The organism is Shouchella lonarensis (genome assembly GCF_900096965.1).
Classification (GTDB): Bacteria; Bacillota; Bacilli; order Bacillales; family Bacillaceae_D; genus Shouchella; species Shouchella lonarensis.
In genome coordinates this window covers 115344-173014 of the sequence record NZ_FMYM01000002.1, presented here as the reverse complement: position 1 = coordinate 173014, position 57671 = coordinate 115344, and the positions used below count along the sequence as shown (strand labels likewise).

Below are 57671 nucleotides of genomic sequence, written 5' to 3'. Positions count from 1 at the left end.
TATGGCCTTCTTTTGGACAGGCATCCTTGTGCTCGCTTTTATCGGCACCCATGTTCATTTGAAATTCAAAAATAGTTTTGTGGACTATTTATAAGGAAGTGTCTTCATGAAAACAAAGGTTCAACTCAGAAACGTTTCTAAAAAATATACGCTGTACCGGACGAACGCAGAAAAGCTCAAGACGATGTTTACACCTAAAAAACTTAAAGATCAAAGAGACTTTTATGCTTTAAAAAACGTTTCTCTCGACATTTTTGAGGGAGAAACTATTGGTGTTGTGGGCATTAATGGCTCGGGAAAATCGACCATCTCAAATATTTTAGCAAGTGTGATTCCACCCACCACCGGTGAAATGAATATTCACGGGGAAACATCGCTTATCGCTATTAATGTTGGCTTAAACAACAATTTAAGTGGTTATGACAACATTGAGTTAAAATGCTTAATGCACGGTTTTAGTAAAAAAGGCATTACCGAACTCATCCCAAAAATTGCTGCTTTTGCTGACATCGGTGATTTCATCGACCAACCTGTCAAAAGCTATTCTTCAGGGATGAAGTCTCGCCTTGGTTTTGCAATCTCTGCGCACACGAATCCAGATATTTTGATCGTTGATGAAGCACTGTCTGTCGGTGATAGAACCTTCTATCAAAAATGCCGTGACAAAATAGACGAATTTAAAGCACAGAATAAGACAATTATCTTTATTAGCCACTCTATCGGTGAAATTAAAAACATCTCTGACCGTGTGCTATGGCTTCATAATGGAGAAGTACGTTCTTTTGGGGAGAAAACTGCTGTCGTAAAAGAATATGAAGACTATATTAAATGGTTTAATCAGCTGTCAAAAGAGGAAAAGGATACCCATAAACAACAGCTACGTGAGGAACGAGCAATTTTTGAAGACGCCCCTGCGGTCGCACAACATAAGAAAAATAAATCTTCTCTTGTTTTCTGGGGACAACTTGGAGTGTGTTTGACCGCTTTTTTAGTCGCCAGTTACTTTTTGGTTGTTCCTTCGCTTATGGCGGCTTTAGGTGAGAACAATGATCAGGACACAAAACAAAACAAAGACGTTGAAACGAGTCAATTGGAGAACGGTTCGCGACGTTAAGCAAATAATCGTGAGCAACGTTTAAGAGGCTTGAGTCTATTTCTATAGAACTCAAGCCTCTTAAGCTTACATCATGACATCAATCGCATAAGGCTTGCGTCTTTCTTAAATGTTCCTTCTACAAATCTGCGCCTTCCGCCTCTAACAATTCTTGTGGGATGTCTACTTTCACGGCTTCAGGAAGAGCAGAGATATAACTACTAGCGGACATCTGAGCAACATAATCAAGCCCTTCCTCTCTACCTGACCAGTCAACGGAAATACGCACTGATTCTGGAAGGAATGTCTCACTATTCACAGATACAGACAGCCTAGAAGCCTCCACCGTTGCGCCGGGATCAATGACTTTTTGAAAAGCTTCTCCCATTTCTGCTGAAAGTTCGTGTGGGTTGTAGAGGCTCAAACCATAGTTACTCCGACCATGATCGTCATACTCCACATCATCTGCCATTTGTAACAATAATTCCAATACAAATTCCTCGTCCAGATAGACAACGTCACGATTAGCCATCTGACCTTCATTTCCCTCACCCATTTGGGCTAATAATAACCATTCGTTCGATTCCTCATCCAGCATATACACATTACCACTTTCAGTAACATATTGATCCCCAGCAAACGATTCGCCCGCTAATTCAACTTCTACTTCTCGCTGCATAGCCTTCGAATAAGGCGCTCGTTCCTCGGTTGCTCTCCCGCTACTATTGAACCCCATATTCATCCCTGATGTCTCTTTCGCGCCGTCAATATCGGTTTGGATTGAGAAGTCTGTGTCAATATTGAGCCCTTCTACACTCGCCATCGCCTCTTTTGATAACGAGAGGATTGTATCAGCCATACCGTCTTTTGCATTTTGCACTTCTTCAGGAATAGCAATAACTACATCATCAACCGACTTTAAATTTGCTTTTAATGTCGCTGAAATCGGTTGGTCATAGTTTTCTATTGTCTCAAAGTCTAACTGAATCGTAACCTCTTCAAGTAACGATGTTTTGCCATTGATCTTCGCAACCACATCATATTCTTCAATTCTGTCTACAGTACCCATTGCAATAAAAGGTAGCTCTTCTTCATAGTTTTTAGGATCGATGTCAAATTTCTTATGAACAGCATCTAATGTCAACACATGCATACCATCTTCATACGCATAACCGACTTCATCTTCTTTGAGTTCGTCAAGCGCTTCTTGAAAAAGCGTGACGACATGATCACCATTCACATAGCTCCCAGTAAGAGAGAAAATCGGATCATCATCTTTAATATTCCAGCTTCCGACCATCCAATTATCATGGACAAGCGCATACATTTCTCCTTCCTCATCCACATATTGCTCGCCAGGCTGGACTTCCTCACCATCTTCATACAACGTTAGCTCGCGGTGCATTATGAGTGGGTCATGAGAGCGTTTTTCCGTCGATTTAGCTTCATATGTTGCATCCTCTGTTTCCTCGTAACCGTCCGCTTCAATTTTTATCTTTAATTCCGTTTCAACCTCACTGCCTTTCACTTCAGACATCGCTTTCTTTGCTTCCCTCACAACTTCTTCCGGCTCCTTCTCACCACACGCCGTAAGCGCTATTAAAGACGCCACTGCAAGTGATGCGGTCATCATCTTTCTTAATTTCATCATTTCACTCTCCCTTTCGTCATCTTATGTATACACTTCTACATTATTTTACATGATTCTCGTTAAAATTAGAAGGGAAGATACAGATATTTTTAACGAGAGTCAGATTTAATTCAATATGCGGGGCTCTTGCCACCCACTATATACTATCTAAAAAAACCGAGCGGCAACCCAATTGCTAATACGAGCACCAAAACAAACGCAAACACAATGACACACATCAACAACGACTTCCAAGCAGAAAACTGGTGCGCTTCACCAATGCCATGTAAATTGATTACGATGGACCACACCAATCCTACTATATTAATGATCCCTATTAACAAAGCGACGATCATTTCCATTGGTGTGTACGTAACTTCTAATGCAACAGGTGAAAGAGGATGTAAAAAGTATTTTTCTCCTATCACGAGAATAAACGGTACACACAAAGCAGATACAATTAACATCGGCTTGTTATAACTGTTCACAACAGCAATTCGTAAATCTACTACGCTACCTTTTCCTCCAAGCCATGAACCAACCCATTTATATACCCACGGAATCACAAATATCCAAAACAAGGCGCCCACAAGACCTGAAATTAATGTAGATATCATAATATACCTATACTCGGGAATAAACATCTCATCATAATCAACAAAAAATACTAATGCAGAACTCGCAAAAGCGATCCAGAAAAGTTGCCACCTACGCTCTTCAATCCTTGCTTTCTCCAACTCTTGCTTCATCACTTGGCGCGGGCGTACCCATATGTTTAACCATGTGTTCATTAAAAACATCCTTCCATAATCTTTTTCATTTTCTTCTCTCCCTAGTCCCAATTTTATACATGATACGCCACTATTTTACATGAAATCTCATTGGAAAGATACCTTTTAGGCACTGATCATCAAAAACATATGGAAACCTATTCCATCCTAACCCTAAACTTTACATCTTTCGCCGGCCCCTCAGCAATTAATCTAAAATAATATGTCCCCTCAATTGCTGGAATCTCTATCGTACCTCGGACGTTATGGTCAATTTCTTTTGTCCATACTACATCACCGTTTTTCTTACTGTATAACTCAACAAGAAAAGAACCTTCTCCAACGAATGCTTCATATTGTGATTGTACAACGGCGTTCGGATCTTGATTAGGGTGAACACCCATGTAGAAATCGGTTTCATACTCCCCGCGCAACATGCCTACAGACAATTCATAGGTGCTGCCAATTTGGCTCTGCTTCAAGTTCATCACAAAATAGCCATTAGGCGCGTAATAGGAAGCGTACAAAATAAACGGCACAAAGACTACCATATTAAGAAACGCCGCTCCCAACACGCCCCCGATTGTTTTTACATTGAAGCGGCTCTTCGATGCATTCACCCAACCACGATAAACCATCTTGGCAATCGCATGCTCGATTCTAATAAAAATGGGAAATCCAAGCGCCCACGTTAAGATAAAATGCCTTGGGAAACCTGATGCCACAAACAGCGTACCAAATCCAACGTACATAAGAGACACCATGATGTATATAAAAATGTACACCTTATGCTCCACTATCGGTTTCCCGAATAAAAACTTAAAAATCGTCATCTTGCCACTCCTTTTTGGTTGTGTCACCTTAATGGTGCACACTGTAAACTGATTACAATGATCAGATTTCGTTTTTATGGTCCTACAGCATCTATTGCTTCCTGGGGATTCAAAATCAACGTGATCAACGTTTTAAGCAGCTATCCTACACTACGCCGGTCAAGAAAGCACTCGCAATAGAACAAAGTGTCGCTACAGCTAAAGATAGGAAGAAACGCCACCAACGAAAGCTTCCCATATTTATAAAGTCTTGACGCACTCTCCCTTCAGTCATCATCGCTTCCACCTTTTTTTGCATGGACTTATGATAAAAATGGTTCCCCAATAACCCGAACACCGCCATGACTGGCGTACCCATAAGACGTAGATCTATTAATGCCGAAAATCCTGTCCATGCTTCTAGGATATTATCTAAACATACTAGGATAATAACAATCGCAGTAGGCCAATACATACCTCTTCCCGCTGCCCATAAGTATGTACCAAAGAATCCAGCAACATTGAAACTATATTTCCGATTACTGTTCTTTCCTTTTTGATCCCACTTTTTTGTGTAATAATCATACTTCTTCCCCACATACAATCGACTAGCTTCTTCGTATGAAGAAGGCGGCTCGTGCATATTCAAGGTCGTTTGTTCAAAACAATCATTTCCTACAGCCGACCCCGCCTGTGCATAACTTTTATCCTGTTCATTTGTATTCTCCGGTATAAAGTGCTTGTTCTCGTTTATGGGCTGTTTTCGTACAATCGACATTATACCGGCAATAAAATATAGTATTACTGGTATAAGTGGTAGAACAAAAACAAGAAACACATTTGCTAGAAACATATACACGATTGCACTGCTTAAAAAAATAATGCCTGACGCCTTTGGCTTAGCATGTAGCATTGCAATAGCCACAATCCCTGCGACTGCTGCGATCAAAGATCCTACTAAAGAAGTACTAGCTAATACTAAGGTAAATCCAGCTTCATCAGACTCACTACCTCCCCAAATCATGAGTGTGAAAAATAATGCACTTACAAAAGACAATGAAAAACCAATAATACCGAGAGTCATTTCTACTGTTCGCTTCATGTTGACCATTCCTTTTTCTGTTAACTGTTTATACCGTCAGTCTCATCACCGACTGACCTCGTCACATCATCCAATAACTATTGACCATTCACCTTGACATAATAGATTATTCGCGCCTACAGATAACAGACTCATCGATATCACTATCATTTGTTAGCGTCACAAAATGTGGCACTTCCAAACGATATTGAATGGCTCTCTTTAAATACTCGCGCTTATTAATTTCAAATCCATGCCATTCCTTTTCCGGATGCCGTAACTGTAACAAAACTCGGATAGGTTCTTGTCCTGATGTTTGACAATACCACTCCCCATTCTCTTTATACATCGTCATTTCTTTTTCTGGACTCATGTTCATCCGACAAAAATAACGGACACCTCTTTCTACGTATAAGAACGCGACCTCTTCAAAAGTTTTTTCACCGTATGGAAGGTACGATGTTCTTCCTCCCTCTGCCGGGTAACATAATATACCATATTCCCTGCCGCTCCTATTTGAAACGACCTCTTCTGTCTTGTCTTTCTTTTCTTCTTTCTTTTCTTCTTTGTTTTCTTCTTTGTTTTCTTCTTTGTTTTCCTGCCCCTCTAAAGAATGGGTATCGAAGGTTATCATCATAAATAGTGACAAAAACCCAGAGAAAAAGAGCGCTATACCGGGCCACATTAGATAAGGGAATGCCTGCTCGACAACACAATTAAAAAGCCAATATATCAAGCCGCCCCCTAAAATGAGGAACACTAAAAACACACAAATCGTACGGATATGCGACGACAACCATTTTATTGAACAAAACAAAACACCACATAGTTGAACCAAAGCAAACGCAATATAGATATTTTGATAGTAAGAGTAATTTTCTAATTGTTGAATTCCATATAGGTGGATCGCCGCTAGGGACCATAAACCTGCAGTGAAAATAAGCAAATAACTTTGCACAACCCCGTTATCTGGGAAAGAACGGAGCGCATATGTGACGATAACATTTGCGATAAAATAGCTCTCCCATACAACAATAGAAATTAATCTCCACGTATCATCGATATAAACAAAAAAGATATTTGCGATACTGTATATATGAACAAAGAACCCAAAAAAACACAAGTAAAAAATGTATTCAAAAAGATAGCTACTCTCTACCTCGTTTTTATTGGTAGTTGAATGAGGATTGGGCTTTTCCACAGTTACACCTCCATTTGTTTAATCTCTTCAAATTCGTATGGGCGCCACTTCCCTTTCTTCCCACCATACAACACTTTCACATATTCAGGTGCATGACCACTCCCTACTACTTCACAAAGAAAAATACCCGCTTCCGTCTCTTCTCCTTTATAAACCGCAAACTCTTCATCGGTACCATGAATCACTTTTCTTTTAAAATAGCGCACCCCTCCTTCTTCACGCAGAAAAGTTACTGGATCTGGGAAATCTTTACTTCCTTTTGCAAGATAACCCCATTTTCTTTTCTGTTTTGAAGCCATAACTCCAGCATGATATAGTAAATAGCCGGGAACCGGGGTATTTGTACTTTCATCAACTGCTTTCCACTTTTGCGATAGCTTGATGATCGCCCATGTTAAAATACCAATGACTATCGTGGAGCATGAAATGGCCACCTGAGGACCTGCTAAAACATCAGCCATTTCTTTTCCAAACATTGTTTCATTCCAATTTATATAATCTGGATCTTTCCAGTGCTTCCCTTGCATAACACTATTTACGATAGCAGGAATGAATACATAAGCTAAAAGCAACGAACTCATTACAGCATAACCTTTGAAAATTTTATTTACTACAATTGGTTCCGAATTATTTTTTAAGAGCACTAAAAATAAACAAGTCAGTTGAACGGTAATAACAACGATATACACCACTTGTAACATCAGATGACCCGCGGCCAATTGTAACGCAAATAGAGACGCAGCTAACACTGTCCATAGAACGACAAATGCGTTTACCACAATATATGCAGTCAATCTATTTAAAAAGCGCCAGCCTATATGAATAATCAATGAGCCCACCATAAAATAACCTAAAAATGCCAGTATCCCTAAAAACCTAAAGTCTTCGTTCAAATTATCGTAAAAAATATTCATGGCACTTAAAATATACACAAACACACCAAAACGCAACAATATAATATACAAATGACGAATCGATTCTGGTCCACAATGCACATATCCTTCACCAGATGTGTACCATGTATGAAGTCGACTCAGTTTTTCTTTCATAATGCCTCGCCCCTATCACTACGGCTGTCTATTCTTTATAGATGTTCCTACATCTTTTGCTCCTTCCTCGTTCATCGTCACGCCACCGCCCACGATCGAGTTCATAATCCCATGCGCGGCTTCGAGAACATCTTCGTATGATTGCATGGCAAGGTGACGACCCTTTTACAAAGATCGCCGCCTTCAAAATGTATATGCTCTACTAATTGTGTCCCAACCAAGCCGGCAACTCTTCCTCCGTAAGCAGCTTCATATATTCCTTCATATCCGCAGGGTATACATCAATCTCATCTTTCTCCGTCACAAAGCTATAATCAAACACCCATACACACGCCTTTCCTTTTAAAAAGAGGTAGACCGGCTCATCGCGCTGTTGCTCTTCATCCCCTTCTTGCCCAAACATAAACGTGATAGAATCAATGATCGCATGGCGCTCTTGGAAATCTTTCAAAAAGGTGCGGAAAAATATTGGATGATCCTCATCCGCACAAATCGCGTCCATTTCTTCATCTGTATATGTGCCCATAAAATCAAACAACTCTCTTTCGAGTGTAAAAGGGGCAATGCCTTCGGTTGGCTCTTCTTTAGGTACACCATAAAAGTCAATCAAATGCTCTACATAATTAAAGTTACTCTTCACGAGTGTGAAAATGTGATCCATCCCTTCAAAACGTTGAACAATCATACCCCCGTTTTCTAAGTGATGAAACACTAATGCGTACTGTCCATACACACAGCGAACCTTTTTCGGTGCCTTCATCACGGCATGAATCAAGTTCTCTACTTCTGGGATTAGTTGCGTTTCAAGGGTTTCATCTAAGTAACCACGATGCTTTAATAATCTTTCAGTATGGTGAGAGAAAGACTTCATTTGTTCCTCTGTCATATCTCGCTTAAGCAATGAAGCCTCATGTGCCACTTCTTCATAACCACACAATGCGAGTGCGCCAATAAATTCATCTGTAGATAAGGCGATCTGCTTTTCTTGTAACAAATTCACTATTTTATTCATCATACACCCCTCCAATAACCATAGCCGCTTATTCTTTTAATGTCCAAACCACATGCTCATCCGCGTCATGATCATTTCAATCAATCCGGCTGAGTTTGTAGGATAGAAATATACCTTACCTTGTGTATCTACTTCCGTATAGTCGATATACCAAATAAATGATTTTGATGGTAAAAATAAATGAATCTCTGGCATCTGGTTCTCATCTGTAATGATATCAGACTTGATCAATGACATGTTATCTAAGAAACACCCACTAGCCACAAAATCTTTCATAAATGATTGCATCGCTGGAGGGTGTTCTCCTTCAGAAAGGAGATCGTCAATTTGTTTTTCCGTCTTTGCGACTGAAAAATCCTGAAACATCTCACTCGACATCATAAACGGTTCCATCTCTATCGGTTCTTCTGATGGAAATTGGTAAAAACCTTGCACTATTTTCTCGCCCTGTTTATTGCTTGTCAAATCAATATGATCAAAGTGATGCATGCCATCTTCGCATTTTTGCACGAGTGCTTTTCGAGAACCCATGTCATGTAAAATCATCACCTTTTTATCATGTAAACAACGCACTTTTTTCTCGGATCTCATCAACAAGTGAACCAAACTTTCGAGTCCGTGAACGAGTTCACCTTGCTCATTTTGATAGCCGCGACGCCGTAATGACAATTCTGCCTCTCCAACAATGTCTTGTAGCTGCTCGTCACTTTCCCATTCGCGCGTGTTCTTCAACGCATCCGCTGCCGCCTGCTCATAGCCACATAACATCATCGACACACTTAGTTCTTCTGTCGATAGCGAGAATACTTGTTTCTCTTCAATCATCGCCCATCCCTCCACTCGTTTCTTACGTTCAAAAATATATACGGGCACACATAAATGTGCCCTGACCATGCCTAACCAATTTTCTCTTTATCAATAAACTGTTCGACAAACGCTAAAACTGACTCTAACGGGACATCACTTGCACCTTGAGGAATGCTGATAGGAATCTCTTTTTTCTTATTCATACTTGAGAAAGCACGTTTTACACCATTTTGTCGTTGAAGAAATGTATCAAAATCCTTTGGAACAATCCCAATCATTTTTTGTCCCACCAATGAATACATTCCGATTCGCTCAATCTCGTCCCACCGGATCAGTCCGACACCGGCAAGAGAAGCATTCTCGTAAATCCCTTCCTTATCAATGCGAAGGGACGGCTTTGGTTTGATAAGGCGATACACTAAATATCCGGTGCAAATGCTGAAGAATGGGATGCCTATCGCTGCAATTACTGGTATCAACGGTGCAGTGGCTGTTGTAATTCCCATTGCGCCTTCTTCAATAGACTCGCGATTGAAAACTGCCCACACCAATCCAGCTAGAAACCCTATTGATAGAATCAAAAACAACAACGTTCGTCCTTTTCCTGGGTAAATAATCATGCTGTCTTTGGTCGTGTTCGTTTGGCTTGTGTTACTCATGTGTGGTTCCTCCTCTTTCTGACTAGATTTATTTTAAAAAAGCGCTTCATACTCGTACTAACATAAAGAATTAGCAATGCTTTGGTCAATCAAATTAAACAAAACACGAGTTACACACTCTATCGCCATGCACTCAATCTCTCTGAAGGTTTTATAAAAGCTGCAGACATGGCTTTCATCCTTGCCGTCACCAATGCTTTCCTCCCTTCCGTGTTCCGTGTATAAATCAGTTCCGCCGGCCCAATAACTTTCTCCCAATTCTTCAAGAACAATTGTGCGAATTCTTTCCGACGACCAATCTCATCTGGGATAGCATAATAATCTACCTTTTTTACGTTCCTAAAGGCCTTTCCTTCACGGTACAATAAATACCTTGGATTTTCAATTGGGTCTAAGAATTGCTGTATCGCGTTCAAAAATGTTTTCTTTTCATATGTCGTACCGCCTCGCATCCAACAAACAACACGTCCATCAAGTGAATCATCTTCCGTTTTTATCCGATGGTGGTGAGGTTCTGGCTTAACAAGCTCCATTTCGTACAAGGTAGTATAGATCACTTTTCCTACATCATGTAGCTGAGACTCCAACGTCTGATGACGAACTTTTAAATATACAGCTTTCCATAACTTTGGCCCCGCATATATGAGACCTAGTACAACGCCTAATATGAAAGCAACCAGAAGCTGTTCTTTGGATCTGATCAGATAAACGCCACCATTGATTATCTCATAGAAAATAGCTAGCAATGTAACAATACCAACGACAAACAGAGACCTAATCGTCCTCTGAAACACAAATTGCTTTGGCACACGAGATTGTGGTACTTGTAACTCCTCTGTCATGCCTTCTTCAACGACCGAAATTGCTTGATTCCATCTTTTACTCAATAAATGGCGGTTTCTTACTTGACCAAAGGTATATGCATTTTTCGCTTGGACTTGCTCCTTGGTGTAACCGCCTGACTCTATGTTCATGCGTGAAATACCAGACTCAACTGTGTCTTTCTCGGTAGATAACCCGATTAATGAACGAAATCGTCTCTTCAATGAAGAGATATCCCCTCCACCGTTAAATTGTGCCGGATCAACACACGCCAAATGCCAAATAGATGCTGTTTTTTGCTCATTTCCTTTCTCAACTCGAATCGCTCGACCACGCATTTGGTTAGATAACATGAAAGATCCTACATAGGAAGCCATAATTAATGAATTAATGACTGGTGCATCCCATCCTTCTCCGAGAAGTGCGGCTGTACCAATGATGACGGACAAACCTCCGCGTGTAAAAACATCAGTCATAATGGCAACGATCATCGCTCTATTTGTGTCCTTCACTCGAACTTCAACATAGTTTTCATCAAATAAAACATCGGTGTAATGCAACTGAAGATCTCTCTCTTCAGCGCATTTATTTGTTAACGGGACTGCAGATTTGGGGATGATCACTAACGATCCCGTCAAAATCGCTACTGGAATTTCACTCTCATATCTCCTCCGAATTAACTCGAAGATGGGCGCTACACCCAACTTTTTTAACGGTGGACGGTCTTCTACACATTTAGGCAGCGACTCTCTTCTAATATAATCTGTCAAAATCACCATACGTAAATTTGAATCGAGAATCTCTCGCTCCACTTCCAATATTCGTTCAATGCTGTTTAACTTTGATGTACTATGGACTAAGCTACGATTCAAGTTTGGGGTTGATCGTAAGTAAATATTTCTTCTTTCAATTGCACCTATGCGTCGCAATTCTTTACGTAATGATTGAACTTCTTCTCGTTCATGATCTACGAGACTATCTTTATACAGTATCCCATTCAAAAGGTCTTCTGCCCATTCTGTATCGTAATCAGGAACTTCATTTCCTTCCATTCCTAACACCTCTAGTGCATTTTGCCAAGCAGGATGATCAGCAGCCTTTAGAAAGATAATCATACTTGAATAATAAGATGGTGACGATAAGATGCTCTCAATATGTTCAGTGGGTTCTTCGAGCCAAGGATGGTTTTCTAGTAATTTAATCAGACGGTCATCTTCCAGGGACTTCTTATGAAACAACGTCACATTTTCATGAAACTGCTGAAGCGCTTTGGACTCCTCATCTTGCGGTGTTGATAAGTAAATGTAATCTTGGTGTGGACAAAGATCACCTTCACGTACCAATTCTGGTACACTAATTTCAGCATCAATGGGACCGCACAGTTCGATATACCGATCCCACTCTTGACTACTTACATCGTAAGGCGGCGTTGCCGTGAGTGCGATTACGGTCGGGTGATGGAGCTGTTTTCGGAAAGTCAATGCACTCTGCCACCAAGCTGTTCTTAAGTGATGTGCTTCGTCTAAGACAATCGTCCCGAATCCAATCTCTTTCATTTGACGCATCACGTTATTTGCTTCTGCTTCACTCTCTATTTCTTGCTCATATGCTTCGGGTTCGTGAAGCTCTTCTTCCTCTAAGCCGTTTAGTTCCTCACCTTTTGCCAGTTGGCGATTCTTTTGCAACTGATATAAACTGTGCAAAGCTTGGTAAGTTGTAATGGTTACATAGGCAGGTCGTTTTATATTCGTTGAAACCCATTCTGGCTGTTGCTCACTTTGAAGGAACAGCTCTGTAAATCGGCTTGCCCATTGATCTTTTATCGTTAATGTTGGAGCCAGTATGAGCGTAGGCTTGTTCACTCGTAACATCACTTCTAACCCTAAAACCGTTTTACCTGATCCTGGAGGAGCAACAAGATGGAGATGATTATTATTTAAATGCTCTTGCAGTCCATCTAGAATTCTCTGTTGATACATACGCCATGGATAACAAAATCGAATGCCTTTTGGAAACCTTTTCATTGCACCTACCTCCGTTAGCAGTACTTTTTGCGTATGCTGGATCCATAAAAGGTGAATTAACAAACCTACAGGAAACAAAGAAGAAATAAAGGTAAACTACAAACCTAGGAAACTTCCCTGGTCTTATTTGCAGAAGATTTATCCACGACTACACCACTACTTACGTATGGGAGAAAGAGCATTTACAATCCCTTGAAGCACGTTTAAGATTAATACCTCTTAATCTTAGACTCATCAATGTCATCTGGCAGTTCTACAAAATGTGGGACTTCTGCACGATCTACAATCGCTCGCTCCAAATACTCACGTTTATCATCTTCAAAACCGCGCATTTCCTCTTCTGTCTTATCTTGCGGCCACTCCGGCAACAACACTGGCTCTGGCTCCTCTCCAGATGTTTTGCAATACCATTCGCCATTCTCTTGATACAAAATCATCTCTTTTGCTGGATCACAATCCATCCGGCTAAAGTAACGAACACCGTTTTCCACATATAAAAATACCGCATGTTCATACGTTTTTGATCCCTTTTTGCGATAAGTCTCGAAATCATCCATCGGATAAACTAGCTCACCATATTCCAAATAACGGCCACTTGACAGCATTTCCTCTGATATTTTTCGTTTTGATGCCTCTCTGCGTGCTTCCCACTCTGCAACCATGCGCTCGTGCTCTTCTGCGGTAATATCAAAGTCTATACCGACTCCCATTACGAAGCGTGTCCAGAACCCAGAGAAAAACAGGGCAACACCTGGCAAGATAAGAGCCACTGCGGCATCCTGACCGAACAAAGCCACATAAATACCAGAACCAGAGCCTCTAGTCGAATTCAGAACACCGAGACCATGAAACAAAAGAAATGCTCCCAGAGCAATGGTTACTCCCCGGGCAACGAGTTTACGTGTGCGAACAGGGACCCACGTAATCCATGCAAATAAAATTAAAGCCAATTGTCCCCACAGAAGGTTAATATACACTCCTTGATAAAATGGCTGGTCAACTAGCGCTTGGATTCCGTATAAATTAATTGCTACTAGTGACCATGCACAGGCTATAACGCCCAACAAATTCGTCCCAATTTGTTCATATCTCGAGAATCGATATTCAAGATATGCCAATCCAGCACTAATAATAAAATAACTTAACAAAAGTAAAATTGCCAGCAAACGCCATGTATCACTTATATACACAAAAAAGATGTTGGGAATGCTATAAAGATAAACAAACACCCCGCCCAAAAGATAGATTGTGAAAACAGCCCAGTAACTACCCTTTTCCTTGCTTTTATTTGAGAAAGAATTGATGTTTCTCACAACTGCACCTCAATTCAACGACTTATCCCAAAGATAAAGTATCTATATCATCGAAAATGAGCGGAGGAATAATCCCCCCTACTCACACACTAGCCAAACAGGCTACCAAGCGCTTTTGCGCCTCCTGACAGTAAATTCTTTGCCCCTTCTTTCACATTATCCACAGCATTTGAAACAGCTTTGGTCGCTTTCTTCGCCGTATCCACAACAGCTTTGCCAGCTTTCTCAGCAGCAGCACCGATTTTCTCTCCGGCTTGTCGTACAGGTTCTCCAAGAAGCGTATTCGCACCGATTCCTGCTGCTGCAGCGCCAATAAACCCACCAACAACTGTACCGACACCAGGGAAAATCATTGTACCAATCGCTGCACCGGCGGCTGCACCTGCAGCTCCGGCACCGATATCTAAGGCAGACCCAGCAATTGCACGACCCGTTCTTTGCCCTGTGCTCTTATCTTTATGTTCATCAGAAAATGCTTCCATAAAGTTGAGTCCAACGGACAACACATTTGCGCCACGCGCAAGGTTCTTACCAAAACCCTTATTACCTGGTTTCAAGCTTTTTTTCGCATTATTAAGCGCTTTTTTCGGATCAATATCCTTCAGCTTATTAAGTGAACTTTTTGGATCAAAATTCCTTATCTTGTTCAGCGGTCTTTTTGCATCGTTCTTGAGCTTGTTAAATGAGTTCTTCATATCGAAACTACGCATCGTTGGCTTAAAGTTATGATAAACATTCTTCCCTAAGTTTCGGAGATTCCCCCATTTATCACCTTTTCGGTAATAATTCACAAGCCTCTGCCCGTCTATATAGGACAACCTAGATCCTGCCGACCGCTCTAACAGTTTCGCCATGCCCGCGCTCTGTACATTGTTTAAGCCCGCCACATCTTTCAGAAGGTGGCTTGGTGTATATCCATAACGGCTAAAATAGTTCTTCGGATTATTAAACGATTTACGTAATTGGGTAGCCACTTTTGAATCAAAACGGCCATTCTTAGCTTGCCAAGCCTCGTTTATCACCAATTTACTTGCTCCAGTGCCAGTAGGCTCTAATTTTAACGTGTTTGACATGAATATGATCGCAGTCGCCGCACCACGCGCCCCATCCTTGCCAACGAGCGTCCAATCATATGCAGTTTTAAAATCCTGTCCAAGGAAACTCATTACATTCTGCATCAACGAAGGCTCATCCCCGCTATCCCGATTCAAACGCCCCATGTCCACATCCGGTGCTTCCTTATGTAACGTCGCTTCTTCAAAGTGCGACTTTACATCTTGAAGGTTCACTCCTTTTAACAGTGGTCCGCCTGAATTCGTCCATTCAATCGCTTTTTCCAAAATCCCGTTCATTTCTGCACTACTCGCTTGCACTTCAGACATTAAGTCCACACCGTCACTATCGAGTGTATGCAAACCGTCGACTACTTCACCTGCAAATTTTCTTGAACTATCAATACGGTTCAATACTTGGGTTATATTTAATTTACCAAGACTGATGATATGGCCAACGGAAGCTGTACAATCATCTACATTTTGTTTCGACTGCTCGATTGACTCCTCGACCTTGTCCAGTCCACGGTTCATTTGCGTATCCCAATAGTCTTCTGTTACAACACCATTTTCAGTTGGCTCGAAGCCGAGAATATATTCCTTCATTTTCTCGTTCTTTTCAATTGCTGTATTAATGTGGGCACGAAATGCTCGGATCGTTGGAAGCTGTAACTCCGTATGGTTGGCAATAATCGCTTTTCCACCTTCTCCAGTGAACGCACCGTCCATATTCACAACATCTGATATTCCTAGATCCATCAAATCGAGAAAATCGAGACAGTACTGCAATGTGGCTATGTCTTTGTCGAGCTTTGCGATCGCTCGACTCACATCTAAGATTTTCATCCTGGTAGCCTCCTATTTGTATGTTTTTCGGTCCTACGCCATTTTTCCGGCCAACTCTTTATCCAACTGTTCATATTCTTGCACCAAAGTCTGGAATTCTTGTTCCATCTGACTTAATGCTTGGAAGTACCGGCTTAACTTGTCTAGGATATCTTCCATTTCTCCTGTTTCCGCCGACAACATCTCTAACTCTTCGTTTGATTCAACCGATTCCTTTTCAAAGCTATCCGCAAGAGAGCCGACTGCTTTCAAAATTTCTAAGGCCTCGGGTACATTTACTTTGATTTCCATTTTGCATCACCCCTTGTTTGCGTTTGCTTTGGCTTGCCTATCTAGCTTTCTCAAATGGTTAATTCTATTATTTCGAAACTGCACTTGCAGACGTCCGCTACTAATCTTGCTTTGAAGATTATCACGCTCACTATCAATGGCATCAATCATTTCCTGCACTTGCTCAGGTAACTTTCCATGTTCCTGCTCAAGCATATCTCGCTCTTCACTTTCAAATTCAGAAGCAATTGTACCTCGTGCAGTATCGTTTCCTATTTCCGGTTCTTTGATTTGACTTTTATCGGATGTCAACGTGCTTTTTTCACTCACTAATTTTCTACGTACCTCAAGCAACTCTTGACGGTGTTCTCCTGCTAATTCCATTCCATTTTTAATCGTCCGGATCTCTCTGTTCAGCGAATTAACTTGGTGTAAATAATAGCTCACCGCTCATACCTCCTTCTCTTATTAGCGCATTATTCTCTACATAAAGATTCAATCAGTTTATCCTTTTTCCATTTTATAAAACTGATTTTCTATCGTCAAGAATCTATCATGAAACACTTTTTGCAACTTCAGTTGATACCATCAGCGCCATGAACGCACGACACTGATGGTTGCTAACTGAAATCATAGGGAAGATAGATGAACAAGTTATGAATGTACCGGCATCTCTTCTTTGATCACTTCTGGGATTTTGATTTTCGTTTCCATTCCATTAATGACATGATAGCCGAAGCCCTCTCCTAATGTTTCGGTGCGATTGACCGTAAAGCTAACAACGCTTTGTCCTGATTTTTTCATTACGAGAACATGTTGACGTGCCGTCTTTAATTGCTCAGGAACTGGCGTACGCCCTAGACTAATGTCTCTATGGTTGGCTGCGACAATGACTTGGAAACGCAAGTGTCCAAACGTTTTCATTAAGTCCGCAAAAGCAGTTTCTTTTGTCATCCCTAGCACTTTTCTAAATTCTACTAGGTTATCAATGACAAAGAGGTATGGAGGGAAAGTAGGTAAATCCATTCCTTGATTCAATGCATCTTCATATTGCTCTCTTCGTTCTTCCATGACTTGTTTCGCTTCTTCAATCTCTTGATTCAACCCTTCTGGTGTCATCACATAAGATACTTTTTCATGACGATTGAAGTCAAACAGCGGACGATCAACGCCATCAAATAGGACAACCTTCTCTACTTGATCTTGCTCAATGTAGAATGACAAGATGACTTTCAACATATTCGATTTTCCGCGCTGAGGTTCACCGACAATGACTGTGTCCGCACCTGCGTCTTTACTTAGATAAACCGGCTGCACCGTCTCCTCGTTCAAGCCAATCGGAATACCGGATCTTGGGTTTTCTTGCAAGTACTCGCGGAATTGTACGAGCGAGAGCGTCTTCGGCAACATTGCCATCGACCTTGGCACTGCTGATTCTTCGTATCGGTCGTTCAGTGTTTGAATGCGTGCTTTCACGTTTTCAATCACTTCGCGGTCGGTTTCCCCTGCCGCTGGCAAATACGTTTGCGCGAGCCAGTTCTTGTCTTTTGTGACGAGCATACGACCTGGGATCGTTTCAATGACGAATGGGATTCTACCCATTAATGACGTCACATCCGTTTTATCAATCATATAGTGGCAGATCTTCATGTTCATGCTGTTTAACAGCGCCGGCTTGGCGGCGTTTCGGACGTTGACTGTCATCATGACGTAAATGCCGCGTGATTGGCCGTCGCGCGCGAATCGGGTAAACGCTGCTGCTTGGTCAGAGAATTCTTCTGCCAAGACGTCATAGTTATCAATGACGAGGAAGATCGACGGCAATGGCTTGTCGCTCACCTCGTTATAAACAGAGATGCTGCTCACTTCTTTTTCCATAAATAGCTCACTGCGGCGCTCCATTTCTTGGCCAATGTAGTCAATGAGCTTTTCTAGCTTACGTCCTTCGTCTACTTTGATGTAATCACCGGTATGACGGAGCTGGCGTAATGGCAAGAGAGCGCCGTTTCCAAAGTCGAGTACATAATAGTTGGCTTGCTCAGGTGAGCGCTTTTCGGCAAAGGCGAGTAGGAGCGTCAGGAGCGTCATCGACTTGCCATAGCCGCTCGCGCCAAAGATCATTAAGTTGCCACTTTTACCCCAGTCGTAACAGATCGGGAATTGGCGTTGGTTCTCTGGATCATCGGCGAGGGCAAATGGGAATGCATCCATCTCTTCCGCTGTGCTTGCCCAATCATAGACAAGCCGCTCTTCTAGTGGGTCGAGCCACGGACTTTTCGCTGGGGTAATCGCCAGTTGTTCGGTCGTTGTCGCAATTTCTTCGACAACCGCTTCAATTTCACTCTTATTTTCTTGGTCGTGTTCTTCTTCTACCCCTATGCGCGAGGCCAGTTGGAGGCCAAGGTCTGTCACATAAGCGACCTCTTCTTCGCCGTCATGGGCAGAGCGCAAGTATTGGGCACCGCTCCATGCACTTTGGAACAAGTCGTATTGCTCGTTACTACCAATTTGTAAATAGCCGCGACCAGTTTCTTTAATCGACGCAGCGTCGTCGTTTTTCAAAATTTCTCTTGAATCGCCAGGCGTTTGGACTTTCAACGCGATCTTGAAACGGGAGTTACTCCAAATTTGTCCGTCGACGACGCCACTTGGTTTTTGTGTCGCAAGCAAGAGGTGAACGCCGAGGGAACGACCGATCCGTGCGGCCGAGACGAGTTCTTTAATGAATTCTGGTTCCTCATTTTTTAGCTCGGCAAATTCATCGGAAATGATAAAGAGGTGTGGCATCGGTTCTTGTGCGGTGCCGTCTTTATACAGTTTCGTATACGCGTTAATGTGATTGACGGTATATTCGTCAAACAACCGTTGGCGCTTTTTCAATTCTGACCGAATCGAGGCCAGGGCACGTAAGCTAAAGTTTTCGCTTTCGGCAATGTTTGTAATGACGCCGAGTAAGTGCGGCATGCCTTTAAATGGTTGCGCCATTCCGCCCCCTTTGTAGTCGATGAGAAGGAAGGCAACTTCATGCGGGTGATAATTGACCGCTAAAGATAAAATGTACGTTTGTAAAAACTCGGATTTACCTGACCCTGTCGTCCCGGCGAGCAATCCGTGTGGGCCGTGCATTTTTTCGTGGGCATCGAGTTCAATCAGTTCGTCTTTTGCTTTAAAGCCAATCGGTGCGGCAAGCGTCTTTGTGCTGTCATTTGTTTGCCAGCGGTTTTTGATCGCCAAATCTTTCGCTTGGACCGCGCCGGGGAACATTTCCATAAAGGAGACCATGTCCGGAATCGAACGCGTCATTCCTTGTTGGTGATGCAAAGATGCAAGCATCCGCGCATAATTCTCGTTTGACGTTGGCTCGTAGGCATCAAACTGGAAGCGTTTGTGAATCGAGATGTTCCGTAGGAGGACGATTTCACCTTCGTTACGGTTGACAGCTTTCACAATCGTATGCACATGCTCACTCAAGTTTTGCGCGACATCGGTCAGGAAAATGACCGTGCAGCCAAGCTGCTTATCTTTTCCTTCCAAATACTCCATAATGCCGTGTTCGGCGATCAATGAACGATTGGCGACAAAGAACACAAGATGCGGGAGAAACCTTTTCCCATCTCGTTTCCGTTCGCGTGCTTCTTTTTGTTCTAAATCTCGTTCACGAAGCACATGATACAGCGGATTTAAGATGTGGTCGCATGCCTTCTCGTCGTAAATGAAGCCTTTTGCTTCTGAACCAGGCAATTGGAAGTGCGGTAACCACCGCATCCACGCCCATTTCTCGCGTTGGTCTTCATTCAATATCGCCACAAAGCGTAAGTCGTGATAACTATGGGCAAAAGCAAGTTGGCCAATGAGTTGTGAGACTTCACGCTCGACGATCGACGGTTTCCCGACGAATCCAAGTGCACCACGGGCAATGCTGAGGCGGAGCGGGGCGTCCTCGACGTTTGAATACTTCTCACGTAGTTTGTCAAAGTCATCCATGAGGGCATCTCGATCACGATTCGAAAGCTCATCGCTCGGTTGGTTTAACTCGAAGCTAGCGGGGACAGACGAGCGCCCGACGCGAATGTCGAGAAAGTCATCATTGTCAATCGTTCGCTCCCAAATACGGCTACTCACCCGCCGCGTTTTGTTCTTCATTTGTTCAAATGTTGGCAAGTGATACAACAGCGCGTGCTTTTGTTCATCAACCAATGATTGCAGCTCATCGCGTTTCACTTCTAAATAGCGGGTGTACACGCGCTGGCGCTTTTCTTCTTTTTTCTTCCGTTTTTTCTTCTCGCGGAAAAACATTGTTGTTGCAACAAAAGCCATGACCGTCATAATTGGAACAGACATGAACAACATCCATGTCCGTTGGAGCGTCACCGCAAGCGTCACCATAATCGCGATAATCGCCACAGGTGGCAATAAAATCATCCATAGCGGTCTTCCTGGATCATCCACTTCCTCCGACGGCATCGAGAATTCCACTTTATCGTTTGGTTGTTCGTAAACCATCCGAGGCGTCCGGCGATACGTTGGGTATTGTTGTTGCATGAGCGACGTTGGTGTTTCTACTTGTGCCAACGTCGTTTCATATGCCTCATGACTTTCGATTACTAAAATGTCGCCATCGATTATTTTTAAAAGGATGTTTCCAAAAAGTAATTCATCGCCATCTACAATACGGACCGACGTAGACACTTTTACCCCATTCACATATGGGACTTCCGTGCCTGCTTTCGGATAAAGCGTCCACTCCTTTTTCTCCCGCAGCAATGTAACATCCATTTGCAGATGTGCCGGTAACACGACATGCGCCGTAGCGTCATTTGAGATCGTTACGACATTCGTATGCCCAGTGTCATATTTTTTCTTACTGAGTGCTTCCCCTATATATAGGAAGGAACACGGTTGATTGTCTATGTCTAATTCGTATGATTCCCCTGAAGAGAGGGTGTGCAACACTTCTCCCTCGCATACGATCAGACAACGTCCTTCCTCGATTTGTGCACGTATTTCTTTTTTCAAGAAAGAGACTCTGACATTTGCCTGTTCGCCAGGACCGATAGAAGTGGGCAGTCCATCCACCGTGGTTCTTTGCACATACTGGTCATAAAAGACCCACAACGTCGCGGACATTATTCGTCACCTCCATCCTTTTCCTTGTCTTTCTCTTTGTCATCTTCACCTTCTTGTTTATCCTGTTCTTCTTGATCTTTTTCTTCTACTTTTGTTTCTTCCACTTCCTCAGAAGCAGCAGGTTCTGCCTGCGGTTGGCGCTTCTCCTCTTCTTCTGCCAATTCCTTCATTTTGTCCATATAATCGTCAATGTCAGCTTCGACTTCTTTAATTAAGTCTTCGCGTTCTTTTCCTGACAAGTTTTTATCATTTTTAATTTCTTCACGACGCTTAATTTGGGCATACGCAATCAAGACTTCATCCCCAAGCCCACGAGCAATATCAACAGCCTCTTCATTTTCGCCACGACCAACGGCAATCCAGTAATCAAAATAAGGCTCAGCTGCCTGGAGCACAAGGACATTTGTAAGGGTTGCTTTCTGTTTGTCTTTTAACTGTTCTGTCGCAACGTACGCTTGTGCAAGCTGAAATTTCACGACACGCGGCATTTTACTTGGTGCATACGGTTCAAGGGTATCAATGACTTCACTATAATTTTCATTTAAATAAGCAGTATGACTAGCCGTAAAGGCTTCTTGACGTGGCTGTAAAAAGGCGAGGACGTAAACAATATAGACGATTGCTGGCACAAGCGCAACACCAAGTCCGATACCCGTCCATTTTTGTATTGTCCATTTTGTTTTCGGCACTTTATGTAGTAGCTTTTCTTGTTGTTCGTGCTCCTGAATCCAGCGACTAACAAGCTCACGTAAACCTTCTAACGTTGTTTGTTCGAGTAAAGATGTTGCTTTCGTTGGTAATTTTAGTGTGTCATGGTGATTCATATATTCCTTAAAGCGATGATTCCCATCTAAAAGCACGAGCAGTGTCGTACGTAGTTCAAGCAATACTCTCTCGTTGTCTTTTTCATAAGGGGGGATACTATCTTTCACACCATAATGGATAAATGTCACGTCTAGTCCATCACTAACAAGCAAGTTTTCGGGGCAGACAATTAACTGTAGTTTGTCATGATCATGTTCGATCACTTTTTGGATTAAGGCGTGAGCAATGAAGAGTTTCGCACTTTCTTCTTTATTTTTAAGAGCACCAAACGACCTTAATGGGATGACTGGCTTTATTTTAATGACAAAATCGTCTTCACTTTGTTTGATTTCTCTTGTAGTGAGTAGGTCACATCCATCTAATACTTTCGCTTCAAGCGTATCATTTAACTTTATCTCTTCATTTTGAAATGTAATGGTATAATGATTGTTTTCGTCTTTCTCTAACTGCATCCCGACTTGTTCTTCTAAATAAAGCTGTTTTTTCTCGCTCATTTCCTCATCTCCTCTCTCTAAACAATGATTTATAGTATGACTAAGCGATCACCATTTGTAACGCCATGTGCTGCCAAGATTTGATCTCCCCCAAGCATGTTTGCTTTGTTTTCAATACGGATAAAGTCACCTTCTCGACGCGGCTGTTTGATTTTTTCAATCTCCCATACAATGTCAATAAACTTACGCGCGGTGTATTGATCCGATAAACGTAAATCAATTTCCTTTTCTATATAATGACGCAAATCTACCGTTACTTTTATGTACATCAAAAAACCCCTTTCCAAAAGAAAGAGCGCAAATCACAATCCACAATAATATGAATCGCGATTGCGCTCCGTTGACATTACTTAGTATCCAATGCGGCTACGGATTTCTTGGTCTGTTGTTTCTACAACATTGGCAATATCATCTGTTTGTGCGCTGAGCTCTTCATATAATTGGATGAGCTCTTCTACGTGCTTACGCTTATCTTGCCATTGCGCTGCAAAACCTTGAAATGCTTCACCTTCCCACGTAGAACCTAACTTGTCAATACGCGCATCGCCTCTTTGTAGTAGATCTTGATAAGATGATGCGTCTGTACGTGTTTCATTTGCCTCTGTACGTAGTTCTTCTGGAGTCATACGAATTTGTGCCATGAGAAAAATCTCCTCCCAAAAATCATATTTTTTATATTACACACTACTATTCTAAATATGAAATCATCGCGCTGTCAATAGTTTTCTTGAAGAAACTTGGGAAATTGGGGTAAATAATGCCAATTACCATCATTTTTTATGGATTAAGATACATTATTTCTCATTCCTATCCATTATTCTACACGATTTTCTGTGATGTTGAAACTAAAAAGGACACATATTTTTTCACCTGTTTACACGTTCCTACAAAATTAATGATTCTCACCAGTCATTTTTTCTGTTACTATTGTGATAAAATCGTTTACATAGAGTCGAATACGATCGACACATATGTAAACTTGTCAAAAGGAGGCTACATAAACTGTGAAAAACAAGAAAGGCTTGATTACGTTACTCATTGCCATTGTGGTCATCGCTGCAACACCGCTCGTCTTTTTTAACTACATCGGTTCTGAGCCCATGTTCCAACCGAAAAACACGACTGATCAAATCGCGATTGTCAATGAAGACGACGGTTACCAAAAGGCGCTTGGTGACGATATTATTACGTTAGGTCAAGACTTAGTCCAAACGATTCAAGATGAGGAATCTGGGTATGAGTGGCCTGTTGTCAGTCGACTTGCCGCACAATCGGGAATCGACAACAAGGAATACGATGCAGTCATTTTCATCCCGTCCTCATTCTCGCGTGACATTATGTCATTTAAAGAGGCAATACCAAGTATCACAAATGTTCGTTACGAAATGTCACCTCACTTAAATGCGAAAAACCAAGAACGTGTGCAGAAAGAATTAGAAGCCGCGCAACAAACGTTAAACGGTCAAGTCACCGCGATGTATTGGCGCTATGTGAGCGAAGAAGTACACGGGGTTCAAACGAATTTTGATGAAGTGCTAGATAAAGAGGTTAATTTCTTAAATGAAATGCACGCCTTTTATGCCCCAAGCTCTAAAGAACTTGGACAAGAAATCGACCGCCAACGGGAGAGACTTGGACAACTATTTTCTTACTCTAAAGACGCAACCGGGATTGCGGGAAATTCCCATAGCACATTGTCAGAAGGTGAAAAAGCGTTTGAAACACTTACTAAAAATATTGACACTTACCTCACTTACCAACAAGATTTGACGACTTCCTTACTCGCTACTGATCAAGCAAATGAACAGTTAATCAGTGATTCGTCTACTACGTTCCAAACATTATTGCAAGATGGCGAGAGACGTGTGAGAGAAGGACAAACCCCTTTCCAACCGCAATTAGAGAATAAGGGGGAGAATGTTTATGCCTTCTTAAATCAGTTTCATAATGGAATGGGTACATTAAATCAACAAATGTATGGCTTTGACAGGAATATGAACACATCTTTCCACACATTAAATAATGAGATTGAGCGCCTGCCAAACACATATGAGCAAGTAATCCAATCTTATAATAAAGGAAATAATTGGGGCGTATTTATTTCTACACTCAAGTCCACCTTGGCGATGCGTAACGAGGTATTGAGCCAACACACGCTCCCATATGATCCTGGCCATTTGACGATGCCTTTACACCCTTTAGAACCTCTAGAGCCAGACATGCTTAAAGATGTACTCGAACATGTACAGTACATTAGAGCGTCCCTTGTGGAACTTGAACCAGAAAAGGGTGATTTGAATCCCGATCCAACGCCTGATCCTGATCCCGATCCAACGCCTGACCCACCGGAAGAGTCAGACGATCATAACGCAGACAAACAGGAAACACCTGAAGAAGCATCCAGTAAAGATGATCAAGAAAATGTCCCTAGTCACACCGACAATTCCGCATACGATACTTGGAAGCTGACAATTGAACGTACAGATCAATTAAAAAAGGAATTGGAAGAAGACGTACAAAAAGATATCAACGACAATCGTGAGCTTGTCTCACAATACATGGGGTACCTTGAGGATTTGCATAAGTTGGTAGAATCACTACAAGGTAAAACAAAGGAACTTCCTGAGACATTCCTTAAGAAAGTCCAACAACGTGAAGAAAGAATCCTATCATCTCCACCAGCAAGTGACTTCCAATTTTCATTTGTTGATCCGATTGAAAACCGTGATCCAAATGTACTCATGGATTACTACAATCTTTTAGGACAACTAGAATTAGCCAGTCAGTTACATCGCGCTAGTGGAACGGTTGATCAAGACATACGCGATAAGGCACTGAAAGATTTTGCTCGTACAGCGCAATTAAAGGCAGGCCTGCAAGACTCCGAAAACAACGTGAAGTCGTTCATGTCCTTAACTGAGGATATTAACAACTTCCAGACATTTTCCGTAGATGCACGTGGCGAAATGGACACACTTCTTCAAGACACGAATACCATTCTCACCAACCTTAGTGCAGAAATAAAAGAAGAACAACAACTTGTTTTATCATTAGCAAATGAAACACGCGAATCTGCCAACAATACGTTAGAACAGATGAGAAGCAGCCGTCAGCCAATTGAAATTGAACCGGGTCCAGTAGAAGGACTAGATGGCAGTCTTGTGCAAATTAGCCATCAAACCTCTCTCAGTGAAATTGAGCAACTCGGTCAATCGGTCTCATCTCTAAGTGAACACCAAGATAACTTAATTGGATCAACTGAAGACATGTTTACACAAGTTGCAACCGTGCAAAACAAATCAGATGACTTAAATGACCGCTGGAAAAATAGCGTGGGTACGACACAGCTTGTTCATGATGATATGAATAATATTCTTCAAAACGCCATTAACGATGGGTATTTCAATGATAATGTATACAACTACTTGTCCAACCCCGTTAACGTTGCTGGTGAGCAAGTTGAAGGACCAGCTGAATCGTTTACCCCGCCAGTTGTAATGCTTGTCATTATCTTGCTTGTCAGCTTAATGATTGGTTACTTGGCTCATCACTATAGGGAATTGCCTATTCCAGTGCATCTTTCACTGTATGGCATTTTATCTATAGCTCTTGGATTAATCATTAGCATTTATGGGCTAAATATTTATAAGATGACTGATGCACAAGCAATTCAGTGGACAATCATTACCGTATTGCTTATACTAGCAACTGCAGGTGTGATTCGACTACTGCTCATGATCGGACCGTGGATGGGTACGCTTGGAAGTGTACTAATCATTTTCTTGTTTACAATCCCATTACTTGACATGGCGATGCCAAACTTCCATTCCGATAACCCAATAGCAGCATTATTTATGTCAATCCAACATAAAGAACAGCAGTTATTTTTCCCAGGTGCTATGATATTAGCAGCGATCACATGTCTTTCAATTGCAATACCTGTAGCTAAACACATTCGCGAAAAACATAAGCTACGCAATGAGGCGGAGGATGAGGAGTATGAGGTTTAAGCATTTGGTTGGTTGTTGCAGTGCAATAGCGATACTATTGACAGTATCCGCCCCCCTCTCTTTTGGGGCTGAAGACGCAACACCTACTAACCCAGCTGAATACCAAGAACGTACAATACGACCAGAACTACGCAAAGATGATACAGAAAAAGATAGTCAAGAACCGACACGTGTACCTGAAGAAGTCAATCAACTTCAGTTTGATCAACCTTTAGAGCAAGAATACAATGAAATGGTTAGCGCACTCTCTTTTACTGGAGAAGACAAATCGACCACAGCAGCCGTTGCTAGTCACATTGGATTATTTCATGTGGCAGACCCTTTACCTCAAGAAGCGCCGCATAACGAAAATGCTTCCGTTGCCTGGCTCCCTTGGGTGTTAGGTACTGTTGTCGCCGGACTCCTTGTGACATTGTTTGTATATATCTTGCCTAAAGGGTTTAGCATGACTGAACAATAATACGATGTTGACACGGCTCTAAACTCCCCAAACGCCACTTAAAAAGTGGGCGGTTTGGGGAGTTTTATTTAAAAGAAAAAGCCACAATATCACGCGACATTGTGGCAGCTTCTATACTTATTCATACATATATAATTCGACAGTACCCTCTCTAACAAACCCGGCATACTCTAGTTCTAAAACAAAGTAATACATTTCTTCTTCTGTTAGATCGAGGTCCGAGCCAACCACTTCATTTGCTTCTAACGCCGCAATAAACGCCTGAAACTCTTCATCTGTCATATTTTCCTTGAATGCCGCTTCTATTTCTGCGGCATTTGTTTCAGCCTTTTCCTTCATAAATTCAGTGAGTACCGCTTCCATACGTCCCTCAATCTCGTTTTCAGCTTCTTCAAATGTTGCTTCCATGTCGCTCTGGTTTAACGCTTCCCGTTCCTCACTATGGAACTGGAAGTTTACATCTCCATAAGTATAAACACTTTCTACAGACATTGTTCCCGTTGTTTCGTGTCCATCTTTCTCAGATGAGAATACCGCGCTATATTTGGTTTCCTCTATCTTGCTATCAACGAGCTTGAACGCCAATTCATGCTCAATTTCCACTTCGTCATCAGACTCAAACAATATTTCTTCTAAATTTTCGATGGCTTCATCAAGCGTAATAGACATATCATCTTCAAAGTGCGCTTTTGCTTCTTTGTCTTCTTTCATTTCTTTGAGGGCGTGCATATAGGCACGGACGAGCATATCATTTTTTACACTCAAATTAATCCAATCATTTTCTGAAGAAATATATTTCCCTTCTGTTTTCTCCTGTAAATATTGCATTACTTCTTTCCCAACAAAAGTTCCCCATATGTGATGCTCTCCAAAATAAGTTTTTCCCTCGCCTAGATCAAGATCAGCATCTTCAAAGTTAGAGACATACTTTGCACCTTGAATCGCTTCTTCTATTACAGGAATGATCGCATCCTTCATTCCTCCTACAAAGCCGTCAACAGCCATTCCTTCTTCCTCCATCACACGCGTTAATTCTTCTCCTTCAGGCGTGTTCAGGTATACATGATTTAAAAGAATATCGGTAAGGTCTTGCAGTAGTTTAGGATATACATCTAAGTCAATCGCTACTTCTTCTGCCTTTTCATCTAAATACATTTGGAACGGCAGTTTCACACCGACGTTTTCTCCATTCATATCGCCATCGATATGAAACATTGCATCTAGTTCCATTACTTTTTGTTTACGATCATAGAGCGTCGATACATCCCCTTCAATGTTTTTCAACATATCTAACATCGCATCAACATACACTTGCTGCTCCTCTTCCACATCAAATGTTTCTCTTGAAGTTTGATCGAAAGATAGGGTCATATTAAAATCAGAATCAATTTTTACCTTCTCTTCCTTTTGTAGCGCTTCAAATGCTTTTAATAGCTTCGCTTCTGGTGATGCCATTTTGGCGTAAACAAAATATCCGCCTCCGCCAAGGCCCGCTATTACTAACAATACAGCCATGACTGTTAAAACTCTTTTCATTGTCATATCAAACCTCTCTATTAGATTTTTACTACGTATGGCAAAAGCGCTAGAAACATTTCTTCACACATTTTCTCACGTTCTACCTTTTGCATCTTATCATTTATCTCATCTCACATGCAATACATTCATTGCCCATTCTACCTTTCCTCGTTATAATTAACCTAAACTTAAACAGGAAAGGTGCAGATCCGATGAAAAAGATTTTCAAAATCACAGCAATTGTGCTCAGTATCTTGTTTATTAGCGCGACTGCTTACGGTATTTATGTATGGACCGACATTAAAAACACGGCGAATGACATGTATGAACCATTGTCAGAAAGAGAAGGAGGGAAATCAAAACTTCTCCCTACCGCAGTGAGCGAAGGAGAGCCGCTATCTGTGCTAGTCGCTGGGGTAGACCACACAGCTGGACGTGAAGACGAAGTGGTCGGACGATCTGACACCATTATTTTAATGACACTTAACCCTAAAAAAGGCTCAACAAAAATGTTAAGCATTCCCCGCGACACACGCACCTTAATGGTCGGCAAAGGTACAACAGAAAAAATCAATCATGCGCACGCCTACGGTGGCGCAGAAATGTTAATTGACACAGTTGAACAAACGTTTGATATTCCAATTCATTATTACGTAAGCATCAATATGAAAGGTTTTGAGACATTAATTGACGCATTTGACGGAGTGAATGTCACAAATGATTTGGGCTTTTCAATGGATGGCACCACTTTCGAGAAAGGCCCGCTTCTTTTAAATGGGCAAGACGCCTTAAAGTATACCCGCATGCGCTATGACGACCCTCGCGGAGATGCGGGTCGTGCTGCTCGCCAAAGAGAAGTGGTCACCGCACTCATGCATGAAGCGGCCTCACTTGGATCGATTACAAAAGTGGGAAAGATTTTAGACGTGCTCGGTGAAACCGTTCGCACCGATTTAGCCCCTGATAAAATATGGGACTATCAATCTATTTATCGGCCTGCACTAGGAAACATTGAAGAATCAGAAGTTGCTTATACCGGAGAAACAATTGATGGCGTATGGTATGCCATTGTGTCTGAAGAAGAAAAAGCACGCATTCGAGAGGAGTTTCTCCGGCATTTAGAGCTCAATTAGGAGGTATTCAGATGACAAAAGTTTCGATCCAACAAGCATTGGCACTGCGTCAGGAAGGCAAATTACACGAATCTAATCGGATGTTTTGTATATTAGCTGAGGAAAATCCCAACAATGCCGTCATTCAATCCGAATGTGGGGGCAGCTTTGATTTGCTTGGAGATGAACGGGCGGCGATTCCCTACTACGAAAAAGCCATTTCATTGGGACTAACGGGTGAAGCACTTCTTGATGTATATGTTTGTCTCGGTAGCTCTTACCGTGTGTTAGGTGCATATGACAAGGCAGCATCCGTACTGCAAAAAGGTCTCACCATTTTCCCCGATGATCCTGCCCTCCATGCATTTTACGCAATTACGTTGTATAATCTAGGTGAGCATAAGGAAGCACTGACACGCATGCTCACATGTTTAACAGATACAAGCACTGATCCACGCATTACTGCTTACAGCCAAGCACTAGCTTTTTATGCCAAAGATCTTGACAAAGTTTGGTCGTAACCAATCGTCTTACCCTAAACAAACGTTTGTTTAATCCAATAAGGAGGCTTTTCAACTATGTCCATTCTTGTTACGGGCGGGGCTGGTTACATTGGTAGCCATACATCTGTCCTACTTTTAAATGCTGGATATGACATTGTCATTGCTGATAATTTTTCTAATAGCTCAGAGGAGACCATCGCACGTATCACTGAACTAGGTGGACGAGCACCGGCGGTTGAGCACGTCGACTTATGTGACATGGCAGCGCTAGATGCTGTGTTTGCACGTTATCCGATTGATGCGGTCATTCACTTTGCTGGCTTAAAAGCAGTTGGGGAATCGGTTGCACAGCCGTTGTTTTATTATGGCAACAACATTGTCAGTACGATTAACTTATGTAAGTGTATGGAAAAGTACGATGTGCATCAATTAGTGTTTAGTTCATCAGCGACGGTATACGGGATGCCTGAAACTGTCCCACTACGCGAAGACGCACCGCTTCATACACTCAACCCGTACGGAGCGACGAAACTTGTCATTGAAAACATGTTGCGCGATGTGAGCGCATCAAATGCTGATTGGCGTATTGCTTTATTACGCTATTTTAACCCAATCGGCGCGCACGAAAGTGGTTTGATCGGTGAGGCTCCAAACGGTATTCCTAACAACTTGATGCCATACATTACCCAGGTCGCTTCTGGTGTCCGCGCAGAATTGTCCGTGTTTGGGAGTGACTATCCAACAGCAGACGGGACATGCATTCGCGACTACATCCATGTGATGGATCTTGCCCAAGGACATTTACAAGCGTTGAAAAAACTACCCACAATTAACGGCATTGATGCGTACAATTTAGGGACAGGCACTGGCTATAGTGTCCTCGATGTCATTCACACGTTTGAAGAAGCAACTGGTGTGACCATCCCTTACCGCATTGCCCCACGTCGACCAGGTGACGCCCCCGTCTCTTACGCTGATCCAACAAAAGCACATACTGAGCTTGACTGGAAGGCAGAGCGTGGCTTACATGATATGTGTAAAGACGCATGGCGTTTCCAATTACAAAAAGAAGATCACTAACACCAAGCGCCTCGCCCCCTGAACAAAGGGAGCGAGGCGCTTTCTATCTAACCTACTTTGAAACGAGCAACATCGTTCCACCATCATGACGAGATGGCAATGCCACTGTCAGTTCACCATTTGCAGTTGCCTCATACGTCGTACCACTGTACAAGTCAACAATCGCTTCATGTGCCTTAAATCCAGTAAATGTATGCGTCTTTTCATGGTCGCCCACATTTAGCGCGACAAGGATAGACGTGTCTTCATACGTGCGTGTAAATGCAAGGAATGCTTCACGATCAGATCCGGCAACATATGCGCGATCTCCCTTGGCAAACACTTGTGGATACGTCGCACGCGCTTGAAGTAATGCCCGATAGTGAGTGTGTACGTCGTTTCCGGCTACTTTCTCCCACGGGAAAACGTAACGGTTTTCGTTATACGGATAGTTTGCACGTCCACCCATACCAATTTCTTCACCATAGTATATAACAGGCTGACCTTTTGCAGTGATTTGCAACGCTGCCGCCAGCTTCAACTTACTTTTGTCACCACCGACTTGAGTTAAAAATGTGTCTTCATCATGAGAACCTAAAAACTGCCCTAGTGTCGCATCATTTGTGAGCTGCCCATTGCGCCACTCAAGCAAAGCATTGACCGATTCTACGCTGCCGCCAACAAAATCACGGGCATAGCGCTTAAAGTCAAAGTCAAGCAGCGCATCCATCATCCCTGACTGTAAATAGCCGTAATCATCGTGGACACTCGCTCCCCACGCCTCACCAATTAACTTGAAATCCGGCTTTTGCTTCGTCAACTCATTTTTAAAGTGCATCCAAGTCGTCGGTTCAACATGTTTCACTGTATCCACGCGGAAATAATCAATCGTATTCCCTTTAGCTGTCCTTGAACGTTCAATCCAGTCCGTCTGCCACTTGACAATCTGCTCCCGCACATGTGCTTGTTCCGTTTTAAAATCTGGTAACCCAGCTAACTCCCCACGCACCATGTCATCACCGACATGATGCCCTTGCCGTAAAAGCGTTGAAAAACGCGCACGCTCATCATCCGTCGGATAGCCAAATGGACGAGATGATTCAGGCAATGCGTCTACTTCCTTCAGACCATAACCAGTATGATTTAACACAACATCGACCATAATTTTTATGCCGCGTTCATTCGCTTCATCAATTAACTCATGAAACTCTGCCATCGTACCAAGATGTGGATTCAACTTCTCGAAGTTACTTGCCCAATAACCATGATAGCCATAATCAGGGATTGTGTAACCATCCGCTTCTTGATGACGAACGTTAAAACGGATATTTTCCACAATCGGTGTAAGCCAAATCGTATTGATCCCTAAGTCCTGTAAGTAGTCAAGTTTTTTCGTTACACCTTTAAAATCCCCGCCTTGATACGCGTTATGATGACGTGGATCATATCCAATACCATACGGATCATTGTTTGCTCGGTTTCCATCAAAGAAGCGATCCGTCAACATAAAGTAAATAACTGCTTCATCCCAGTCAAAGTCGTCTTTTCCAGCAAATGTCCGCGGCGAGACTATCAATGTCGCACTCCCAGTGTAACGATTCCCGTCCACATCAATTGCTGTAATTGGCAACACTTTCTCACCAGCGGTGGTGTCTTTCCGGACATTGACTGTCACTGCTTGTAATTCAGGGTCAATGAAAGTCTCTTCCTTCCCACCTAGTGCACGTAAATCAACGGATATTGTTTCCCACGCAACATCTTCATCTAAATGAGACTCGATTGTAAGTACGGCGTTTTCATTATAAGTTACCATCTGCGGTGCAAAATCACCTGTAATTGACTCTTCATATGTCACTTGTGACACCCCATCCACTGTATGGTATGGATCATTTACTTCCCGCTCAACACCACCTGATTCAACCAAAAATGTATATGGATAAGTGCCCGGATCGAGCTGGTCAACAGTGACGGTAAACCATTCATTTTCTGTTTCATATGTCATCGGCACCTGTCTCCCGTCAATAGACAAGGTCACCCCATCAATCGTATCCATCTCATCGCGGTCATATAAATTAGGATCACGATAGAAAAATGTCACTGCTCCTGCTCCAATAAGTGGCTCACGCACTTCAGGAACAACGTGAAACACTGCTTCACCTGATTCGACAAACACTTTAGTCAGCCGGTCGCGCTCATTGACCCGAATAAACCGGTCGTGTGCAATATCCTTTTTTGCGTCACGCCAGTCAGTCCCATGTCGTACGATAAAACCAACGTTGTTTGCTTCTCTGCCTAGCGAAATCGTAGCAATGGCTTTACGGTTCTCAAATGTATGAAAATCAACTTGTCCTTCATGATCGTCTGTATCCCATACCCATAAATTCCAACCATCATAAATTGCTTCGTCGCGCTCATAAGTAAATCGAATCTCCTTTTTCGTAGCCGCCTGACTATGTGTATTTGTCACACTACATGTGAACACAATAAGTAGCATTGTGAACCATATGATTCTCAAAACCGTTTTTCTCATCATTCTTCTCTCCTTCTAACAACACCTAGCGCAAACGTTTGCACTAATAGGTGTGCGATATGTAAGCCCTTACAAAGAAGCATAGCACCGTTCCTTCTATTTAGCAATATCATTCCCGAAATAGGAAGACCAGGATGGATTCGCCGGTCTCCTATTCAGCCTTACGAGCGATCACTTTGTTTAAAGGCAAACGTCATCTCAGCTTGCGCCGCAACCTCGCCGTCGACATAAGCTACCCCACGTGCTTTCGCAACAGGACCTTTCATCCGCGTCATCTCTACCTCGAGACGAAGCTGATCGCCAGGTCGTACAGGTCGTTTAAATTTGCATTGGTCAATTCCGGCAAATAGTCCGATTTTCCCTGCATGCTCTTCCTGTGTCATGACCATACACCCGCATACTTGTGCCAATGCTTCAACAATCAACACACCCGGCATCACCGCGTATTGCGGGAAATGACCATTAAAAAATTCTTCATTCGCACTCACGTTTTTGATGCCAACTGCCATCTTCCCCGCCTCTAACTCGACAATACGATCCACAAGTAAAAACGGATAACGATGCGGAATGAGCGCTTTAATTTCTTCAATATGTAACATGAAAACCTCCTCAAAAAAGTAATGTTCTCTCACATTTCATTGTACCACAGAATGTTTTTTCCGTTATACTGTACAGAGACACAAAAGGAGGTATTTCAACGATGGCACTTGCGACAATCCAATACAAATCTACAGCACTCGGTAAACAAACCCGTGTGCATGTCATTTTGCCTGAACAAGCAACGCCGCCATACCGTACTTTATATTTACTACACGGATGGGGCGATGACGACAGCTCTTGGTCACGTCAAACGTCGATCGAACGCTACGCGAATGCATACGATCTTGCTGTTGTCATGCCGAGCGTTGATTTAAGCTACTACACAGATATGGACTTTGGCGGATCCTATTTTACCTTTTTATCGAAAGAATTACCTGAACGGCTCACCCGCTACTTCCCACTTTCCGAAAATCGTGAAGACCAATTTGTCGCTGGATTGTCGATGGGTGGGTTCGGTGCTTTTAAGTGGGCATTACACCATCCTGAACGCTTTGCAGCCGCGGCCAGCTTCTCTGGTGCACTTGATGTCAACATGATTTTTGATCTGTTCATTGGCATGGGTCACATTGAATTTAAACCACTCGCGCAAGCAATCTTTGGCATGGACCTTGATATTGACGGACATGGTGCTAATTTAATTGCATTAATGAAACAACATATCGAGCAGCAAACAAACATACCAACTCTTTACCAATATTGTGGCACTGAAGACTTTGTTTATCCAATTAACGTATCGTTCCGTGACCGCGTTTTACAATTAGCCGTGCCTTTTAACTATGACGAAAGCACTGGTGGACATACATGGGATTACTGGGACTCCTGTATCCAAAATTGGCTTACTACCTTGAAAAAAGAAGGCTACTTATAACCACACGCTCGCCTTCCAGCGAGCGTGCTACTGGCTGACCCCTGATTCAATAATTTTCACACTCACCGTCGCGTTTAAAGCCATTTCTGGATAAATTTCTTCCCATTCCTTAATATCCATTGGTCCACGATGAATCACCTGATCCCCAAAACCAATGGGATCAAGCTTCTTTTTCTGTAAGTCATTTAATAACTTTTGTAACCTCTTTGTCATCTCCTTTTCACTATAAGCGGTAATCTCCTTTAATCTTCCCTCTGTTAAATGTTTCCCACTATATTCACTTAGTCGGGCCTTTACCCGTACATGAATGTCTATAGACGGCTGTTGTTGCTTGATATTGAAAGAAAAAGATTTACCTGACCGGAGCTCTTTTAAAACCGCTTGTTCCCCGTTCTCATCAATTGGTAATTCAATGAGCCCTCCCGTTTCATAGTCATCTGTCAACAATTTAAAGAAAAATGCTTGCTCCAAATTAAGTTGATCGACCCACTTGTCCCCTTTAAATAAAGCCAAACCTTGTATGCGAATATACTCATCCGTGTAAACAAGTAATGGTAAGAAAGGATCCTTGCCTTTTTCATAAAATGCCCGCATAAACAAATGCATATTTGTTCTTGGTAAGTTCCCTCGATTAATATTATGGTTAATTAACCGATTTAAATAACCAATCTCTTCTTGTTGAAAGGGGTACTTGTTCTCTAATAATTCTTTTGCTTCTCCATCGACAACCGCCAAATAGGCACGTGCAGCGACTTTTGGGTCACGATAATACGTATCAAGTGTATCAAAAATCCCTCTCTCTGATAAATCCGCACCGAATAAGATGCCTGTTAGTTTCCCAGCATGAAGTGGATGCGACGTCATACTATCCATCCTAATTCGATGGTGCCGAGCAGAATCAGAAGGTGCAGATAACGTTGTTGTTTGATAATTTTTATCTGCCGAATAAGAAATAATTCCTACTGTGCCAATGACGTCATCATCATCCCCAGCGTCAAAACCAATCGTCTGCATCAGTTGCAATTCATCCAACACATTCGTTGTGTTTGGCGCCAAAAGTGCTACACAGATAATTACAAGTATCACAAGCACACGCCACTTACTGTTCATGCGTAGCACCTCCTTTCTTCCAGAATAAACTTAGTAACCAAAAAAAAGGGATGAGTCCTAGGCTAAACAGTGGACCCGCACGATTGACAGCTGTATTTAGTAAATCAATCGATTCCCTCGAATTAAACTGGATTGTCAAGAAAAACACAATAATGATTCCCCATTTTGCAGTTGTCCGATGTTTAAGAGAAAACTGTCGCTTCCATAAACGACTTGCAGCCCAAATAAACAATAACACATTTGGGAAAATGGTTATTAACCAAATGGCAATCCCAACATATTCAATCCGTTCAATCACGGGTAAAATTAAAATCTTCCATATACTTAACGTTGGCCAAATGACATGCACAAGCTGCTCATGGCTGTAATAAATAAACGTAAATACTGCAATCCCCAAGTAAACAATCGTCGTCCATGCTGAACCAAGATGCGCAGCTAGACGCACTTGTTTTTTCTTTCCTTTGCTTTGAATAAAGGGGTAATACACAAGTAACACCTCAGCCCCAGCAAAACTTAACGTCATTAACATGACTGCGTCGAATTGCTCGCGTAATGTTGTATGGAATAACGGAAACAAATGATGCCATTCACCGTATTCAAGCGTCGCAAAAAACGTTGGCCACAACAACGATGAGAGAAACACAAAGAAAAATGTCACCCCAGTGATCACACGAAACCCTTTTCTTATTGTGTAATACGAGACAAGTAAAACCAATACCGCCAAACGCCATGAAGTAAGGTCTGGGTAAACCCATACTTGAACGACTTCAATATATGTGCGCAATACCACTACGGCTAGGAAAACAAAATATACAGAGAAAAGCAACGTGACAAGCCAACCCATCCATTTTCCTAGTCCCTTACACGTAATATCATGAAGATCGCCCCCACCCACTTTGTTAATGGACGAAAACATCATTGCAATGATAAGTTGATTCATGATCCCTGCTAAAAGAATGGCAATCCAACTTTGATAACCAGCAGCATCAGCAATGTAACGAGCAAAACCTAACACCCCTACACCGACTTGCATGCTATGAACAAGGAAAAAGACCATATACGGTGGTACTTGAAGATGCTTAGGTAGTTCTTTTTCCATCACCAAACGCTCCTTTTTCCAACCGTTCTTTCCCCTGTCTTAATACCCATCGTCAATATCTCTTTGACTACGCACTGTCTTCGTTTGAAACTTCCTTGGTTTTTTCGTTTGCAAAAATGCTTGACGATGCGTTTGCATCTCCAGCGGTAAACGAACGAACGTGTCCTTTAAGTCACGCCAAGAAAATGGATAAATCGGTGCCATATAAGGACGACCAAGTGAAGTGAGAGACAAAAGGTGACATACAATAAAAATAAACATTAAACCAATCGAAACAAGTCCCCAAACTTGCGCAGCAATGATAAACGGAAATCGAACAATTCGAATCGTTGTACCCATCCGGTAAATCGGTACTGTAAACGACGTTAACGCGGCTAAGGCGACAATAATAAGCAAAACATTGCTTGTCAATCCTGCTTCGACAGCTGCCGTACCAATGACAATCCCGCCAACAATCCCGATCGTCTGCCCGATCTTCGTTGGTAAACGCGCCCCTGCCTCACGTAATAACTCAATTGTCGTTTCTAAAAATAACGCTTCTACAATGGGAGGAAATGGCACAATGCGTCGTGACATCATTAAGGTACTAAATAAATCTTGTGGAATGATCTCAGGATGGTATGTCAAAACTGCCACATAAAGAGGGGTTGCAAAAATTGAAAAAAACAACGCTGCCAACCGTAACAATCGTAAAAACGTTGCTGCTGGCCATGAGAGGAAAGAATCTTCAAATGATGTAATAAACTCAACCGCTGTGACGGGTGCAAGCAATGCCTGAGATGACCCGTCTGTTAATATGGCAATTCTTCCTCCTGCTACACTGGCAGCTGTACGATCTGGTCGTTCTGTATCAATAAATTGCGGGAAAACAGAAGCACTATTGTCTTCCATCATTTGCAATACAATAGACGAGTCTTGCACTTGATCAATTTCTACATTCCCTAGGCGCTGTAACACTGTTTGTACATTTTTTTCATTAACAACCGATTGTAAATAAGCAACGTACACCGTTGTCTTCGATAATTCTCCGATTGTCAGTTTTTTCAAACGTAAGTCACTCGTAGGTAAGCGTGTCCTTAATAAATTAATATTTACATCAATCATTTCTACAAAAGATTCTTTTGATCCAAACACACTAAACTCTACTTCTGGAATAGACACTTGGCGTCCTTCTGTCTTTTTGAGAGGGACTAACCAGTCCGTGTGCGTCCACTGTTGTGCCCCGCGTATGAGCACATAACCCGTTAATAAATCACGTTCAAGCTCGTCCGCAGTAGAAAGGGGTTTCATTTGCAACGCATTCATATGCTCAACCATGTCTTTTTCATCTAGATGCTCCAACTCCTGCAATGGCCGAACAACCTCATCTATTAGCTGCGTTTCATCCACTAGGGAAGAAAAATAATAAAAAGACATCATTTGATTGTTCATCTTCTTTTTCAGTTGCGTAAAGTCACACGAATCGTTTGCTGCCTTCAATACGTCGTCAACTGATTGAAACGAAGACCTAGTTTGTTTTGGTGTGCCCGACTTTGAGTGCTTTTTCTTGAAGAAGAATGACATATCTTTTTGAAACGTCCTTTCTGTTTTTATGTACTTAGTATGTGGTGCGAACAAAAAAACATGCACGAAAAAAGAACTGAGCCCTCTCAGTTCTTTTCAGCCATTTATCATATCATATCCGAACCGATCAATGACCACGAATGGCATCAATCATGCTATACCATAGTTGTGGACTTAAGACCTCCCACGCATTTTCACTGTTACCAACTACACCATACCCAATAACAAGACCCGCGAGCAAGCAAATACTCGTAAGCAAACCAACAATGACAAGACGTAACCAAATAGGGAGCAAGCGCACACGCTGACGCCTCAAACGCCAGACAGCATCTAAATTCCCTTCCTGTGCTCGGCTTTCTCTACGCGCGCTTCTCGTTTGTAGCGGCTCTATTTGATGATTTTGTGTTTCCGCCAACGTATTTGCTGCTTGTCCCTTTTCATGATGTCTCTTTGTTGCCATGCCTACGCTCACCCCTGTACTCCTGTTATCTCACGAATTTTCCACGCTATTAAATACGAACTTTTTTACTCGACATTTTATCCAGGTTTTCTAAAATAATGCCTGTTCCCGCCGCAACGCAATGCATTGGCTCTGTTGCGACGAGCACCGGCACTTTCAGTCGTTCTGCTAGCAGCTGGTCCATCCCATGTAGTAAAGCGCCTCCACCAGTCAAAATAATGCCACGATCAATAATATCTGCCGACAGTTCTGGAGGCGTTCGCTCCAGCACTTGTTTTGCTGCTTGCACAATATCATCGACTGCTTCCACAAGCGCTTTTTCAATCTCATCTGTTCTGATCGTGATATTTCGTGGCAAACCCGTCACCATATCTCGACCACGAATATCCATTTCTTCTCGACGGGCGCTTGGAAATACTGTCGCAATTTGCTTTTTAATTTCTTCAGACGTACGTTCACCAATTAATAGCTTATATTGTTTTTTAATGTACGTCAAAATATCCGCATCAAACCTGTCACCGGCTACTTTAATGGATGTAGAAGTGACAACATCGCCCATGGATAGAACTGCTACATCCGTTGTGCCACCACCTATGTCAACAACCATATTACCGCTTGGTTGAAAAATATCCATGCCTGCTCCAATAGCGGCTACTTTTGGCTCTTCTTCCAAGTACACATCTTTTCCACCACTTTTTTCTGCTGCCTGGCGAATGGCTTTTTGTTCAACAGATGTAATATTCGTTGGACAACAAATTAAAATACGCGGCTTCGAGAATACACCTTTTACTTTAATCTTATTTAAGAAATGTTTCAACATCGACTCTGTCATATCAAAATCAGCAATGACACCATCTTTCATAGGACGGATTGCTACAATGTTTCCAGGTGTCCGTCCAACCATTCGAAACGCTTCTTCTCCAACAGCTAATACGCGATTCGTTGTCGTATCAAGCGCAACAACGGATGGTTCGTTTAAAACAATGCCACTACCTTTTACATAAATAAGTACATTTGCTGTCCCTAAATCAATGCCAATATCTCGACCAAACATGATTGATGTTCCTCCCTATTTTCATTCAACATTTATGCTAAGTGATTGTGCGCAAGAAATCACCTTTTATGTACACTTGTACATTGGAGGAGACGTCTAATACGCACTCGTACCTAGTATAAATATTAACATATAAATAGGCAAAATAAAGCGCTAGATCATATTTATTGATGTGTTTTTGCAGTTTGTTTTGTTGCGGCTGCTGCACTTTTCTTATATTTCACTTTTGTCGCTTCACCACCTCGCAAATGGCGAATAGATTTGTGGTACTCAAGGATCTTTTTTACATCGTTTGCTAGCTCTGGATTAATTTCAGGAAGTCTTTCTGTTAAATCCTTGTGTACAGTACTTTTTGAGACACCAAATTCCTTTGCAATCGTTCTCACAGTTTTCTTCGTCTCAATAATGTACTTGCCAATCTTGATGGTTCGCTCTTTGATGTAATCGTGCACACGACTCGCCTCCCTAGATGTATATAGGTGATTGGTAAAGTGTATTAACAAGGTCGACGGCTTAGACCATAAATTCACAGTCGTGCGTCAACTTCTTACACATTTACGCGCCCGAGTCATGTTTCTCATTAAAAAATGCCCAACTTGCTCTCTGAGCAAATTGGACATTTTTGCTTGTCCTTAAGAATCTGATGGTAACTCCATTTCAGGCTGTTCCGACGAAGGATCTTCCTTCGTCTCCTCATCTTTGCCTTCAACATTCGCTTCGTCATCATCTGTTTCCTTTTTATCTGATGGTAATTCCATCTCAGACTTTTCCGACGTAGGATCTTTCTTTGTTTCCTCATCTGTGCCTTTATCTGTTTCCTTTTTATCTGAAGGGGACAGATCAGCCATGCGCGCAAGCGACTTTCCAAAAGCATCGTTTGGATTCAGCGCTGTACCCTCTTTGCGAATCTCAAAGTGTACATGTACACCTGCATCCATGTTATACTCGTTACTCCCTGACATGCCAAGGACTTGTCCTTGTTTAACTTGGTCACCCTTAGACACATCAACATTGTTCAAACTGGAATAATGCGTGACAATATCATCACCATGATCGATCTCTACCACATACCCAAGGATAGAATCTTTCGTCGCTTTAATGACTTTCCCACTCATCGCAGCGGTCACTGAAAAGCGTTCTCCATTGTTACGTTGCAAATCAATGCCTTGGTTTTGTCGATAGACATTGCTATAAAAGACAAGCGCTTTCTGTTGTTCTTCCACGTCGGCATCGGCATCGTAGAAATATCCGACTTGTTTATACTCTGCTTCATCCTCAACAGGCATATGTAATGTCTCATCGCCTGTAACGACCGGTACAGATGGGTCTTCACTTCCATTTGGATCCATCGTGACTTCATTCGGTGTGTTGTCTGGGTCCGCACTTTCCTCTCCATTTTGCGTGAAGAATACAGCACTTAAAAGACCAGCAGCAACGAGTAAATAAACAGCAGGTAACAACCAACGCTTACGCATCAACATTTGTAGATTAACTTTTTTAGAAGAATGTTTGTTTTCTTCTTTTTTCATTTCTCATCACCTCTGCCCACCATTCTGAACAAATTGCTAGTGATCTATACATCTCGTTGCAATTTTTATCATTTTTAAAGAAAAGATTTTAAAAAGTAGGTCGTTGCTCAACAAAAGAAAAAACGACCTTTTAAATAGGTCGCTATTGTGATGACAGTGACTGTAAAAACGGTTTTGCCTCAGTTACTTCCACACCCGTATAATAATGCTTTACAATTTCTTCATAAGTCTTACCTTCTAACGCCATCGCATTTGCTCCGAATTGGCTTAAGCCAATTCCATGCCCCCAGCCTTTCGTTTGTATGACAACTTCTTTTCCGTGAATGTACCAATTAAAATCAGTGGAATCAAGGGAGAGCATTTCTCTAAGTTCTCTACCTGTGAAAATGTGGTCGTTTACCTCCACTTTCTCTACGCGGCCACTATCTGTGCGGGAAACAATCGTTCCAACCGAGCCATCCTGAGGTAAAGATACGCCAAGCAATTCCTCAAATTTCTTTATCGGAATTGTCACTTCTTTTGTATAACGCGGAGAAGATTGATCCCAAGCACTTTCTACACTACGTAAATAAGGCAAGTCACTTTCCCAATAGTCTTTTGCGTTTTCTGTGTAACCGTTACTCGTTGAGAAAAATGCTGCCATGATTGGCTTCCCTTCATATGTCAACAGTTGATTTTCTGTCGCCTTCACCGCATCCGTCACCTTTTGCCAATAAGCGGAAAAGTCTTGTCCCCACTGTTCTTGTAATTCTTCTTGATTTTTATATACTTGGTGCGAGACCGTATCAGTGACATCAGCTCCTTTAGGAAGCTTTTGATCACCTTTTTTATTCAAGAGCCGGTCAATGATGATTGTACGTGCACTTAAAGCTTGGGCTTTTAATGCCTCTGGCGCATAACTTGCCGGCATTTCTGACGCAACGACACCTGCTACATAAGATTCTAGCGACACGGTTTCAATCTTTTCTAAATTACTGCGATAGACATGAATATTGATCGCTGTTTCCTCCTCTTTTGTTGGTTCTTCCTTTTTCTCATGTGCTGCATATGCTTTTTCCGTTTGTGAAACCACCACCTCTTGGACGCTTGAAGCGTCCTCATCATGGTTCATAAAAACAACAAACAAACTTGGCACAACAAGAATCATAGAAATAAGGCTTGCCGCTATGAATACCATCCTTCTCATTACAATCCCCCATTTTCTTCTCGTCCATTAGTCTATGTATTTATAGAAAAAAATAGACGTTTGAGAGAATGCGAACGTTGATGAAAAAAGCACAAAAAGACTGCCCGTTTATTGACAACGAACAATCTTTTTATCACGCGCCTTTTTATTACTATATGGATTCAGCTACTTCAAGAGAGTCTTTTGCTTGATGCTCTTCCACTCGTTCAATATCAGCCCCAAGTGCCTTTAACTTCTCTGTTAAACGGTTATAACCTCTGTCAATATGCTTTAGTTCTGTTACACGTGTATAACCATCGGCAGCCAATCCTGCCACGACGAGTGCAGCACCCGAACGTAAATCAGTGGAACCAACTTCAGCCCCTTGCAAGCTATTCGGACCGGTCACAATGGCCGAGCGCCCTTCAATTTTAATATTACCATTCATGCGACGAAATTCTTCAACGTGCATAAACCGATTTTCAAATATGGTTTCTGTCACCACACTTGTTCCTTCTGCCTTTAATAATAATGCCATCATTTGCGCTTGCATATCCGTTGGGAATCCCGGATGCGGCATTGTTTTAATATCGACAGCTTTTAATTTCTCTGGTCCGATCACACGTAACCCTGAGCCTTCTTCTGAAATCTCCACACCCATCTCACGCATTTTAGCAATAAGTGGCCGCATATGTTCTCCAATTGCACCTTCCACAAACACATTGCCGCCAGTGATTGCAGCTGCAATCATAAACGTCCCTGCCTCAATACGATCCGGTATCACTGAATGAACCGTACCTGTCAACGCATCAACACCTTCGATACGAATCACACCAGTACCTGCACCACGGACACGTGCCCCCATCGCATTTAAGTAATTGGCAAGATCGACAATCTCCGGCTCTTCAGCAACATTTTCAATTGTCGTTGTGCCTTCTGCGAGCACAGCAGCCATCATAATATTTTGCGTTGCCCCAACACTTGGGAAATCCAAATAAATTTTTGTACCTTGCAAGCGACCATCAATACGGGCTTCAATAAAACCGTTACCGATCTCCACCGTTGCACCAAGCGCTTCAAACCCTTTTAAATGTTGGTCAACTGGACGTGACCCAATGGCGCAACCTCCCGGTAAAGCGATTCTCGCCTTCCCCACACGGGCTAAAAGTGGACCCATTACAGTAAAGGAAGCACGCATTTTTCTCACATATTCAAACGGCGCCTCCGTTTTTAAAGGTCGTGTTGCATCAACATGAAAGCGACCATTTTCATACGTGACAGCCACATTCAAATTACTTAAAACTTCTTTCATTGTATACACATCAGTTAAAGGCGGTACATCCTCAATTGTACTCTCACCGTATTCAGCCAAAATGGATGCAGCTACCACAGGTAGAACAGCATTCTTAGCACCTTCCACCTTCACGGAGCCGTGTAGCCGCTTGCCACCACGGACAATGATTTTTTCCAACGTATTTCCCCTCCGCGTCTCATTATAGTCTCTTCTATATCATCAATATTCAGTCGTAATGATAGGCGTGCCTAAAGTTACCTTCGTTGCCCCGCCCAAGTACGGACTTTGCCTAAGTGCAACTTGTACATTCATCTCTTCGTCTGTAGAAAGAGGGACACCATTTTGCCATGCATCATTGTATCCGGACAAAGATACAAATGCTTCCTCTGACAATGATTCTTTTTCAGTGGCGCCAAGTTGACGCACCCATTTCTGAGCCGTTTCATATGCTGAAAAAGTGAGTGGATCCAGTGTTTCAGCCGAAACTTGCACATATAGTGTGGCATCAGCAAAGTTTAAGTCCTCTAACTGCTGCACCACTTTTTTGTCATCCATTGTTTGTTCCGATGATGCATCAGCAACATATTCATACACTTTTGTTAAAGTAAATTGTCCTTGTTCAGGTACGGCCACAAACGACACCTGCACTTCTTTCGCGCCGATGTGATCTTTTTGTAGGAAAACTGCCTTTAAATGCTCATGTGATGTCTCTTCTATTGAAGAAAGTTCAAAAGTTGGCTGCGTACGAGCAAATAAATGAACTTGCTCAAAAAACATTTCCTTGTTACTAATAAGTGCTTTTTCTTTTTTCGCCCTTACATGCCACTGCTTAGGCACAAGCGATGCTGAGTCCATCAGTCGTGTAAAAGCAGTCATTTGTTCTTGAAGTGTCTCTACAGCAGTTTCTTTTGATTTTGAAGTGTAAATAACCGCACACACGCACAATATTAACACAAATACAACGTTCATCACCTTTTGCATCTATACCCTCTCCTCACAGGACATAAAGGATCCATTAGTCCCATTTTTACCTGTTGGAGACAAAGCATACATGCAAATTTTAGTTTAATAAGTACGGAAGCATCCGGGCAGACTGTACATAATCTAGGATAAACTGCGCAACAACATATCCGAGTGCAAGCGCCATAAACAAGCGTAGTAAAAGCGCTTGTTTACTCTTTATGTCTTTTACAAACAATTCCAGCCTAAAGGATGTAAGCGCCCACCATGCGAGTCCAAAGCAGAGCAAACTCACCATAATATGTATGAATGCTTCTACACCTAGTCCTTGCGTCAATATCAAAACCTCATTTCTTGCTAAAACAAATGACAATTTCAGTACAATCAAAACGACGTGAAACTGTAGACAAGACAATTCATTAACCATCATACCGGATTTTGGCTCAAAAATCTAGGCAGATCTATTGGTTATTTTAGGATGACCAACATTTTTTGTGAACATTTTAGCACGATTTTGTGACGATCAATAGATAAAAAGACCCTCCACAGTGGAAAGGTCTTTTTTACATTGATTTATCGGTGTTTCGCGACATTCATCCGAGTAATTGCTCGTTGTAAAGCAATCTCTGCTCGTTTCTTATCAATTCCTTCTTGCTGCTTGTGCAATCGCTCCTCTGCGCGCTGCCGTGCTTTTTCAGCCCGGCTAAGATCGATTTGCTCAGGACGTTCAGCTGCTTCCGCAAGAATGGTCACTTGATCAGGACGGACTTCAACAAAGCCACCGATCACTGACACTTGCGCCTCCTTGCCGCCTTTTAAGAATCGCGCTGGACCAATCGCAAGGGGCGCGAGTAAAGGAATATGTTTGGCTTTGACACCAATTTCTCCTTCAACCGTCTTTAATACAGCAAGTTCGACGCCTTCATCTTCATATACAGCGCCATCCGGTGTCACAACACTTACACGAACTGTTTCCATTATAACCCCCTCCTTCCTGCCGCATCTTATAAAAATCGCTTACAAAGCGTTACATCATTTGCTTTGCTTTTTCCACGACTTCTTCAATACGACCGACAAGACGGAAGGCATCTTCCGGTAAATCATCGTATTTTCCAGCTAAAATATCTTTAAAACCTTGAACTGTTTCTTTTACAGGTACATAAGAGCCTGGTTGTCCTGTAAATTGTTCGGCAACATGGAAGTTTTGTGATAAGAAAAACTGAATACGACGTGCACGCGCAACTGTCAACTTATCTTCTTCCGATAACTCGTCCATACCAAGGATCGCAATAATATCTTGGAGTTCCTTGTATTTTTGCAATGTCTGCTGCACGCCACGGGCAACGTTATAATGCTCTTCACCAACAACTTCAGGTGCAAGGGCACGTGATGTAGACGCAAGTGGATCTACAGCAGGGTAAATCCCTTGTTCCGTTAACTTACGCTCTAAGTTCGTTGTTGCATCTAAGTGTGCGAACGCTGTTGCTGGTGCTGGGTCTGTGTAGTCATCAGCTGGCACATAAATCGCCTGAATCGACGTAACAGAACCTTTTTTTGTTGACGTAATCCGTTCTTGCAATTGTCCCATCTCTGTTGCAAGTGTTGGCTGGTAACCAACTGCTGATGGCATCCGACCAAGTAAAGCAGATACTTCAGAACCAGCTTGTGTGAATCGGAAAATATTATCCACAAACAAAAGTACATCGGCGCCTTGTTCATCACGGAAGTATTCGGCCATTGTGAGTCCAGTTAACGCAACACGCATCCGTGCACCTGGTGGCTCATTCATTTGTCCGAAGACCATCGCTGTTTTCTTAATAACGCCCGCTTCTGTCATTTCGTGATACAAGTCATTTCCTTCACGCGTCCGTTCACCAACGCCAGCGAAGACAGAAATCCCACCATGTTCAAGGGCAACGTTATTAATGAGCTCTTGAATTAAAACAGTCTTCCCAACACCGGCACCACCAAACAAACCAACTTTACCACCTTTTGTATAAGGGGCAAGTAAGTCAACGACTTTAATACCTGTTTCAAGAATTTCTGTCTTCGTTGTTAACTCCTCAAAGCTTGGGGCTTCGCGGTGGATTGGATCACGACGAACATCTGCTGGGACGGGTTCTTTTAAATCGATCTCTTCCCCTAACACATTAAATACACGTCCAAGTGTCGCTTCACCTACAGGGACTGAAATGGCTGCACCTGTGTCGGTGACTTCTGTGCCACGCATTAATCCATCTGTAGAACTCATTGCAACAGTACGTACGGTATCATTACCAAGATGAAGCGCGACTTCTAATGTAACATTTACTTCTACAGCGCCTTTTTCGCCACCCTTTTGGGCCACTTTTAAGGCATTATTAATTTCTGGTAGTTGCCCACTTGGGAACTTAACGTCTACGACGGGTCCCGTAATTTGTAAAATACGGCCTGTTGACATCGTTTTCCCCTCCTACTTTTTCCTGTATTCAACCTTATTCGAGGGCGGCTGCACCGCCAACAATTTCAGTAATTTCTTGTGTAATCGCCGCTTGACGCGCCCGGTTGTAAGAAAGCGTCAAATCATCAATCAATGAAGAGGCATTATCCGACGCCGCGCTCATCGCCGTCATACGTGCACCAAACTCACTCGCTTTTGCATCGAGTAGCGCACCATAAATGAGGCTCTCAGCGTAGCGAGGCAATACACGTTTAACCATTTCTTCTTCTGATGGCTCGTACTCATATAAGCTCGTTGACTCACGAAGTTCTGCATCCTCTACAGAAGTGAGTGGCAACAATTTTTGCTCCGTCACGCGTTGTGTCATCGGGCTAATAAAGTGGTTGTACCACACATACAATTCATCGAATAAACCATCTGCAAACATATCAACAGACGTCTTCGCTAAACTTTTCACGTCTTCAAATGTTGGTTGATCAGGTAATTCAACCATTTCTTGAATGATCGGTTGTTTACGTGACTTTAATAAATCGCGACCTATGCGACCAAGCACAATAATGGCGTATTCATCCATAGATGCATGTCGTGACTCAATTTGTTTCATCATATCACGCAACAAGCTCGCGTTATAGCCACCAGCTAACCCTTTATCTGAGGAAATCAAAATGTAGCCCGTCTTCTTCACTGGTCGTGCTTCTAACATTGGATGGCTCACTTGACTACCAGACTGGGCAATATGATGTACGACTTCGCGCATTTTCTTTGCATATACTTCATACGATTGTGCCGCCAGTTGCGCTCGATTTAACTTCGAAGCTGACACCATTTGCATCGCTTTTGTAATTTGACGTGTTTTTTTCGTCGAATTAATTCGTGTTCTTATATCACGCAATGAAGCCATATGTTCACCACCTTCCATACCAGAAATCAGCATTCAGTCGCCGGAAGTCGGTAGACCCCTGATTTCTTTTCCTGTACGCTGCTTTTATTCGTTTGAAGTGACAAAGTTTGATTTAAATGCTTGCAGTGCTGCTTTTAGCTCACTTTCCTCTGGCAAGTTTCCTGTCGTCCGAATGTGCGCAAGCAGTTCAGGCTGACTGTTGTCAAGGTACGTAAATAATTCTGATTCAAATCGAAGGCAGTCTTCTACCGGTACATCATCTAAATAACCTTTTGTCAGTGCATAAATAATGGCTACTTGCTTCTCCACTGGCAGTGGTTGATGCAAGTCTTGTTTTAACAACTCGACTGTCCGCATTCCACGATTCAAGCGTGCTTGGGTTGCTGCATCTAAGTCTGAGCCAAACTGGGCGAACGCTTCTAATTCACGGTACGCAGCTAAATCAAGACGCAGTGTTCCAGCTACTTTTTTCATCGCTTTAATTTGTGCACTCCCCCCAACACGGGAAACGGAAATCCCTGGGTTCACAGCCGGGCGAACGCCTGAATGGAATAAGTCAGACTGCAGGAACACTTGTCCGTCAGTAATTGAAATCACGTTCGTTGGAATATATGCAGATACGTCGCCTGCTTGTGTTTCAATAAACGGTAGCGCCGTAATGGAACCTCCGCCTAGATCATCATTCAACTTCGCTGCGCGCTCTAGCAAGCGAGAGTGTAAGTAAAAGACGTCTCCTGGGAAAGCTTCTCGACCTGGTGGACGACGAAGTAACAATGACATTTCACGATAAGCCGCTGCTTGCTTAGACAAATCATCATAAATGACAAGAACGTGCTTTCCGTTATACATAAACTCTTCTGCCATCGACACACCTGTATATGGCGCTAAAAATAACATCGGTGCTGGGTCTGATGCACCAGCTGAAACAACAATCGTATAATCAAGCGCACCGTGTGTGCGAAGCGTTTCAACAACGCCTGAAACCGTTGATTCTTTTTGACCGATCGCCACGTACACACAAAGCATATCTTGGTCTTTTTGGTTTAAAATTGTATCAATGGCAATTGCCGTCTTACCTGTTTGACGATCACCGATAATGAGCTCACGTTGTCCTCGTCCAATTGGGATCATTGAATCAATCGATTTAATGCCCGTTTGTAATGGCTCATGAACAGACTTCCGCGCCATAACACCTGGTGCTTGGCTCTCGACCGGGCGTGTTTTCGTTGTGTGAACAGGGCCGAGACCATCAATAGGCTGACCAAGTGGGTTCACAACCCGTCCAAGCAGCTCTTCACCGACCGGTACTTCCATAATCCGACCTGTTCGCTTCACTTCGTCTCCTTCACGAATGTCACGGTATGGACCGAGAATAATAATCCCAATGCTATCTTCTTCTAAGTTTTGCGCCATCCCCATGACACCTGTAGAAAATTCCAGCAGCTCTCCAGCCATGACGTTTTCGAGTCCATAAGCAAAAGCAATTCCGTCACCAACACGAACAACCGTGCCGACGTCTTGCACATCCACCGTCGCTTCAAATTCACCAATCTGCTTTTTAATGAGCGAGCTAATTTCCGTCGCTTTCATACTAGCCATTCGTTTTCACCCCTAACTTCCGAATCCAGATTCAATTTGCTTCTAATAGTTGCTTTTCAAGCCTTGTTAATTGCCCTTGAATGCTGCCATCAAATACACGGTCACCAATTCTAACCTTTATACCTCCGAGTACTGTCACGTCTACTACATTCTCCACACGCAATTCACGCTTACCAACTTTAGGAGCAAATGTCGTACTTATTTGGCGCGCTTCCTCATCATTTAATGGTTTTGCCGAAAAAACCGTTGCAGTGGCAATCCCTTTTTTCTCGTCGTTTAACTTTTTGTAGCTGTCAGCAAGTGCTGCGATCATCCGAACGCGCCCCCGTGAAAACAATAATAAAACTGTATTGAACACTGGCTCGCTCACCTGGCCCTTAAATGCTTGAACAAGGAGATCTTCTTTTTTGTCTAAAGAAATTCCCGGCTGTATTAACACTTGTGTTAACTGAGGCGTTTCTGCAAAAACGGCTTCAATTAATGACAGTTCTGCTTCATATTTGTCGACTTGTCCTGTTTCTTCTGCTAACTCAAAAAGAGCAACAGCGTAACGACCTGCTACTGCGCTCTTGCTCATAGCTCTTCGCCCACTTGTTTGAGATACGTTTGCACAAGCTTGTCTTGTTCTTTTGCATCAAGCTCTTTTTCAATCACCTTACTTGCTATCAGCACTGAAAGTGAGGAGACTTGCGCACGTAACGCTGCAACCGCCTGTTCTTTTTCATTTTGAATTTCTGCAAGTGCTTGTGCATGAATACGCGCTGCTTCTGCACGTGCTTCTTCAACCATTTGCTTGCCTTGTTGCTCACCAGCTTTTTTCGCATTTTCAATGAGTTCACGTGCTTCTACACGTGCTTTTTTCAATTCTTCTTGTTGCGCAGCCACAAGCTTTTCTGCTTCTTCTTGGTTACGCTTTGCTGAGTCCATCTGCTCGTTAATCATATCTTGGCGATTTTGCATGATACCAAGCATCGGCTTTAATGCAAACTTATTTAATAAAGCAATTAAGACGAGGAAACCAACAAGTTGATAAACGATAGTCCCCCATGCAATATCGAATGGCACAATTGTACACCCCTTTTACAAATGTGATCTTTTACATAAAGAAAGGCGAGAGGTCCTTATGAGAACGCTGTCGCCTCTCGAAAAATAGTCCAGTCTATCCTGATCTTTTTACAACTTACCAAAGAGCATAAATGCAATAACAATCGCCATGATTGGAAGTGCCTCTGCTAACGGCGCTCCGATAAACATGAGTGTTTGCAACGCGCCACGTTGTTCTGGCTGACGTGCCACCCCTTCAAGTACAGCTTTCACGATAAGAGCAACCCCTAGAGCCCCTCCGATTGCCGCAAATCCTGCAGCAAGTCCTATTCCTAATGCAACCATGTATATTTCCTCCTTCAAAGAATTAAATAATTAAAACGTTTGACTTCGTCACACTTTAATGAGCTTCGACCTTATGCGCCATATACACCATCGCTAGCATCGCAAAGATATAAGCTTGAAGCGCGCCGATGAAAATACCAAATGCTTGCCATACTAAGAGTGGCACAAACATTGCGCCCCACAAATACCAAGCAGACGATCCTAAACCGACAATGAGAATCATTAATATTTCTTTGGCATAAATGTTCCCAAATAGTCGCATCCCAAGTGTCAGGGTATTTGCCACTTCTTCAATAATTTTAAATGGCAATAAAAACCAGTAAGGAGTGACATAACCTTTCAAATATTGCTTTGTGCCGCGCAATCTAATCCCGTAAATATGGGTCAACACAATCACTAATGCTGCCATGGACAACGTTAATACCGCATTCGACGTCGGTGAGTTCCACAAAACGTGGTGACTCGTCTCTGTCGAAATCTTAAATGGTAATCCCATCATGTTGGCAACAAACACGTAAAAAAGAAGTGTATACGCGAGCGCAATAAAACGTCCCCCAACATTCCAATCCATGTTTGCTTTAATAATGCCGCGGACAAAATCAATCACCCACTCGATAAAGTTTTGTAGACCGGTTGGGTGCATGGCTCGTTTGCGACAACCAATGACGGTAACAACAAATACAATCACCATTGCAATTGTTGTCGTAATCATCACCGTGCCATCAAACTTTAAACCAAGCCATTCAAATGTTAAATTTTTATAATCCACTTTTTCACCCCTTTCGTCGCAAAACTTTGCACATCATCTCAATCATTGTCATGGCATACACCAAACCAAGACCAATCAGTACTGCAAGCGTATCGAGTTGTGTTGGGTACTTCAAGGAAAGCGCCACTGTAAAAACAGCGAGCATGATTCGCACCACAAACCCTAAACCTGCCATGAACATACCAAAGCGTGTTGAGTGTGTATGCGCGCCTCCAATAATTTGTGCATGTCGATACATCGTCCACAGCATGAGGTAGCCCGTTACAAAACCTACCATAATCCCCAAGAAAACCGCTTGAGATGACATTATGAAGTAGCCACCTGTGCACGTACCGAGAACAGCAAGCAAAATGTACGTATAGCGCCTCATCTGCTCTTGTAGCGAAATATCTTTTGTTTGTGCAGCCATTCAATCGTCTCCTAGAAAGGGTTGAACAGCTTTATAAATGGCATACGCGCTTAAGGCCATGCCAGCTAACAAACAACTGATCAAAAAGAGCGGTTCTACCCCAAAGTATCTATCAAGCCAGCGACCAAGAAAAACGCCCCCAAGTGTTCCACCAACGACATACGAGGTAATCACTGAAACAAGCACAAATGCACGCACACTCATCCCCCTTGTATGAACGCAATCTTACACACGATCATTATGTAAGCCTTGTCACAGTAACCCATGTGTAATGGTACAATAGGACTCCACTTCTGTCAACGGTTTTCTCTATATAAACACATTTCTTTCGTAAAAGTGTTTTCGTTTGTTCACAGGTTTGGTAAATGTATGTAAGGTAATGGGGAGTTTTGACGACCAAAGTGTCCCTACTCCCCATTTTTTGCATTCATTCTTCTCTTATATGTTTATCTGCTTGACCAATCTCAATATACGTCTCAATCGTATCTTGCACCCCGCTTTGTTCTGCATAGACCAATGCTTTGTAGCGCCCCGGTGGCACAGTCACATCACTCAACTCCCCACTGATCATACCACGATGAGTTTGTTCGTTCTCAACTAAATTTGTCACAAACGTAAATGTGTCAGGGTCATACAAAGCAATGCCAGATTTTTCGGCCCCACCCGGCAAGTAATACTCATAGTAATAGTGATTCTTTTTATCAGCATGAGCAAATTGAAATGCCATTACACGAGGGTAATTTGGCTCTTCCATAAAAAGTACATACGGTACCTCAATAGGTAAACGATCACCTTTAATTGTAATTATGCCCGCGTGTAGTCCTTCCTGTAACGCAGCTGGGAAAATGTCTGCAGATAATTGGACAACCTTTTTCTTTCCTGGTGCAACGCGAACAGCATACGGGGTTTGCCATCCAATGCCGTCTAAAGAACCGATTGGCGGGTCAATATAATATGTTTTCGCGCGTAAACCTGTATTTTCAATCGTCAGCGAGAGCGTTCGCTTCGTTCGCGCAGCGTTCTTTGACCATGTCCCAAAAGTTAACGTTCCCGGATAAACAAGCGTTTCTGCTCGTAACGCTTGATCCACTTGCAAACGCCCCGTTCCTTGCTCGTGTGGCTTATAAGGTTGCCCGCGCTCACTTGTTAATGTTTTCGTTGTATTCATGAGGGCTGCTTTCACTTGTTCAGGTGTCCACTCGGGATGAAGTTGCAATAATAAAGCCGCTGCTCCTGCAACATGTGGACTTGACATACTCGTTCCGTTCAACCCTAAGTATCCTTTTGGTACCGTACTTTGAATGGCAACGCCCGGTGCCACGAGGTCAGGTTTTACTTGCCATGTTTCGGTTACCGGTCCACGCGAACTAAACGAAGCAATTAAATCTTGTTTGCGCTCAAATTTCGTACGAATGTATGCTGTTTTTTTCTTCTCATTCATGTGAGTAAGTAACCACTCACCGTCTTCTTTCGATAAACTCGCCGCCGGAATATCAATTGGTTCTAACACACCTCCAGCAAACGCGCCATCTAAATGATTGTAAAGGAGCACACCAATCGCTCCAGCCCGCTTTGCAGTCATCAACTTCTCTGCAAAGGTCGCGCGTCCACGTTTGACTAATACGACTTTTCCTTTCACGGACAAATCACGGTAATCTGCAACAAGCCCATGTCCGATATCCACTAACGCCACATCCCGTTTAAATGTCCATGGCTTTGCACCAGCGATTGGTGCCAAAGGGATATGATGTGCTTGGTCCGTGAATAGTGTAATATAGGGTACATCAATTGGTGGCAACGAGGCACCTACAGAAATCGCCTTCGTTGATGTTCCAGGTGAACCGACACTCCACATATTCGGACCACTGTTTCCACTTGATGTGACGGCAACAACCCCTTTATCAACGACACGGTCAAGTGCCAAACTTGTTGGCCAATCGGGTCCATTTATGGTGTTTCCTAATGACAAATTTAACACATCAACACCGTCTCCTACAGCTCTCTCAATCGCTGTCAATACTTGTTCAGTTGTTCCTTGTCCTCCTGGTCCTAAAGCACGATACGCATAAATGTCAGCCTCTGGTGCGACGCCTTGAATGCGTCCATTCGCAGCGATAATACCTGCTACATGCGTGCCATGTAATGTCGGTTCTCCCTGCGGACTTTTTGTCTCCATCGGTTGGTCGTCATCATCAATGACATCATAACCACCTTTATAATTTCGCCGTAAATCAGGATGCTCATAGTCTATCCCGGTGTCAATCACGCCCACTTTCACCCCTGCACCGGTAATGCGGCGACCTTTTGCATCAAAGTAGCGACTTGCTTCTCTCCCACCACCAACAAAATCAATGCTTCCTTCAATACTTGGTTGATAAATGGCAATATCATCGACACGCGCAATAACAGATAATTTCTCTAACGTCGGGATGTCACGCTCTAAAACTTCTAACGAAAATCCTCTATACACTTCTTTGTATACTTGCCTGATCTTTGCCGAAGGAATACGGGTTTTCACTGTCTCAACCGCATTTTCAACATCACCTGATGCAGAGACAATGACAACACGCCGTTCTTCTTCATCGCCATCTACCTCAACATCATTTTCAATGTTCATTTTCTCTTCTGCATGTACTGCTATTGGTGAGAATGCTTGGCTCATTATAAGTAAAACGAGCAACAGTACATGTATATAACAACCTCTTCGCGTCATCAGTACAATCTCCCCCACACATTGTCGTAAAAATTAGTATGTGCAGCAAGAAATGTTGTATGCGCCAAAATACATGCTGCCACTTGTGGACATATTCGTGCATAAAACTGTGGATATGTGCATTTTTCTGTGTATAACCTCATAAATTTGTGGACAATTTACCTTTTCATATCATGTAGATACTGATTATCCATAAAAATGTGGATAAGGTTGTGCATATAAAAAAGCAACTGACACACGTTAGCATCAGTTACTTCATTCTTCTCATCTATTTTTATTTCGTCCCGAATAACCGGTCACCCGCATCGCCTAAGCCGGGTACAATATAGCCTTTTTCATTTAATTTTTCATCTAGCGCTGCTAAATAAATGTCGACATCCGGATGCGCCTCTTGTACGTAGCGCACGCCCTCTGGTGCCGCGACAAGGCAAATAAGGCGCATACTCTTTGCCCCACGCTTTTTCAAGCTATTGATCGCTTCAACGACTGAACCTCCTGTCGCTAGCATCGGGTCAATGACAAGCAGCTCTCGCTCCTCGACATCATTTGGGAGTTTCACGTAGTACTCATGAGGCTGTAACGTCTCTGGATCGCGATACAAGCCTACATGTCCCACACGCGCTGCTGGAATCATACGTAATATCCCTTCAGACATGCCAATACCCGCACGTAAAATAGGGATGAGACCTAACTTTTTCCCCGATAATTTCTTTACTGTCGCTGGTCCAACCGGCGTTTCCACCTCTACTTCTTCTACAGGTAAATCACGCGTTACCTCAAACGCCATTAACGCTGCCACTTCATCAACCAGTGCACGAAAATCTTTCGTGCCTGTCCGTTTATCACGAATATACGAAAGTTTATGCTGGATTAATGGGTGATTCAATACATGGACTGTGCTCATCTCATGTCACGCTCCTTCAACCATATCTTATCATTTAGAGTGTACCGGAAAAACAAGTATTCGCCAAGCTTTTCATAGAAAAAGAAACGGACGTATACGACGCCGTTCCTTTTTATATCCTTATATCATCCCTGGATAAAGTGGGAATTGTTTTGTTAAAGCAGCTACACGTCCGCGTACTTTCCCCAGTGTTGCTTCATCTCCATGATTTTTCAACGTTAACGCCATTAAATCGGCAATCTCATCCATGTCCGTTTCTTTCAATCCACGTGATGTCACCGCTGCGGTACCAATTCGAATGCCACTTGTCACAAACGGGGTTTCTGGATCATACGGGATTGTATTTTTATTCGTTGTCATGCCGACAGCGTCCAATACTTTTTCTGCTACTTTTCCTGTTAGACCGAGACCGCGAAGATCTAGCAACAACAAGTGATTGTCTGTTCCCCCAGACACGATGTCAATCCCGTTTTTTTGCAACTGTTCGCCTAACCGCTGTGCATTTGCAATCACAGCCGCACCGTACGCTTTGAAAGAAGGGGACAACGCTTCGCCAAAAGCAACCGCTTTGGCGGCAATGACATGCATGAGCGGTCCACCTTGAATGCCCGGAAAAATCGCTTTATCCAATTTCTTCCCGTACGCTTCAGCTGTTTTTTCATTCCCTAAAATCATCCCACCACGGGGTCCGCGCAACGTTTTATGCGTAGTTGTTGTCACAAAGTCAGCATATGGCACAGGGTTTTGGTGCAACCCTGCCGCTACC

General features: G+C 42.7%; 53 protein-coding genes (2 of these 53 cut by a window edge). 8 read left to right on the top strand and 45 right to left on the bottom strand.

All coding sequences use genetic code 11. From position 1 onward, the window contains the following. Both BLT29_RS02505 and tagH read left to right on the top strand, forming a co-directional pair. Window positions 1-94, top strand: the 3' portion of a protein-coding gene (locus BLT29_RS02505; protein ID WP_090774747.1) for an ABC transporter permease. 719 nt of this gene lie to the left of the window's left edge; the window shows 94 of its 813 coding nt (coding positions 720-813); its start codon lies beyond the left edge, outside the window; it ends in the stop codon at window positions 92-94. 12 nt (window positions 95-106) lie between these two features. Then, window positions 107-1114 carry a teichoic acids export ABC transporter ATP-binding subunit TagH gene (gene tagH / locus BLT29_RS02500; protein WP_090774746.1) on the top strand — a complete coding sequence of 336 codons (1008 nt, stop codon included), beginning with the start codon at window positions 107-109 and terminating at the stop codon, window positions 1112-1114. 118 nt (window positions 1115-1232) lie between these two features. Here the strand turns inward: tagH and BLT29_RS02495 are convergent, their stop codons facing one another. The 18 genes from BLT29_RS02495 to BLT29_RS02410 all read right to left on the bottom strand — a co-directional run bounded on the left by BLT29_RS02495 (window position 1233) and on the right by BLT29_RS02410 (window position 23528). Next, entirely contained in the window at window positions 1233-2741 is a 1509-nt protein-coding gene (locus BLT29_RS02495) for a DUF6612 family protein (RefSeq protein ID WP_090774745.1), read from the bottom strand. A gap of 146 nt (window positions 2742-2887) precedes the next feature. Next, window positions 2888-3514, bottom strand: a complete 627-nt coding sequence (locus BLT29_RS02490) for a Yip1 family protein (protein ID WP_176763762.1) — start codon at window positions 3512-3514, stop codon at window positions 2888-2890. Between the two features lie 137 nt (window positions 3515-3651). After that, on the bottom strand, window positions 3652-4326 hold the full coding sequence (locus BLT29_RS02485; RefSeq protein WP_090774743.1) for a hypothetical protein: 675 nt from the start codon (window positions 4324-4326) through the stop codon (window positions 3652-3654). A gap of 145 nt (window positions 4327-4471) precedes the next feature. Then, the gene (locus BLT29_RS02480) at window positions 4472-5407 is read right to left on the bottom strand and encodes a DUF4064 domain-containing protein (RefSeq protein WP_176763761.1); all 936 of its coding nucleotides are present in this window, start codon (window positions 5405-5407) and stop codon (window positions 4472-4474) included. A 106-nt stretch (window positions 5408-5513) separates the two neighbouring features. After that, on the bottom strand, window positions 5514-6122 hold the full coding sequence (locus BLT29_RS13040; protein ID WP_141769831.1) for a hypothetical protein: 609 nt from the start codon (window positions 6120-6122) through the stop codon (window positions 5514-5516). A gap of 467 nt (window positions 6123-6589) precedes the next feature. Continuing rightward, on the bottom strand, window positions 6590-7636 hold the full coding sequence (locus BLT29_RS02470) for a hypothetical protein (RefSeq protein ID WP_090774740.1): 1047 nt from the start codon (window positions 7634-7636) through the stop codon (window positions 6590-6592). A 202-nt stretch (window positions 7637-7838) separates the two neighbouring features. Further along, window positions 7839-8648: a hypothetical protein gene (locus BLT29_RS02465; RefSeq protein WP_090774739.1), complete on the bottom strand. Its 810-nt coding sequence runs from the start codon at window positions 8646-8648 to the stop codon at window positions 7839-7841. 36 nt (window positions 8649-8684) lie between these two features. Then, window positions 8685-9473 (bottom strand): hypothetical protein, encoded by a 789-nt coding sequence (locus BLT29_RS02460; protein ID WP_141769830.1) that lies wholly within the window; start codon window positions 9471-9473, stop codon window positions 8685-8687. 71 nt (window positions 9474-9544) lie between these two features. Then, window positions 9545-10114, bottom strand: coding sequence for an STM3941 family protein (locus BLT29_RS02455; RefSeq protein ID WP_090774737.1), 570 nt, complete (start codon window positions 10112-10114; stop codon window positions 9545-9547). A gap of 119 nt (window positions 10115-10233) precedes the next feature. After that, window positions 10234-12960, bottom strand: a complete 2727-nt coding sequence (locus BLT29_RS02450; RefSeq protein ID WP_090774736.1) for a DEAD/DEAH box helicase family protein — start codon at window positions 12958-12960, stop codon at window positions 10234-10236. Between the two features lie 209 nt (window positions 12961-13169). Next, window positions 13170-14126 (bottom strand): glycosyltransferase family protein, encoded by a 957-nt coding sequence (locus BLT29_RS02445; protein ID WP_141769829.1) that lies wholly within the window; start codon window positions 14124-14126, stop codon window positions 13170-13172. 236 nt (window positions 14127-14362) lie between these two features. Next, window positions 14363-16171, bottom strand: coding sequence for a T7SS effector LXG polymorphic toxin (locus tag BLT29_RS02440; protein ID WP_090774734.1), 1809 nt, complete (start codon window positions 16169-16171; stop codon window positions 14363-14365). Window positions 16172-16204: 33 nt separating this feature from the next. Beyond that, window positions 16205-16462: a DUF5344 family protein gene (locus BLT29_RS02435; RefSeq protein WP_090774733.1), complete on the bottom strand. Its 258-nt coding sequence runs from the start codon at window positions 16460-16462 to the stop codon at window positions 16205-16207. 6 nt (window positions 16463-16468) lie between these two features. Beyond that, window positions 16469-16888 (bottom strand): YwqH-like family protein, encoded by a 420-nt coding sequence (locus tag BLT29_RS02430; protein WP_090774732.1) that lies wholly within the window; start codon window positions 16886-16888, stop codon window positions 16469-16471. A 207-nt stretch (window positions 16889-17095) separates the two neighbouring features. Beyond that, window positions 17096-21568 (bottom strand): type VII secretion protein EssC, encoded by a 4473-nt coding sequence (gene essC / locus BLT29_RS02425; RefSeq protein ID WP_090774731.1) that lies wholly within the window; start codon window positions 21566-21568, stop codon window positions 17096-17098. After that, entirely contained in the window at window positions 21568-22887 is a 1320-nt protein-coding gene (gene essB / locus BLT29_RS02420) for a type VII secretion protein EssB (protein ID WP_090774730.1), read from the bottom strand. The genes essC and essB overlap by 1 nt, the downstream gene beginning before the upstream one ends. A gap of 29 nt (window positions 22888-22916) precedes the next feature. After that, on the bottom strand, window positions 22917-23156 hold the full coding sequence (gene yukD / locus BLT29_RS02415; protein WP_090774729.1) for an ESX secretion system protein YukD: 240 nt from the start codon (window positions 23154-23156) through the stop codon (window positions 22917-22919). An 81-nt stretch (window positions 23157-23237) separates the two neighbouring features. After that, window positions 23238-23528 (bottom strand): WXG100 family type VII secretion target, encoded by a 291-nt coding sequence (locus tag BLT29_RS02410; RefSeq protein WP_090774728.1) that lies wholly within the window; start codon window positions 23526-23528, stop codon window positions 23238-23240. Between the two features lie 363 nt (window positions 23529-23891). Here BLT29_RS02410 and esaA point away from each other — a divergent pair, with 363 nt between their 5' ends. Together esaA and BLT29_RS02400 are read left to right on the top strand one after the other, a co-directional pair. After that, complete coding sequence (gene esaA / locus BLT29_RS02405; protein WP_090774727.1) at window positions 23892-26897, top strand: type VII secretion protein EsaA; 3006 nt, start codon at window positions 23892-23894, stop codon at window positions 26895-26897. Beyond that, entirely contained in the window at window positions 26887-27357 is a 471-nt protein-coding gene (locus tag BLT29_RS02400) for a type VII secretion EssA family protein (protein ID WP_090774726.1), read from the top strand. Before esaA ends, BLT29_RS02400 begins: the two co-directional genes overlap by 11 nt. 117 nt (window positions 27358-27474) lie before the next feature. Here the strand turns inward: BLT29_RS02400 and BLT29_RS02395 are convergent, their stop codons facing one another. Further along, window positions 27475-28899: a hypothetical protein gene (locus BLT29_RS02395; RefSeq protein ID WP_090774725.1), complete on the bottom strand. Its 1425-nt coding sequence runs from the start codon at window positions 28897-28899 to the stop codon at window positions 27475-27477. A 188-nt stretch (window positions 28900-29087) separates the two neighbouring features. Between BLT29_RS02395 and BLT29_RS02390 the strand changes: the two genes are divergently transcribed. Genes BLT29_RS02390 through galE form a run of 3 tightly spaced genes read left to right on the top strand, consistent with a single transcriptional unit; the run spans window position 29088 to window position 31570 of the window. Further along, window positions 29088-30008, top strand: coding sequence for an LCP family glycopolymer transferase (locus BLT29_RS02390; RefSeq protein WP_090774724.1), 921 nt, complete (start codon window positions 29088-29090; stop codon window positions 30006-30008). A gap of 11 nt (window positions 30009-30019) precedes the next feature. Then, on the top strand, window positions 30020-30508 hold the full coding sequence (locus BLT29_RS02385; RefSeq protein WP_090774723.1) for a tetratricopeptide repeat protein: 489 nt from the start codon (window positions 30020-30022) through the stop codon (window positions 30506-30508). A gap of 57 nt (window positions 30509-30565) precedes the next feature. Then, on the top strand, window positions 30566-31570 hold the full coding sequence (galE, locus tag BLT29_RS02380; RefSeq protein WP_090774722.1) for a UDP-glucose 4-epimerase GalE: 1005 nt from the start codon (window positions 30566-30568) through the stop codon (window positions 31568-31570). A 52-nt stretch (window positions 31571-31622) separates the two neighbouring features. Here the strand turns inward: galE and BLT29_RS02375 are convergent, their stop codons facing one another. Both BLT29_RS02375 and fabZ read right to left on the bottom strand, forming a co-directional pair. After that, window positions 31623-34079 carry an alpha-amylase family glycosyl hydrolase gene (locus BLT29_RS02375; RefSeq protein ID WP_176763760.1) on the bottom strand — a complete coding sequence of 819 codons (2457 nt, stop codon included), beginning with the start codon at window positions 34077-34079 and terminating at the stop codon, window positions 31623-31625. A gap of 161 nt (window positions 34080-34240) precedes the next feature. Further along, the gene (gene fabZ / locus BLT29_RS02370; protein WP_090774720.1) at window positions 34241-34678 is read right to left on the bottom strand and encodes a 3-hydroxyacyl-ACP dehydratase FabZ; all 438 of its coding nucleotides are present in this window, start codon (window positions 34676-34678) and stop codon (window positions 34241-34243) included. A gap of 101 nt (window positions 34679-34779) precedes the next feature. On the opposite strand from fabZ, the gene BLT29_RS02365 reads away from it, so the two are divergent. Continuing rightward, window positions 34780-35547 (top strand): alpha/beta hydrolase, encoded by a 768-nt coding sequence (locus BLT29_RS02365; protein ID WP_090774719.1) that lies wholly within the window; start codon window positions 34780-34782, stop codon window positions 35545-35547. Window positions 35548-35574: 27 nt separating this feature from the next. Here the strand turns inward: BLT29_RS02365 and BLT29_RS02360 are convergent, their stop codons facing one another. The 24 genes from BLT29_RS02360 to glyA all read right to left on the bottom strand — a co-directional run. Then, entirely contained in the window at window positions 35575-36657 is a 1083-nt protein-coding gene (locus tag BLT29_RS02360; RefSeq protein WP_090774718.1) for a Ger(x)C family spore germination protein, read from the bottom strand. Continuing rightward, entirely contained in the window at window positions 36647-37756 is a 1110-nt protein-coding gene (locus tag BLT29_RS02355) for a GerAB/ArcD/ProY family transporter (RefSeq protein ID WP_090774717.1), read from the bottom strand. Before BLT29_RS02355 ends, BLT29_RS02360 begins: the two co-directional genes overlap by 11 nt. Before the next feature lie 39 nt (window positions 37757-37795). Beyond that, complete coding sequence (locus tag BLT29_RS02350) at window positions 37796-39235, bottom strand: spore germination protein (RefSeq protein WP_245701001.1); 1440 nt, start codon at window positions 39233-39235, stop codon at window positions 37796-37798. 211 nt (window positions 39236-39446) lie between these two features. Continuing rightward, window positions 39447-39779, bottom strand: a complete 333-nt coding sequence (locus tag BLT29_RS02345; RefSeq protein WP_090774716.1) for a DNA-directed RNA polymerase subunit beta — start codon at window positions 39777-39779, stop codon at window positions 39447-39449. Between the two features lie 49 nt (window positions 39780-39828). Next, window positions 39829-40833 (bottom strand): rod shape-determining protein, encoded by a 1005-nt coding sequence (locus BLT29_RS02340; RefSeq protein ID WP_090774715.1) that lies wholly within the window; start codon window positions 40831-40833, stop codon window positions 39829-39831. Window positions 40834-40997: 164 nt separating this feature from the next. Then, the gene (gene spoIIID, locus BLT29_RS02335; protein ID WP_090774714.1) at window positions 40998-41285 is read right to left on the bottom strand and encodes a sporulation transcriptional regulator SpoIIID; all 288 of its coding nucleotides are present in this window, start codon (window positions 41283-41285) and stop codon (window positions 40998-41000) included. Window positions 41286-41465: 180 nt separating this feature from the next. Continuing rightward, window positions 41466-42362, bottom strand: a complete 897-nt coding sequence (spoIIQ, locus tag BLT29_RS02330; protein WP_090774713.1) for a stage II sporulation protein SpoIIQ — start codon at window positions 42360-42362, stop codon at window positions 41466-41468. 142 nt (window positions 42363-42504) lie between these two features. Beyond that, window positions 42505-43548, bottom strand: coding sequence for a stage II sporulation protein D (gene spoIID, locus BLT29_RS02325; protein WP_090774712.1), 1044 nt, complete (start codon window positions 43546-43548; stop codon window positions 42505-42507). A 151-nt stretch (window positions 43549-43699) separates the two neighbouring features. Next, a complete protein-coding gene (gene murA / locus BLT29_RS02320; RefSeq protein WP_090774711.1) occupies window positions 43700-44998 on the bottom strand; it encodes a UDP-N-acetylglucosamine 1-carboxyvinyltransferase in 1299 nt (432 codons plus the stop codon). A 42-nt stretch (window positions 44999-45040) separates the two neighbouring features. Beyond that, a complete protein-coding gene (locus BLT29_RS02315; RefSeq protein WP_090774710.1) occupies window positions 45041-45802 on the bottom strand; it encodes a YwmB family TATA-box binding protein in 762 nt (253 codons plus the stop codon). Between the two features lie 79 nt (window positions 45803-45881). Then, window positions 45882-46118 (bottom strand): DUF1146 family protein, encoded by a 237-nt coding sequence (locus BLT29_RS02310; protein ID WP_090774709.1) that lies wholly within the window; start codon window positions 46116-46118, stop codon window positions 45882-45884. Between the two features lie 236 nt (window positions 46119-46354). After that, window positions 46355-46759 carry a F0F1 ATP synthase subunit epsilon gene (locus BLT29_RS02305; RefSeq protein ID WP_090774708.1) on the bottom strand — a complete coding sequence of 135 codons (405 nt, stop codon included), beginning with the start codon at window positions 46757-46759 and terminating at the stop codon, window positions 46355-46357. Window positions 46760-46808: 49 nt separating this feature from the next. Then, entirely contained in the window at window positions 46809-48221 is a 1413-nt protein-coding gene (gene atpD / locus BLT29_RS02300; RefSeq protein WP_090774707.1) for a F0F1 ATP synthase subunit beta, read from the bottom strand. A gap of 34 nt (window positions 48222-48255) precedes the next feature. Continuing rightward, window positions 48256-49122 (bottom strand): ATP synthase F1 subunit gamma, encoded by an 867-nt coding sequence (atpG, locus tag BLT29_RS02295; protein ID WP_090774706.1) that lies wholly within the window; start codon window positions 49120-49122, stop codon window positions 48256-48258. A gap of 84 nt (window positions 49123-49206) precedes the next feature. After that, window positions 49207-50721 carry a F0F1 ATP synthase subunit alpha gene (gene atpA / locus BLT29_RS02290; protein ID WP_090774705.1) on the bottom strand — a complete coding sequence of 505 codons (1515 nt, stop codon included), beginning with the start codon at window positions 50719-50721 and terminating at the stop codon, window positions 49207-49209. Window positions 50722-50752: 31 nt separating this feature from the next. Then, window positions 50753-51298, bottom strand: coding sequence for a F0F1 ATP synthase subunit delta (locus tag BLT29_RS02285; protein ID WP_090774704.1), 546 nt, complete (start codon window positions 51296-51298; stop codon window positions 50753-50755). Then, window positions 51295-51786, bottom strand: a complete 492-nt coding sequence (gene atpF / locus BLT29_RS02280) for a F0F1 ATP synthase subunit B (RefSeq protein ID WP_090774703.1) — start codon at window positions 51784-51786, stop codon at window positions 51295-51297. The genes BLT29_RS02285 and atpF overlap by 4 nt, the downstream gene beginning before the upstream one ends. Before the next feature lie 108 nt (window positions 51787-51894). Then, complete coding sequence (atpE, locus tag BLT29_RS02275; protein ID WP_090774702.1) at window positions 51895-52110, bottom strand: F0F1 ATP synthase subunit C; 216 nt, start codon at window positions 52108-52110, stop codon at window positions 51895-51897. 55 nt (window positions 52111-52165) lie between these two features. Then, window positions 52166-52879 (bottom strand): F0F1 ATP synthase subunit A, encoded by a 714-nt coding sequence (gene atpB, locus BLT29_RS02270; protein ID WP_090774701.1) that lies wholly within the window; start codon window positions 52877-52879, stop codon window positions 52166-52168. A gap of 4 nt (window positions 52880-52883) precedes the next feature. Continuing rightward, on the bottom strand, window positions 52884-53288 hold the full coding sequence (locus BLT29_RS02265) for an ATP synthase subunit I (protein WP_090774700.1): 405 nt from the start codon (window positions 53286-53288) through the stop codon (window positions 52884-52886). Next, complete coding sequence (locus tag BLT29_RS02260; RefSeq protein ID WP_090774699.1) at window positions 53289-53492, bottom strand: AtpZ/AtpI family protein; 204 nt, start codon at window positions 53490-53492, stop codon at window positions 53289-53291. 223 nt (window positions 53493-53715) lie between these two features. Further along, window positions 53716-56001: a S8 family serine peptidase gene (locus BLT29_RS13815; protein WP_281241393.1), complete on the bottom strand. Its 2286-nt coding sequence runs from the start codon at window positions 55999-56001 to the stop codon at window positions 53716-53718. A gap of 274 nt (window positions 56002-56275) precedes the next feature. Continuing rightward, window positions 56276-56905 carry a uracil phosphoribosyltransferase gene (gene upp, locus BLT29_RS02250; RefSeq protein ID WP_090774698.1) on the bottom strand — a complete coding sequence of 210 codons (630 nt, stop codon included), beginning with the start codon at window positions 56903-56905 and terminating at the stop codon, window positions 56276-56278. Window positions 56906-57025: 120 nt separating this feature from the next. Then, window positions 57026-57671 carry the 3' portion of a serine hydroxymethyltransferase gene (gene glyA / locus BLT29_RS02245; RefSeq protein WP_090774697.1) on the bottom strand. Its footprint extends 611 nt past the window's final position, so 646 of the gene's 1257 nt are visible here — the last part of the coding sequence; its start codon lies beyond the right edge, outside the window; the stop codon is at window positions 57026-57028.

What these genes read in the sequence shown, in the direction of transcription:
- spoIIQ (WP_090774713.1), bottom strand. Translation starts at nt 42,362, where the DNA reads ATGAAAAAAGAAGAAAACAAACATTCTTCTAAAAAAGTTAATCTACAA.
- yukD (WP_090774729.1), bottom strand. Translation starts at nt 23,156, where the DNA reads ATGTACATAAAAGTAACGGTAGATTTGCGTCATTATATAGAAAAGGAA.
- BLT29_RS02395 (WP_090774725.1), bottom strand. Translation starts at nt 28,899, where the DNA reads ATGACAATGAAAAGAGTTTTAACAGTCATGGCTGTATTGTTAGTAATA.
- BLT29_RS02375 (WP_176763760.1), bottom strand. Translation starts at nt 34,079, where the DNA reads ATGAGAAAAACGGTTTTGAGAATCATATGGTTCACAATGCTACTTATT.
- BLT29_RS02305 (WP_090774708.1), bottom strand. Translation starts at nt 46,759, where the DNA reads ATGGAAACAGTTCGTGTAAGTGTTGTGACACCGGATGGCGCTGTATAT.
- BLT29_RS02315 (WP_090774710.1), bottom strand. Translation starts at nt 45,802, where the DNA reads ATGCAAAAGGTGATGAACGTTGTATTTGTGTTAATATTGTGCGTGTGT.
- BLT29_RS02265 (WP_090774700.1), bottom strand. Translation starts at nt 53,288, where the DNA reads ATGGCTGCACAAACAAAAGATATTTCGCTACAAGAGCAGATGAGGCGC.
- atpA (WP_090774705.1), bottom strand. Translation starts at nt 50,721, where the DNA reads ATGGCTAGTATGAAAGCGACGGAAATTAGCTCGCTCATTAAAAAGCAG.
- tagH (WP_090774746.1), top strand. Translation starts at nt 107, where the DNA reads ATGAAAACAAAGGTTCAACTCAGAAACGTTTCTAAAAAATATACGCTG.
- BLT29_RS02260 (WP_090774699.1), bottom strand. Translation starts at nt 53,492, where the DNA reads ATGAGTGTGCGTGCATTTGTGCTTGTTTCAGTGATTACCTCGTATGTC.
- BLT29_RS02465 (WP_090774739.1), bottom strand. Translation starts at nt 8,648, where the DNA reads ATGAATAAAATAGTGAATTTGTTACAAGAAAAGCAGATCGCCTTATCT.
- atpG (WP_090774706.1), bottom strand. Translation starts at nt 49,122, where the DNA reads ATGGCTTCATTGCGTGATATAAGAACACGAATTAATTCGACGAAAAAA.
- BLT29_RS02340 (WP_090774715.1), bottom strand. Translation starts at nt 40,833, where the DNA reads ATGTTTGGTCGAGATATTGGCATTGATTTAGGGACAGCAAATGTACTT.
- BLT29_RS02345 (WP_090774716.1), bottom strand. Translation starts at nt 39,779, where the DNA reads ATGGCAACAAAGAGACATCATGAAAAGGGACAAGCAGCAAATACGTTG.
- BLT29_RS02490 (WP_176763762.1), bottom strand. Translation starts at nt 3,514, where the DNA reads ATGAACACATGGTTAAACATATGGGTACGCCCGCGCCAAGTGATGAAG.
- atpE (WP_090774702.1), bottom strand. Translation starts at nt 52,110, where the DNA reads ATGGTTGCATTAGGAATAGGACTTGCTGCAGGATTTGCGGCAATCGGA.
- essB (WP_090774730.1), bottom strand. Translation starts at nt 22,887, where the DNA reads ATGAGCGAGAAAAAACAGCTTTATTTAGAAGAACAAGTCGGGATGCAG.
- BLT29_RS02455 (WP_090774737.1), bottom strand. Translation starts at nt 10,114, where the DNA reads ATGAGTAACACAAGCCAAACGAACACGACCAAAGACAGCATGATTATT.
- BLT29_RS02285 (WP_090774704.1), bottom strand. Translation starts at nt 51,298, where the DNA reads ATGAGCAAGAGCGCAGTAGCAGGTCGTTACGCTGTTGCTCTTTTTGAG.
- BLT29_RS02410 (WP_090774728.1), bottom strand. Translation starts at nt 23,528, where the DNA reads ATGGCACAAATTCGTATGACTCCAGAAGAACTACGTACAGAGGCAAAT.
- essC (WP_090774731.1), bottom strand. Translation starts at nt 21,568, where the DNA reads ATGTCCGCGACGTTGTGGGTCTTTTATGACCAGTATGTGCAAAGAACC.
- BLT29_RS02360 (WP_090774718.1), bottom strand. Translation starts at nt 36,657, where the DNA reads ATGAACAGTAAGTGGCGTGTGCTTGTGATACTTGTAATTATCTGTGTA.
- BLT29_RS02450 (WP_090774736.1), bottom strand. Translation starts at nt 12,960, where the DNA reads ATGAAAAGGTTTCCAAAAGGCATTCGATTTTGTTATCCATGGCGTATG.
- BLT29_RS02485 (WP_090774743.1), bottom strand. Translation starts at nt 4,326, where the DNA reads ATGACGATTTTTAAGTTTTTATTCGGGAAACCGATAGTGGAGCATAAG.
- BLT29_RS02365 (WP_090774719.1), top strand. Translation starts at nt 34,780, where the DNA reads ATGGCACTTGCGACAATCCAATACAAATCTACAGCACTCGGTAAACAA.
- galE (WP_090774722.1), top strand. Translation starts at nt 30,566, where the DNA reads ATGTCCATTCTTGTTACGGGCGGGGCTGGTTACATTGGTAGCCATACA.
- BLT29_RS02385 (WP_090774723.1), top strand. Translation starts at nt 30,020, where the DNA reads ATGACAAAAGTTTCGATCCAACAAGCATTGGCACTGCGTCAGGAAGGC.
- BLT29_RS02435 (WP_090774733.1), bottom strand. Translation starts at nt 16,462, where the DNA reads ATGGAAATCAAAGTAAATGTACCCGAGGCCTTAGAAATTTTGAAAGCA.
- BLT29_RS02390 (WP_090774724.1), top strand. Translation starts at nt 29,088, where the DNA reads ATGAAAAAGATTTTCAAAATCACAGCAATTGTGCTCAGTATCTTGTTT.
- BLT29_RS02355 (WP_090774717.1), bottom strand. Translation starts at nt 37,756, where the DNA reads ATGGAAAAAGAACTACCTAAGCATCTTCAAGTACCACCGTATATGGTC.
- BLT29_RS02460 (WP_141769830.1), bottom strand. Translation starts at nt 9,473, where the DNA reads ATGATTGAAGAGAAACAAGTATTCTCGCTATCGACAGAAGAACTAAGT.
- upp (WP_090774698.1), bottom strand. Translation starts at nt 56,905, where the DNA reads ATGAGCACAGTCCATGTATTGAATCACCCATTAATCCAGCATAAACTT.
- BLT29_RS02440 (WP_090774734.1), bottom strand. Translation starts at nt 16,171, where the DNA reads ATGAAAATCTTAGATGTGAGTCGAGCGATCGCAAAGCTCGACAAAGAC.
- BLT29_RS02495 (WP_090774745.1), bottom strand. Translation starts at nt 2,741, where the DNA reads ATGAAATTAAGAAAGATGATGACCGCATCACTTGCAGTGGCGTCTTTA.
- atpD (WP_090774707.1), bottom strand. Translation starts at nt 48,221, where the DNA reads ATGTCAACAGGCCGTATTTTACAAATTACGGGACCCGTCGTAGACGTT.
- BLT29_RS13815 (WP_281241393.1), bottom strand. Translation starts at nt 56,001, where the DNA reads ATGACGCGAAGAGGTTGTTATATACATGTACTGTTGCTCGTTTTACTT.
- spoIID (WP_090774712.1), bottom strand. Translation starts at nt 43,548, where the DNA reads ATGAGAAGGATGGTATTCATAGCGGCAAGCCTTATTTCTATGATTCTT.
- fabZ (WP_090774720.1), bottom strand. Translation starts at nt 34,678, where the DNA reads ATGTTACATATTGAAGAAATTAAAGCGCTCATTCCGCATCGTTATCCG.
- BLT29_RS02480 (WP_176763761.1), bottom strand. Translation starts at nt 5,407, where the DNA reads ATGAAGCGAACAGTAGAAATGACTCTCGGTATTATTGGTTTTTCATTG.
- BLT29_RS02470 (WP_090774740.1), bottom strand. Translation starts at nt 7,636, where the DNA reads ATGAAAGAAAAACTGAGTCGACTTCATACATGGTACACATCTGGTGAA.
- BLT29_RS02400 (WP_090774726.1), top strand. Translation starts at nt 26,887, where the DNA reads ATGAGGTTTAAGCATTTGGTTGGTTGTTGCAGTGCAATAGCGATACTA.